Origin of the sequence: Microvirga tunisiensis (assembly GCF_009296175.1) — a bacterium.
GTDB classification, from domain to species: domain Bacteria; phylum Pseudomonadota; class Alphaproteobacteria; order Rhizobiales; family Beijerinckiaceae; genus Microvirga; species Microvirga tunisiensis.
Genome location: NZ_VOSK01000005.1, coordinates 1 through 56671 on the forward strand (window position 1 = coordinate 1; position 56671 = coordinate 56671).

Sequence of the window (56671 nt, forward strand, 5' to 3'; positions counted from 1 at the left end):
ATGGCCACACCTGGACGACGGTGCGGGTGCGGGAGATGCGCGAGCGTCTGGGGTTGCCACAGTACGTGGCGGATCCCGCAAGGCCGCAAACCGTCACCCTGATGAAGACGGCCGAGCATTTTGGCATTTGTATCACATCCGTCAAAAGGCTTGTGTCGCGCGGCATCCTACCGGCGACCCAGGTTATGCCGGGCGCTCCCTGGCTCGTTCCCGTCGAAGCGCTCTCGTGTGAGGCCGTTCGCCAAGGAGTGCAGGCGGTCATCGCCCGCAGGCCGAAGAACTATGAGAATTATCAGGACATTAAGATGATCCGCCTCCCGGGGATCTGAAGAAAGGCTGCATTATGAAAGAGACTTCCGCTGTTCACCCGCAAGGCCGATATGCTCTTCGTGGTGATGTCCTGGATGTTCGTGACGAGCCGCCTCGTCCATGCGGCGATCCACACCACCTCTAACAAGATGGCCTTGCGCTTTCAGGCCTTCGTCGTCGGTGTGCTGATCCTGGCGGCCATGTGGGTCATCTTCGGTATTCGCGTCCTCGCGGCCGAGACCGGAGTTTAGAAGCAGGGGAGTTATAGAGGATACGGCGCGTTCTCCCTCCCCCTTGTGGGGAGGGACTAAGGGTGGGGGTGTTGGCGCCAGACCTTTAGGGACTATCGCCTACACCCCCACCTCCATCTCCTCCCCACAAGGGGGAGGAGAGTATGGTAGACGCTCAGTACTTCTTGCCGCTCTCGAGCTGCGTCTTGGCATCGGTCTGCTTGACCGGGGGCGGGGTGAGATCGGCGGCCGGGGCCGTGGCGCAAGCCGCGATGGTCAGGGTGAGGCCGACGGCGATGAGGCCGCGGGTCAGTCGGGTCAACATTGAGAGTGGCTCCAAAGAGGAATCGTGCGGAATGCACGCATCCTCACCATCCACTGTCGATGGGGACGGAAAATAGGTAACAATGTGTCGTTTATACGGCCAAGCTTAAGTGTGCTTTTTCAATGACACCAGCCGCTCGCATCTCCGCCGCCGTCGAGGTCTTGGCCGATATCGATGCCCGCCGTCGCCCGGCGACCGACGCCCTGAAGGACTGGGGCCTTTCGCATCGTTTCGCAGGCTCCAAGGATCGGGCCGCCATCGCGAGCCTCGTCTATGACGCCTTGCGCCGGAAGGCCTCTGCCGCCTGGATCATGGGCGAGACCACGCCCCGCGCGGTCGTGCTCGGTATGCTGAAGCTCCAGCGCGGACTGGACCTCGATGCCATTGCGGCCTTGTGCTCGGGCGAGCGTTTCGCACCGGAGCCGCTGACGGCCGGCGAGCGCGCACGCCTCAAGGGAGGCGATCTCAGCGACGCGCCGACCCACGTGGCCGGCGACTTCCCGGATTGGATCGAGCCGTCGCTCGGGCGCCTGTTCGGGGACGATCTCGTTCCCGAGATGCAGGCGCTCACGACCCGCGCCCCGCTGGATCTGCGGGTGAACACCCTGAAAGTGTCCTCCCGCGAGGAGGCGCACGATGCCCTTCCGCACCTTAACGCCGTCGAGACGCCGCTCTCGCCGCTCGGCCTGCGGATCGCCCCGGGCGAGGACGGACGGGGCCCTGCCGTGCAGTCGGAGCCCGAGTTCCTGAAAGGCTGGATCGAGATCCAGGATGAGGGCTCGCAGCTCGTCGCGCTCCTGTCCGGCGTCAGGCCGGGCGAGCAGGTGGTCGATCTCTGCGCCGGCGGCGGCGGCAAGACCCTGGCGCTGGCAGCCCAGATGGAGAACCATGGCCAGATCTACGCCACCGACAACGATGCCCGCCGTCTCGCCCCGATCCACGATCGGCTGGCGCGCGCGGGTGTCCGCAACGTCCAGGTCCGAACGCCACGGGCCAAGGCCGATGCCGTCACGGATCTCGATGGGAAGATCGACTGCGTCCTCGTGGATGCGCCCTGCACGGGCATCGGCACCTGGCGGCGCAACCCGGATGCGAAATGGCGCCTTCGCCCCGGCAGCCTGGAGGTTCGACGCAATGAACAGGCAGCGGTGCTCGACCGCGCAGCTCGCCTGGTGAAGCCGGATGGGCGCATCGTCTACATCACCTGCTCGATCCTGCCCGAAGAGAACGACGATGCGCTCGCGGCATTCATGGAGAACCACGCCGGCTTCAAGCCGGTGCCGCTCGACAGGGCGCTCGAGGAGACGCAGCTCGGCCATCTCAAGAACATCGTACGTCCGACCGCCCACGGGCTCCAGTTGACGCCGCACAAGACCGGCACCGACGGCTTTTACGTTGCGATCCTGGTGCGAAACCCATGAAAAGCCTCACAATCCGATTGTTGTCCTGACCCCGAAAGCCGTAAGAACCTGCCATGACCCAGACCCACGATAAAATCCTCATCGTCGATTTCGGCTCCCAGGTGACCCAGCTCATCGCACGGCGCGTGCGCGAGGATGGCGTCTATTCGGAGGTGGTGCCGTTCCAGAAGGCCGCCGAGGCGATCCGGACCATGAAGCCGAAGGGCGTGATCCTGTCGGGCGGCCCTGAATCGGTCACGACCGACGCCTCGCCTCGTGCGCCCCAGGAACTCTTCGACACGGACCTTCCGGTCTTCGGCATCTGCTACGGGCAGCAGACCATGGCGGCGCAGCTCGGCGGCGAGGTCGAGGGTGGTCACCATTCCGAATTCGGCCGCGCCGAGATCGAGGTGTTGACGGAGAGCCCGCTGTTCCAGGGCGTATGGCAGGTCGGCAAGAAATATCCCGTGTGGATGAGCCACGGCGACCGGGTGACCAAGCTGCCGGAGGGCTTCGAGGTTCTGGCCGCGTCCGAGAACGCTCCCTTCGCGGTCGTGGCCGACGAGGAGCACAAGTTCTACGGCGTGCAGTTCCACCCGGAGGTGGTGCACACGCCGCAGGGAGCCCAGCTGATCCGCAACTTCGTGCGCGACATCGCCGGCTGCAAGGGCGACTGGACCATGAAGGCCTTCCGCGAGGAGGCCATCGAGCGCATCCGCGCCCAGGTCGGCACCGGCCGGGTGATCTGCGGCCTGTCGGGCGGCGTCGATTCCGCCGTGGCCGCGGTGCTGATCCACGAGGCCATCGGCGACCAGCTCACCTGCGTCTTCGTCGATCACGGTCTGCTGCGCGCGGCCGAAGCCGAGCAGGTGGTCACGCTCTTCCGCGACCACTACAACATCCCGCTCGTCCACGTGCAGGCGCAGGATCTCTTCATCGGCGCGCTCGAAGGTGTGTCGGACCCGGAGGTCAAGCGGAAGACCATCGGCAAGCTCTTCATCGACGTGTTCGACGAGGAGGCGAAGAAAATCGCAAGTGAAGGAAAAGGATCGGCCGACTTCCTCGCCCAGGGCACCCTCTATCCCGACGTGATCGAGAGCGTCTCGTTCACCGGCGGTCCCTCTGTCACCATCAAGAGCCACCACAATGTCGGCGGACTCCCTGAGCGCATGAAGATGAAGCTCGTGGAGCCCCTGCGCGAGCTGTTCAAGGATGAGGTGAGAGTGCTCGGCCGCGAGCTCGGCCTGCCCGATGCCTTCGTCGGGCGCCATCCGTTCCCGGGTCCGGGCCTCGCCATCCGCGTTCCCGGCGAGATCACCCGCGAAAAGCTCGACATCCTGCGCAAGGCGGATGCGATCTATCTTGGAGAGATCCGCAACGCGGGCCTCTACGATCAGATCTGGCAGGCCTTCGCCGTGCTGCTGCCGGTAAAGACCGTCGGCGTCATGGGCGATGCGCGCACCTACGATCACGTCTGCGCGCTGCGCGCTGTCACCTCCATCGACGGCATGACGGCGGATTTCTACCCCTTCGACATGGGCTTCCTCGGCCGGGTTGCGACCCGCATCATCAACGAGGTGAAGGGCATCAACCGCGTCACCTACGACATCACGTCGAAGCCGCCCGGCACCATCGAGTGGGAGTAGGGAATGTCGGCGACGCTCTACGGCATCAAGAACTGTGACACGATGAAGAAGGCGCGTGCGTGGCTCGATGGCAAGGGAGTGCCTTACGCCTTCCACGACTACAAGGTTGACGGGATCGACCGTCCGCGTCTGGAAGCCTGGGCCGGCAATGTCGGCTGGGAGACGCTTCTGAACCGCACGGGAACGACCTTCCGCAAGCTGCCGGATGCCGACAAGGCCGGTCTCGACGAGCGCAAGGCCATCGCGCTCATGCTCGATCAGCCCTCCATGATCAAGCGTCCCGTTCTCGAACTCGGCGGCAACGTCATGGTAGGTTTCAAGCCGGAGCTTTATGAAGAGGCGCTTCGGTAAACAATCGAAATCGCTTCCTGCCAGTCGACTCCCCGTCATGCCCGGCCTTGTGCCGGGCATCCACGTTCTGAAGGCTGACAATACTCAGCCCTCATCCTGAGGAGGTCACTTGCGTGACCGTCTCGAAGGAGGAGGGCGCCTCCAGATAGCACTGGAACCTCCTTCGAGACGCCGCTTGCAGCGGCTCCTCAGGATGATGGCTATGTTTCCTAAGACGTGGATGGCCGGCACGAGCCCGACCATGACGAGGCGGGTGTCATCCCGGGGCTCCGTATCAGAGCCCGGGATCCATAGACGCTGACGTTGCAGGACAAGCAGAGCAGATACCGCCGCACTGCTTCTACAGAGGTCGTGGTTATGGATCCCCGCCTGCGCGGGGATGACAGTAAGAGCCCTTCCACAGCGACTGAGAGAACTTTCTTCAGACTAAACGAAAAAGGCGGGCCGCAAAGCCCGCCTTTGTCATGTCTGATGTGAGCCGCCCTTACTGGATCTTCGGCGGCTCGTCGAAGTTCAGCCCGGGGAGGCCGCCCGGCTCGCTGCCGGGAGCACCGAGGCCGGGGACTAGGAGCTCGTCGAGCTTCTTCTGGACCGCCGCCGGATCAACCACCGGGCCTGAGCCCTTGTAGTGCGTGACGATGCCCGGGAAGGCGATGACGATGCCCACCATGATCAGCTGGATGATCACGAAGGGAACGGCGCCCCAGTAGATCTGGCCGGTGGTGACCGGCTCCATCTTCTTGCCCGTCACGCGATCGAGATATGGCACCTTGGGAGCCACCGAGCGCAGGAAGAAGAGGGCGAAGCCGAAGGGCGGGTGCATGAACGAGGTCTGCATGTTCACGGCCAGGATCACGCCGAACCAGATCAGGTCAATCCCGAGCTTGTCGGCCGCGGGCCCGAGGAGCGGGATGATGATGAAGGCGAGCTCGAAATAATCGAGGAAGAAGGCCAGGAAGAACACGAGGGCATTCACGACCACAAGGAAGCCGACCTGACCGCCCGGAAGCGAGGTGAGCAGGTGCTCGACCCAGATGTGCCCGTTCACGCCATAGAAGGTGAGCGAGAACACACGGGCGCCGATCAGGATGAACAGCACGAAGGCGGAGAGCTTCGCGGTCGCTTCCGTGGCTTGACGCACCAGGGTCCAGTTGAACCGGGCCGGGTTGTTGTCGAGCTTGCGCTTGGCCGCGGCCAGGATGACCGAGCCCAGCGCGCCCATGGCGCCGCCTTCGGTCGGCGTCGCGAGGCCGATGAAGATGGTGCCGAGCACGAGGAAGATCAGCAGCAGCGGGGGCACCATCACGAAGGTGACCTGCTGCGCCATGTTGGACATGAGACGCAAGCCGGTGAAGCGCTCGACGATGCCGACGACCAGCGCATAGATCGCGCCGGCCAGGATCATCTCGAAGGTGAGCGCCAAGCCCTCGTGGTTTTGAGTGTGCAGGTAGACATACGCGCCGACCAGAAGCGCCACCAGGACGGCCGAGATGGCAATGCGCTTGGCGCCGAGCATCTTGTTCATGAGGGCGCAGATCAGCGCCACCACGGTTGCCACGCAGATCGTCAGGATGACGAAGTCCGCACCGGCCTTGGTGCCGGTCTGCGACAGCACGTAGTAGCCGACGAGACCCGAGAACACGACCAGGGTCCCGAGCTGCCACACGCCCCGCGCGCCGTCGGGCTCGCGGTAGCCGATTGCCTCCGGAGGAAGGCCGGGGGCCGACTTCGGATAGATGATCGACATCAGCATGATGTAGACGGCGTAAAGACCGGTCAGGATCAGGCCGGGCAGGAACGCGCCCTCGTACATGTCGCCGACCGACCGGCCGAGCTGGTCGGCCATGACGATGAGAACGAGGGAGGGCGGAATGATCTGCGCCAGGGTACCCGAGGCCGCGATCACGCCGGAAGCCAGGCGCCGGTCATAGCCGTAGCGCAGCATGATCGGCAGCGAGATCAGGCCCATCGAGATCACGGAAGCTGCGACGACGCCCGTGGTGGCGGCAAGCAGCGCACCCACGAAGATCACCGCATAGGCGAGGCCGCCGCGCACGGGTCCGAAGAGCTGGCCGATGGTGTCGAGCAGGTCTTCCGCCATGCCGGAGCGTTCCAGCACCAGTCCCATGAAGGTGAAGAACGGGACCGCCAGCAGCACCTCGTTCGACATGGTGCCGAAGATGCGGTCGGGCAGGGCCTGCAGGAGCGGCCAGGAGAGCGTGATGGTGTCGGGCGCGTAGGGAGCAAGCTCCACCGCGATGAAGAAGAACAGCAATCCGTTTGCCGCCAAGGCGAAGGCGACCGGATAGCCGAGGAGAAGGAAGACCACGAGCGCCGCGAACATGATCGGCGCGAGGTTCTGGGCAATCAATGCAGCCATTGATGAAAACTCCGGAATACTTGGAACGGGCGCCTAACGATCAGCTCACGCCGTCGCCGGGAGGCGTGCCGCCGGTCCCGGGGGTGTTGACGGTGCCGATTTCCGCGATGAGGCGCTCCGCTTCCGCTTCGACGCTGTGGCCGCTGGCCTCCTCGTCGACGAGCTTGCCCTGCATGATGGCGACGCGCTTGATGAGTTCGCTCAGCCACTGGAAGAACATCGAGATGAAGCCGAGGAGAATGAGGCCCTTGGCCGGCCAGATCAGCAGGCCGCCGGCATTCGAGGAGACCTCGCCCGAGCGGTAAGAGTTAAGGAAGTAGGGAACCGACAGCCAGAGCAGCAAGGCCACGAAGGGGAACAGGAAGAAGAGATGTCCGAACACGTCGACCCCGTCCCGGCCGCGCTTCGAGAGCCTGCTCGAGACGATGTCAATGCGGATGTGCTCGTTTGCCTTCAGCGTCCAGGCGGCGCAGAGCATGAAGACGGCGCCGAACAGGTACCATTGCAGCTCAAGCCAGGCATTGGACGAGACGCCGAAGATGCGCCGGATAATGGCATTGATGGCCGAGACCAGGATGGCCACCACGATAGCCCAGGCTGCGACCTTGCCGAGGCGCTCGTTGATAAAGTCGATGACACGGGATAGCCCAAGAAGTGCTGTCACCTGTCTCCCCCTTAGAACTTGTTGGTTGGGAATATTGCGGCCTAGCTATCGGACTTGGGGCGGCGTCGCTAGTGCCGATTTAGTCTAAAGCAAGGTTTGGGGCGTCCGTAGCGGAGAAATTTTCATGCTGCAAGGTGGCCCGTTGTTAAAAGTTTAGGCAGTCCAAGGCTTTGACGAACGTCGGAAACTTGCGGCCGGGCGTTGCTGGGCATTCATTCTGCCGACGCTCTCCGAGCGTCAGTCTTGATTGGATTCCCGGACTGGAATGGCTGTAAGTTCCTATCTTCCGGAGGATGCCCGTGACGCTGCTCGTTGTCGGCCTAGTGATTTTTCTCGGCATGCATTCCTTCAGCATGGCGAGACGCAATCGAGCAGCCTTGATCGCCCGGATCGGCGAGGGGCCCTACAAGGGCCTTTACTCCCTTGTCACCCTTCTCGGCATTGTGCTGATTGCCATCGGCTACGGCCAATATCGTGCGAGCGGCTACATTCCGGTCTGGGATCCGCCGGTCTGGACACGGCATCTGGCCCTCATTCTGGTCTGGCTCGCCTTCATTTGCCTCGCGGCGGCCTATCTCCCCGGTCGCATCAAGGTGCGGCTCAAGCACCCGATGCTCGCCGGTGTGAAGATCTGGGCCCTGGCGCACCTCCTTGCCAACGGCGATCTCGGCTCGATCCTGCTCTTCGGCTCCGTCCTGGTCTGGGCCGTGTTCGCCCGCATCAGCGCCAAGCGTCGGGACGTGGCGGCTCAGCATGGGGGTACTGCGGCGCCTGCCGGATGGCGTAACGATGTGCTGGCGGTGGTCATCGGCACGGCGATCTATCTTGCCTTCGTGTTCTGGCTCCATCCCTGGCTGATCGGGGTTCCCGTCCTGCCCATGCGGGCATGAACCCTCTCGCCTTGTGCGGGCGTGTGTGTTAGGCGACCGTCTTCGATGAAGGAGGCGGCTTGAGGCCGCGAGAGTTTTATGGCCCCGAAGGACGAGTTCATTCGCGAAGTCGATGAGGAATACCGCCGCGACCAGATGGCTCAGATCTGGAAGCGCTACAACGGAATCATCATTGCCGTCGTGATTCTGATCGTGGCCGGCGTCGGCGGCTGGCGCTTCTGGCAGCACACCCAGGAGACCCGGGCGCAGGAGGCTGCCGTGCGCTACGAGGAGGCTCTGCGCCTCTCCTCCGAGGACAAGGGGCAGGAAGCTCAGGGAGCCTTCGAGACCGTGGTGAAGGAAGACGGCGGCACCGGCTATGCCATGCTCGCCCGCTTCCGCCTTGCGGCTGAACTCGGCCAGCAGAACGCCGAAAACGGCGCTTCGGCCTATGACGCTCTTGCCAACGACGCCTCCGTCCCGCCGCTCTGGAAGGATCTCGCGCGCCTGCGCGCCGTCTGGCTGCGCATCGATACGGCCGAACCCGCAGTCGTGCGTCAGGCCGCGGAGCCGCTGGCCGCGCCTACCAAAGCCTGGCGCCATTCGGCACGGGAACTCTTAGGACTGTCCGGCCTTAAGGCCGGTGATATGGATTATGCCGGTCGCTGGTTCGACCAGATCGCCGCCGATCGCGAGACGCCGTCTGCCTTGAGGCAGCGTCTTGCCGTCTACACGGCCCTCGTGGCGGGCGGTCCGGTGCAGGCGACTCAGTAAGATAGGATAAAGACATGACGGCGACCGTCGCCATTGTCGGGCGGCCGAATGTCGGCAAATCGACTCTCTTCAATCGTCTCGTCGGCAAGAAGCTGGCGCTCGTGGATGACCGGCCGGGCGTGACCCGCGACCGGCGCGAGGGCGAGGCGCGCCTCGGCGACCTCGAATTCCGCATCGTCGACACGGCGGGCCTCGAGGAAGCGAATGAGGAATCCCTGCTCGGCCGCATGCGCGCGCAGACGGAAGCCGCCATCGGCGACGCCGACGTGATCCTCTTCGTGATCGATGCACGTGTCGGCATACTGCCCGCCGACCGGCCCTTCGCCGAGATGGTGCGCCGCTCCGGCAAGCCCGTGATCCTCATCGCCAACAAGGCGGAAGGCGGTGCCGGCATGGCCGGAGCCTATGACGCTTTCTCGCTGGGCCTCGGCGATCCTGTCCCGCTCTCCGCCGAGCACGGCGAGGGCATGGCCGATCTCTTCGAGGCCCTGATGCCCTTCTTCCCCGACCCGAACGAGGAAGCGGAAGAAGAGGACGATCCCAACAAGCCGCTGCAGATCGCCATCGTCGGGCGCCCGAATGCCGGCAAGTCCACCCTCATCAACCGCATGGTGGGCGAAGACCGCATGCTCACGGGCCCCGAGGCCGGCATCACCCGCGATTCCATCTCGCTCGATTGGGAATGGCGCGGACGCTCCATCAAGCTGTTCGACACGGCAGGCATCAGAAAGCGCGCCCGAGTCGAGGACAAGCTCGAAAAGCTCTCCGTCGCGGATGCGCTTCGCGCCGTGCGCTTCGCCGAGGTGGTGGTGGTTCTGCTCGACGCCACGATCCCGTTCGAGAAGCAGGACCTCTCCATCGTCGATCTGGTGGAGCAGGAAGGCCGCGCCCTCGTGATCGGGATCAACAAGTGGGATCTCGTGGCCGACCAGAAGGGCCTGCTCGCGGACCTGAAGGAAAAGGCCACCCGCCTGCTGCCACAGGTCCGCGGCGCAGCGGTGGTGCCGCTCTCAGGGCTGGCCGGCAGCGGCATCGATCCGCTCATGAAGGCGGTGCTCCAGGTCTACGAAAAATGGAACACCCGCATCTCGACTGCGCGGCTCAACCAGTGGCTCACCGAGGCGCTGGAAACCAATCCGCCGCCCGCCGTGTCGGGCCGCCGGATCAAGATCCGCTACATGACGCAGATCAAATCGCGCCCGCCACATTTTGCGGTCTTCGGCAATCAGCTCGACGCCCTGCCGAAGAGCTACACCCGCTATCTCGTCAACAGCATCCGTGAAGCCTTCGATCTTCCGGGCACCCCCATCCGCGTCTCGCTGCGCATGGGGCAGAACCCGTTCGACAAGGAGCGGAAGTAGGGGCGTATTGAGCCGCCGTGTCATCTCCGGCGGCCCGTAAAGGTCGGGAAGGGATCCATAACGCGGTACAGGTAGATGGATTCCCTTCCCCTTCGCCTCGCTCCGGCCGGGAATGAAACTCTCCCGGCCGGAGCGGTACGCAAGGCAGATTCAATCGGCGGCCGCTCGCCGGAGCGGCTGCGGCAGCACGACGACGTTATCGTTGATCAGCGGCACGAATTCCGCGATCGGGGCAGGGCGGCCGAACAGGTAGCCCTGCGCCTCGGTGCATCCCTCGAGTCCGAGAAAGCGCAACTCCTCGGACGTCTCGACGCCTTCCGCGATCACGGGAAGACCTAAGCCCCGCCCGAGCCCGAGCACGGCGCGAACGATGGCGGCCGCCTGCGGGTTCGTGTGAACCGCCTGAATGAAGGATCGGTCGATCTTGATCTTGTCGAACGGGAAGGCGCGCAGGTTCGAGAGCGAGGAATAGCCCGTGCCGAAATCGTCCATGGCAATGTTGACGCCGAGCGCCTTCAGCTTCTGCAGGGTCTGCAGCGCGCGGTTGGGATCGCGGATCAGCGCCGTCTCGGTGATCTCGATCTCCAGCCGCTCCGGCGGAAGCTTCGTCTGACTCAAGGTGCTCTGGACGAATTCGACGAAGCCGTCGCTCGTCAATTGCAGCGCCGAGACGTTCACCGCGATGGTGAGCGGACGCATCCAGGTGGCGGCCTCATGGCAGGCCTCCCGCATTACCCATTCGCCGATCTTCAGGATCAGGCCGCTATCCTCCGCGATCGGAATGAAGATCGAAGGCGGGACTTTGCCGCGTGTCGGATGGGTCCAGCGCAGCAGAACTTCGAATCCGTTGACCTCTCCCGTGTCGACCTGCGCCTGCGGCTGATAAGCCAGGCTCAGCTCGTTGTTGGCGATGGCGCTGCGCAGATCGTGCTCGATGCTGCGGCGTTCCCGGATCTGCGCTCCCATGGCCGCCTCGAAGAAGCGGTAGGTCCCCTTGCCCTCGGTCTTGGCGCGGTACAGGGCCGCGTCGGCGCTGGAGAGAAGCTCCGTGCGGTCCTTCGCGTCGGATGGATAGAGCGCGATTCCGATGCTGACCGACACGAGTCCGGCCGGAACGCCGTCCTCGTCCCATTTGAGGCTTTTCAGCAGCGTGTCGGCGAGCTGCCCCACCTGGGCGGGATCGGTCACGAGAGGAGCGATGATGGCAAACTCGTCGCCGCCGAGGCGCGCGAGCATCTGCCCGTCGACGAGAACCGCCGAGAGATGCCTGGCGATATCCTGGAGCACCCGGTCGCCGGTGGCATGGCCGTAGATGTCGTTGACCTCCTTGAAGCCGTCGAGATCGAGGCACAGCAGCGCCATCTGACGCTTGGCCCTGCGATGCAGGCGGATTTCGCGGTCGAGGCGTTGATCGAAGCTCGCCCGGTTGTCGAGTCCGGTGAGCGGATCGTGATGCGCCAGATAGCGGATCTGGGCTTCCGCATTCCGGCGGTCGCGCAGATCGCGGAACGCGACCACGTTGTGGAGCGCGCCGTTGTAATTGATCTGGCGGGCGATCAGTTCGACGGGGAGCAGCGTGCCGTCGCCATTCCGCAGCTCGGTTTCGACGGCCTGTCCAAGGGCCGCAAACAGATTATCCCGCTTCGAGCTGTCGGGAATCCATGCGGCGAGCGACTGACCCACGATCTGATCGGACGTGAGGCCGACGAGCCGCGCGAAGCTCTGGTTGACCGTCACGATGGTATCGCCGTTGCAGAGAACGAGGCCCTCGACCGCCGCATCGGTGAGATCGCGCATGCGCTCCATCTCGAGCGACGCGCGACGGCGCTCTCGGATGTCGAGGCTTAAGGCCACGACGGCGAGCAGAAGAATCGCGAGGCTGACGAAGGCCACGCCGATGGCGAGCCATTCGGTGCGGATGGACGAGGGCGAGAGCGCGATCGCGGGATCGGGCGTGATAGCGACCGCTCCCATGGCGGTGAAATGGTGGCTGCAGATCGCGACCGTGAGCAGCAGCGCGCCTACGAGCTTGGAGCGGAGCGAGAAGCTGCGAAGTGCGACGAACAGGGAAGCCGCGCCGATCAGGCCTCCGAGCAGGATCGAGGACGCCACAAGCGCCGGATCCCACGCGATGGTACCCGCAACTTCGAAGGCGGCCATGCCGGTATAGTGCATCACGGCGATGCCGCCGCCGACCATGGCGCCGCCGATCCAGGGCGCGGCCGCCAGCCCGGGCAGGAGCGCGGCGCCGAAGCCGATGCCGGTCAGCGCGACGGCGGCGATCAGGGAGATGACCGTCAGCACGACGTTGTAGGCGGTCGGCAGGGACGGGGAGAACGCCAGCATGGCAATGAAATGCGTGGCCCAGATGCCGAAGCCGGTCGAGGCCGCGGCGATGCCGAGCCAGACGATACGGCTGCTATGGCCGGAGCGGCGCACGTGATGCAGCAGGTTGACCGCCGTCAGCGATGCCAGCGCACAGACCAAGGCCGCCAGGGCGACGAGCCGGAGATCGTGCTCGGAAACGATGCAATCATAGACGGTCAGCATTATGAACCTTTGCAGACGGCCCGCTGCAGCGATGTCGCGCACGAGGGAAGCCTGTCGGAATCGGAGATTGAACTTAGGAAAAATCCGGTCTCTCACCGGTATGGCGGGGCGGCATCATGCCTTTGGACCGGCTCGCCCAGGTGAGCTCCAATCCGCCATGGATTTCGGGAAAATGTCCCGCCCGGTAAGATGAGACATCGCCTCGCCAAGTCAACGATGGGTGGGCACGGGGAGACGTTTATCGGGCAGCAGGGTTAACGGAGGCTGATGACACCGACAGGGTCATGGGCCGGTCCACATATTCGCCGGGCCTCAAACAGAAAAAGCCCCTCCGATCCGGAGGGGCTGGTCTTGGCTCTCGCCAATGCTATTAGATGACAGAGAGATCCTTGAAGGTCAGCAACGTCTGTTTGGTCAGGACGGCGAACTTGATTTGCGCCGCCGCGCCCGTGCCGTCGGGATCGTAGTAAAGGCTGCCGGTACCCTTGTCGTAGATGATGCGATCCGACGCGTCGTGAGCCTTCTTGCCGGCGTGGAACGCGTCCGCCTTCAACGTGCGGGCCGCTTTGAGCTTGCTGAACGTGTGGCGGGACAAGCTGATCATGTCCTCAGTCGGGTCGAAATCCATGATGCGGTCGACGTTGGTCTTCGCGTTCAGCTTGGTATCGAAGAAGAAGGTGTCCGCTCCGGTGCCACCATAGAGTCGGTCGTTCCCGGCAGCGCCGGCAAGAACGTCACCGCCGCCGTAGCCATAAATGGTGTCGTTGCCGCCCATGCCATAGAAGCCGTCGATGCTGTCGGTCCCTTTCAGCACGTCGGCGCGGGGCGTTCCCTGTGGCGGAAGGGTCAGGGCGTTGGCCGCCCAAAGCGCATCCTGGTGATTGCCCGCAAATGTCCAGCCGGATTGCGAAGTGTTCTTGTAGCTCATCGTCTACTCCTCAAATCGATTCTGCCCTCGTCCGAAGGACTGCTGGATATGAGCAAACAATGGTAAAAGCAACGATATGACGTATAGAAACGTTGCCTGTGGCGAAATGCCTTATCCGGCCCAAGCGTGGTCTTAGACAGGAGATCGGTTCCGAAACCCTTGCGCAGCTTGGGTTTCGTTGGAATAATTTCGCCCTATAACCCCATCCAAGGTATCGATGTGGCCGGATGGGAAAAGGTCCAGCCCAGGAGGGAAGGCCGATGGGTGAGGTGCTGTCGCATCGCAGGCTATCGGAACCGATCGGATCGATCTACGACTGCGCCCTCGATCCCGGCCGCTGGGAACCGACCCTGTCGGAGGTCGCGGACACCTTCGACTGCGCCGTCGTGTCCCTGACCCTGAACGATCTCCACGAAAACCGCTTCCTGATCAACAAGGCCGCCGGCTGGGAGCCGGGCCTCCTGCGGATCAAGTCGGAACGGCACGTGGGAGAGATCAACGCCCGACTGACCGAGTGGCTGACCCTGCAATCGTCGATCGACGAGATGTTCGTGACCTCGGTCCATCTCAGCCCCGACTATGTCCAGACGTCGCCCTACGCCGAGGAATGCCTAAAGCCGCAGGGCATCGTCGACATCATGCACATGTTCCTCATGCACACGCATCGGCAGTTCGCGGAGATCGGACTGGGGAGGCACGCCCGGCAGGGCGTCATCACACCGCGCGAGATCGAACTTGGCCGCCTGCTGCTGCCGCATCTGCGCAAGGCGGTGACGATCAGCGATATCCTCGACGTGCGCTCCATCGAGCGTGCTCACATGGCCGAAGCGCTCGATGCGCTCCGGTGTGGGGTCGTGCTGACCGACGAGCGCTCCGGCATTCTGCACGCCAACCGCTCGGCCGAGCACATGATGAGCAATGGCGGCCCCATCCGGAGCATCCGCCGCGTCCTGGCCGCCACCGCGTCGTCGGCGAGCCGGGAGCTCCGCAAGGCGATCATGCTTGCCGCCCGCAACGAGACGCACCTCGGCGAGACGAGCACGGCCATTCGCCTGACGGATGTCGATCAACCGCCGGCTTATGCCCACGTGCTTCCCATGGCGACGGGAGACCTGCGCACGCGGCTGCAGCCCAATGCCGTCGCGGCCATCTTCATCGGAGTGCCCGACGAGCAGACAGGGACCGGCCTGCTCGCGAGGGCCTTCAGCCTCACTGCCGCCGAGGTCCGGATCCTGGACAGTCTCATGGCCGGCCATACCCTGGCCGAAACCGCGCAGCATTTCGGCATCGCCCGGTCGACCGCAAAGACGCATCTCGACCATATCTTCGCCAAGACCGGCGTGTCCCGCCAGACGGAGCTTGTCCGGTTGACGATGCAGATGACCCAGCCGGTCCATGGCGGTCCTCTCGACCTCGGGCAGCCCTGGCAGCAGGGAGATATCGGCCGCCCGAGCTAGAGCATCGGATGGGAAAGGTGGATGGCACTTTTGGGGGTCCATCCGACGCGCTAGACACTGAGCCCCCACGCATTCGCGGCCATCAGCACGCCCAGCAGCCCGAGGACCAGGCCCGAGGCCTTGTTGATGAGGTTCAGGATCGTCACGTTCAGCCGCGAGCGCAGGGCGGCGACGCTGCCGCTCACGATCAGCCACCACGTGACCGAGGCCGCGAACACGCCTGCGATCATCGTGGAGGCCGCCGTCGGGGCGGGAGATGCGACGGCGGGCAGCACGGCTGCGAGCAGGGCCGGCGTCAGGGGATTGAGCAGGGCGCAGGCAACGGCGCTGCAATAGGACGAAACGGCTCCCCGTTCCTGCGCGACCGATGCCGTCAGCGACACCGTCCGCCTGAGGACGCGAGCGCTGAACCAGAGGAGGAGGCAGGCGGAGGCGGCCGAGATGAAGGCCTGGCTGTTGCCGAGGACCGGGGTGACGGCCGGTCCGACGCCGAGCACCGCGCAGGTCGTGTATATGACCAGGACGGTCGCCGCCCCGAGGCCGGTGGCGAATCCCGCGATGGCGCCGTAGATCAGCGCGCGCTGAATGCAAAGTACGCTCATGGGACCGATGGGCACAGTGATCACGAACCCAACCGTTGCCCCGGATAGGAATGCCGACATGCCAGTCATGACCATGCCTCGCTGAGCCGTGTCGAGGCGAATGTTCGTCCTGGTGCGAGCAGGTCGTAACACCGCCTCTTGCAGGAGACTCGACGCTAGCTCGACCGGCAACGCGCCGCGTCCACCGTTTGGTGGATGCGGAGCATTCAGGCTGGGGCGGAGGCAGATATTTTTGTCGATCCGTCAGGCCGGCATCTGCGGCTCGATGACCTTGCCGTCCTGCGTGAAATCGTAGATCTTGCCGGTCTCGGACCACGAGGGCAGGGCGAGCTTCACGATGTGCGGCGCGAGGTCTTCCGGGGTCTTCAGGGTCAGCGGGTCCTCGCCGGGCATGGCCGTGCGGCGCATGGCGGTGCGAAGCGGGCCGGGATTGAGCAGCATGGTCTTGACCGGGGTCGTCGCCGTCTCGGCCGCGTAGGTGCGCACCAGCGCTTCGAGGGCGGCCTTCGACACAGAGTAGACGCCCCAATAGGCCCTGTGCTTGTGGGCGGCGCCGGACGTGATGAAGATCGCCCGGCCCGCGTCCGAGGCCCGCAGCAGCGGATCGAGGGAGCGGATCAGGCGGTAATTGGCCGTCACGTTGACCGCCATCACCTCGTCCCAGACCGGCTGGTCGATATGGGTGATCGGCGCGAGCTCGCCGAGCTGGCCCGCATTGCCGAGCAGAATGTCGAGCTTGCCCCAGCGCTCGTGGATCGCGGCGCCGAGCCGGTCGAGGGCCTCGAAATCCTTCAGGTTCACCGGCACGAGGGTGGCCGAGGAGCCCCTGGCGCGGATCTCGTCGTCGAGGGATTCGAGCGCACCCTGGGTCCGGGCCAGCGCGATCACATGCGCGCCAGCCTCCGCAAGGGCGAGCGCCGCGGCGCGGCCGATGCCGCGCGAAGCGCCGGTGACGACCGCGACGCGGTTGAGGAGAGGCTTGTCCATTGTGATGCTCAGTCGGCTTCGGCGAGAACGGCGAGGCGGCGCGGGGTGGCGACGGTGAGGTCCGTCAGCGGCGTCGGGTAATCGCCCGTGAAGCAATGGTCGGTGAATTGCGGCTGCGCCGGGTTGCGGCCCTTCTCGCCCATGGCGCGGTAGACGCCTTCGATGGACAGGAAGGCGAGCGAATCCGCCCCGATATACTGGCGCATCTGCTCCAAATCGTGGGTGGCGGCGAGCAGCTTTTCCTTCTCTGGCGTGTCGATGCCGTAGAAGTCCGGATGGGTGATCGGCGGGCTGGAGATGCGGAAATGCACTTCCTTGGCACCGGCCTCGCGCATCATGCGCACGATCTTCACCGAAGTCGTGCCGCGCACGAGGCTGTCGTCCACGAGCACGATCCGCTTGCCGGCAATCGCCGCGCGGTTGGCGGAGTGCTTCATGCGCACGCCGAGCTCGCGCACCGACTGGGTCGGCTGGATGAAGGTGCGGCCGACATAATGATTGCGGATGATGCCGAGTTCGTAGGGCAAGCCGCAGGTCTGGGCATAGCCCAGTGCCGCCGGCACGCCGGAATCCGGCACGGGAATGACCACGTCCGCGTTGGCTGGCGATTCGAGTGCGAGCTCGCGGCCCATGCCCTTGCGGACGTCGTAGACGCTGCGGCCGTTCACGACGGAATCGGGACGGGCGAAATAGATGTATTCGAAGATATCGGGACGGGGAGTCTGCTCCGGCACGAAGCGGAAGGATTTGATGCCCTCGTCCGAGATCACCACGCATTCGCCGTTTTCGATGTCGCGGACGAAGCGGGCCCCGATGATGTCCAGCGCGCAGGTCTCGGAAGCGAGAATGTAGCGGCCGTCGAGCTCTCCCAGCACCAGCGGGCGGATGCCCAGCGGGTCCCGGGCGCCGATCAGCTTCTTGTTGGTGAGCGCCACCAGGGCATAGGCGCCCTCGATCTTCTGGATCGCCTCGACGAAGCGGTCGACCACCTGGTCCTTGCGGCTGCGGGCGACGAGGTGGACGATCACCTCCGTGTCCGTGGTCGACTGGCAGATCGCGCCGTCGCGGATCAGATTGCGGCGCAGGGTCAGGCCATTGGTCAGGTTGCCGTTATGGGCCACCGCGAAGCCGCCGCCGTCGAGCTCGGCGAAGAGGGGCTGCACGTTGCGCAGAACCGTCTCGCCCGTGGTCGAGTAGCGGGTATGGCCGATGGCGGACAGGCCTTCCAGACGCTCGATGGTCGCCCGGTCGGAGAAGTTGTCCCCCACGAGACCCAGCCTGCGCTCGGAATGGAACACCGACCCGTTGTAGGAGACGATGCCCGCCGCCTCCTGGCCGCGGTGCTGCAGGGCGTGGAGGCCGAGTGCCGTGATGGCGGCCGCATCCGGATGTCCGTAGATGCCGAAGACGCCGCATTCTTCGCGCAGGGTATCGCCGTCGAGGTCGAGGTCCACCTGCTTCGGGGTGACCTGCCACGTCTCTGACAAAGCAGACATCGATCAAATCCTTGGGATTCGCGCCCCCACCGGCGCCGCCCTTATGTAGTCGGCCTTAGGCCGAACGCCAATGGCTAAACTGACGCTGGCGGAAACGTGAAGGACAAGGCTCAGCTCCGCCGCTGGGGCGGCTGCGGGGCTGCGGGAGCGCCCGGCGCTGCTGGGCGCTGCGGGTCGGGCTCGGCCGGCTCGGCTTCCGTCGGCGCTTCCTTGTTGCGCAGGCGTTGGAGCAGAGCCTCGGCATTCTCCGGCAGCATCGCGATGATGTTGTCGCGGGTGTTTTCCATTGCCGGCCGGGTGCGGGAGGAGGCCGCCCATTCAGGCTCCTTGCCTTGGAGCAGCCAGCCCAGGAAGGCCCAGCCGATCACGCAGATGAGGAAGCCGCGCGCCGCGCCGAAGAACAGTCCCAGCGTCCGGTCAAGGGCGCCGATGCGCGAATCGAGGATCAGGTCGGAGACCTGCACCGTGATGATCGAGACGATGATCAGCGTCACCACGAAGATGCCGCCGATGGCCGCCACGAGCGCCACCGTGTTGCTGCTGATATATTGCTGCGCGATCGGCAGGGCCGTCGGATGCAGGTACCAGGCCGCGGCGGCTGCGACCACCCAGGCTACGATGGCGAGAACCTCGCGGGTGAAGCCGCGGACGGCAGCAAGAAGAGCCGAGATAAGGACGATACCGATGACGACGAGGTCCAGAACGGAAAAGGGCATGGGCCGGGCCTACGCAAGATAACAGGAATGGAGCCGCCTTTGCGGGTTCGGAGCCTGGCTCTATAGCGTTAAGAAAGGCTTTCGTCACCCTTGGAACGGTGGAAGGTTGTGCGAAGGAGAACGCAGAGCAGCCTTCGATCAGGAAACCTGCACGATCAGCTTGCCGAAATTCCTGCCCTCCAGCATGCCGATGAAGGCCTCCGGTGCGCTCTCAAGTCCGTCGACGATGTCTTCCTGGTACTTGACGCGTCCCTCGGCGATCCACTGGGCCATCTCCCGATAGAAGGCGGGGCGCTGCGCGTGGAACTCGCGCTGGATGAAGCCGCGGATGGTCAGGCTCTTGGTGAGCACGTCACGCATCAGGATGGGCAGGCGATCAGGCCCGTCGAAGGGGCCGGTGCTGTTGTACTGCGCCACGAGTCCGCAGACCGGAATGCGGGCGAAGGTATTCAGCAAAGGAAACACAGCATCCCATACCTTGCCGCCGACATTCTCGAAGTAGACATCAATGCCGTCCGGACAGGCTGCCTGCAATTCCTCCGCAAAGGTGGGCGAGCGATGGTCGAGGGCGACATCGAAGCCGAAAGCGTCGCGAACCAGCGCGCATTTGTCCGGTCCGCCGGCGATTCCCACCGCACGCGCCGCTTTGATGCGCGCAATCTGGCCGACCGCCGCTCCGACTGGCCCGCTTGCCGCAGCCACCACGACGGTCTCTCCGGGCTTGGGCTGCCCGAGGGTGAGCAATCCGGCATAGGCCGTGAAGCCCGGCATCCCGAGTACGCCAAGCGCGGTCGTGACAGGTGCTTGTTGCGGATCGAGCTTGCGCAGATCGGTGCCGTCCGACAGGGCATGGGCCTGCCAGCCTGAATAGGAGAGAACCCTATCGCCCGCAGCATAATCGGGATGCCGGCTCTCCAGCACCTCGGCCACCGTGCCGCCCTCCATGACCTGCCCGATCTCGACAGATGCCGCGTAGGATTTCGCGGCGCTCATTCGGCCGCGCATGTAGGGATCGAGCGAGAGATACCGGATCTTGAGAAGAACCTGTCCTTCGCCTGGGCTCGGGATGGGCGTATGCACGAACTCGAAGTTATCGGGCGAGGGGCGACCGACCGGACGCGAGGCGAGGAGGATTTGAAGGTTTTGTTCTGTCACAGCTTCGACTCCTGGGGCGGGACTGGCGCAAGGCGCCGTCTGTCGTGGCACGTGCGATTTACACCTGATAACGGGTGATGTGCAGAGCCCTTTCGTCAAGGCTTCGAGAGGTCGTTGAGGGGATGTGAGAGCAATAAAAAAGCTCCGGCGGATAACGCCGGAGCCCGATATCGGGATGGTACCCGATCTTAGATGAACAGGAAGTCGTTGAAGGAGAGGGTGGTGCCGGGCTTCAGCTTGAGGATTTCGATCGGGTTCGCGCTGCCGGAGCCGTCAACATCCAGGTAAACAGTCCCGCTCTTCTTCGTGTATACGACGTAGTCGTTCCCGTCATTGGAGGCGGTCCCGACGGTGAAGAATTTCTTCTCCAGCTTGCCTTCTTTGAAGACCTTATCAAGCCCGACCGAGGACTTCTTATCCAGCTTACTCTTCTTGGCGAGGTCAAGAAGATCGCTCTTCGCGGCTTTGACCTTGAACCCCGTCAGGGCGTCGAGGTCGAAATGGATCTTGTCCTGTCCGGATTTGAAGTCGTTGATGTGGTCGAAATGGCCCTTCTTGAAGGGATTGTCGAACACGAAGGTGTCCGCGCCATCGCCGCCGGAGAGGAAATCCTTGCCGGCACCGCCGTTGAGCGTATCGTTCCCGGCGAGGCCATAAAGCTTGTCGTTGCCGGCGCCCCCGTTGAGCATGTCGTCGCCGGCGAGGCCGTAGAGCGTGTCGTTGCCGGACAGATCTTTGAAAAGGTCCGATCTAGCACTATCGTGGAGTCGGTCGTTCGTTGCGGTGCCGTTCCGGATGTTGACGGCATCGGACACGTTGATGGTCAGGTTGGCCGTGTGGATGTTACCGTCGGAATCTTTGACCTCGACCGTGATCTGATGCGACTTGGCGCTCAGATAATCCAGCAGAGAGCCGTCCTTCACCACGACATTACCGTCCACGATGTCAAAGCGTCCGCCGGCATCGTCCGTCAGGGTATAGGTGAAGGTGTCGTCGTCATCGGGATCGAACGCCCAGAGCGAACCGATCACGGTACCTGTTTGCGCATGCTCGACCACGGAGCTGTCCGACAGGATGATCTCGGTCGGAGCCGTATTGTCCGACACCGAAACCGTGAGGGTCGTCGTCGCGACGACGGTGCCCACATCTCCGGTGGCGGAAATCTTGAAGGTGAAATGATTGAGGGCGTCGTTCTCGAAATCGAAGAGGCTGCTGCCGTCGCCGCTTACGCTGTTTTTGACGACCAGCACCCAATTCAAGATGCCTTCCTGGGAGATTGGCTTGATTTCGAAGCGCCCGCTGCCCGGATCGATCAATCTGAAGGCGGCATTCTCGCTGGCACCCTCACCGGTGACGCCGATGAACCCCACAATCGTGCCGACTTGAGGATTCTCGACGATTGTCGAGTTCGAAAGAGTAACCGTCGCCATGTTGTCCCCCAAAGATCCCAGGCCAATCGTTGATTCTGCCGACGAGGCCATCCGGCAGGCTTACGGAATTAATGATACATAATATCATTTTACGATCAAGTAGACCGGATGGCCTAAGACGATTCCAGAAGGAACAAGCCGTCAGGAGGCTTTGCGCCGGCGCGCTGCAATTCCTGCAACCAGATCAGTGATATGGCCGATGGACGATGTTGCGAGAGGCAGCTTCTCCGGCTTGCCTTTCTCCAGACGCGGTGCCGGTGCGACAGCGCCGGAAAAGCCAAGTTTCGCCGCCTCCTTAAGCCGGGCCGGCGCTTGCGCCACCGGGCGGATCGCGCCGGAAAGACCGAGTTCGCCGAAATAGACCGTGTCGGGGGGAAGCGGATTGCCGGAGAGGGACGACACCAAAGCTGCCGCAGCCGCGAGATCCGCGGCGGGTTCGGTAATGCGCAGGCCTCCCGCCACGTTGAGATAGACGTCGTGCATGCCGAGCTTGAGCCCGCCATGGGCCTCCAGCACCGCGAGCACCATGGCCAGGCGGCTCTGATCCCAGCCGACCACAGCCCGGCGTGGCGTGCCGAGGGAGGTCGGCGCGACGAGGGCCTGGATCTCCACCAAGAGCGGGCGCGTGCCCTCCATGCCGGCGAAGACCGCCGTGCCGGCGGTCGCCATGTCGCGTCCGGCGAGGAACAGCTCCGACGGGTTGGTCACCTCGCGCAGACCCTGATCGGACATTTCGAAGACGCCGATCTCGTCGGTGGGGCCGAAGCGGTTCTTCACCGCGCGCAGGATTCGGAAATGGTGGCCCGAGTCGCCCTCGAAGGAGACCACCGCGTCGACCATGTGCTCGACGACGCGGGGGCCGGCGATCTGCCCGTCCTTGGTCACGTGGCCGACGAGAATGACGGCCGTGCCGGTGGTCTTCGCGAAGCGGATCAGCGCCTGGGCGGAGCCGCGGACCTGCGTGACGGTGCCGGGCGCGGATTCCACCGTCTCGGTCCACATGGTCTGGATCGAGTCGATGATGGCGAGCGCCGGCGGACGGCCCTGGCTCAAGGTGGCGATGATGTCCTCGACATTGGTCTCGGAGGCGAGTTCGACGGGCGCTTGGCCCAGGCCGAGGCGCTCAGCCCGCAGGCGCACCTGCGCCACCGCCTCTTCGCCCGAGATATAGGCGACCCGCTCGCCCCTCAGGGCAAGGGCGGCGGAGGCCTGCATCAGCAGCGTCGACTTGCCGATGCCGGGATCGCCGCCGAGCAGGATGATCGAGCCATGCACGAAGCCGCCGCCGGTGACCCGGTCGAGTTCGGCAATGCCGGAGGGAGTGCGCGGGGCCTCCTTGCTCTCGCCGGAGAGACCTTCGAGCGGAAAGATCCGGCCCTTGGCACGAGACGGGCGCGTGGCGACGGGACCGGCCATCGGGCTCGCGGAGCCTGCCTCCTCGGCGATGGTGTTCCAGCCGCCGCAGGCCTCGCATTTGCCTTTCCAGCGGGTATAGACCGCGCCGCATTCCTGGCAGACGAAGGAGGGGTGACGTTTGGCCATCAGCCTTGCCCCCCGCGATAGGTGCGGGCGTAGCGCGATCCGAGATTGGTCAGGATTTCGTAGCCGATGGTGCCGGCGCGGCGGCCGACCTCGTCGACGGTCAAATCTCCCCCGATCAGAGTGACGGTATCGCCGCGCTGAACCTGATTCTCCGGCACATCCGTCACGTCGATCGTAATCAGATCCATGGAGACGTTGCCGGCGAAGGGGCAGGTGCGTCCTGCCACCAGGGCCATGCCTGAGAGCAGCTCGTCGCCGCTCTTGCCGCGGGCGCTCGCGGCGCGCGGGTAACCGTCAGCATAACCGACGGAGAGGGTGGCGATGCGGCGCTTTTCCAGCGCAAGCCAGCGGCCATTGTAGCCGACACTGTGATCGGCCTCGACCCAGCGTAGCTGAACGATGCGGGCTTCAAGACCCACGACCGGCTTCGTGGGGTTGTCCCGGTCCGGCGTCGGGTTGCCGCCATAGAGCGCGTAGCCCGGTCGGGCGAGATCGAAATGTGGCTTCTCCTTTAGGAATATGCCGGAGGAATTGGCGAGCGAGGCCGCGATGCCGGGAAGCGTTGCCCGCACGGCCTGAAACGCTTCGATCTGCTGCCGGTTGAGCAGATTGTCGCTTTCCTCGGCGCTCACGAAATGGCTCATGAGGAGCGATGTTTCGAAGTCCTTCAACTCCGCGCGATCCTTGAGCGTCAACCCTTGTGGCACGGTGAGGCCGAGCCGGTTCATGCCGGTATCGACATGGATCGCGGCTTTCCGCTTTTGGCCCTCAGCGCGGCAGAAACCGGCCCATTCCTCGATTTCCTCGAAGGAGCCGAGGACAGGGCATAGATCGAATTCCGCATAGGTGGGGCAGGTGCCGGCAAAGAGGCCGTTCAGCACGTAGATCGTCGCGTCGGGCGCAACGGCGCGGACGCGGATCGCCTCGCTCAGGTGCGCCACGAAGAACGTGCGGCAGCCGGCCCTGGCGAGGGCCGGGACAGCCTTCTCGATGCCGATGCCATAGGCATTGGCCTTGACCACGGCGGCAGTCTCCGCGCCGCCTGCGTTGTCGCGCAGGGTGCGCCAGTTGGAGGCGAGGGCGTCGAGGTCGATATGGAGGACACCACCGGCGGCATTTTCGGGAATGCCGCCGGCTGCATTGGTCTGCGAGGTAAGCTTGGTCAATCGCCAATCCGTTCAGGGAGTTTGTCTTCATCCGCAAGGTTGGTGAAGCGGGTGATGTCGGCCTGGAAGGCCAGCTGCACGGTGCCGGTCGGTCCGTGACGCTGTTTGCCGATGATGACCTCGGCCTTGCCGTGGACCTGATCCATCTCCGCCTGCCACTTGAAGTATTCCTCGGTGCCGGGTTTCGGCTCCTTGTTCTTCAGATAGTACTCGTCGCGGTAAACGAACATGACCACGTCGGCGTCCTGCTCGATCGAGCCCGATTCACGAAGGTCAGACAGCTGCGGGCGTTTGTCGTCGCGCGATTCGACCTGACGGGAAAGCTGGGAGAGAGCCACGAGCGGAACCGACAGCTCCTTGGCAAGCGCCTTGAGGCCTGTGGTAATCTCGGTGAGCTCCTGCACCCGGTTCTCGCCCTTCTTGGACGAACCGGAGAGAAGCTGAAGATAGTCGACGATCAGGATGTCGAGGCCGCGCTGGCGCTTGAGGCGGCGCGCACGGGCCGCGAGCTGGGCGATGGAGATGCCGCCGGTCTGGTCGATGTAGAACGGGATCGACTGCATCTCGCGGGCAGCTTCCGTGATCTTGTAGAAATCGTCCTCGCGCATGTCGCCGCGGCGGATCTTGTACGAGGGCACGCCCGACTGCTCGGCGATGATACGGGTGGCGAGCTGTTCGGCCGACATTTCGAGAGAGAAGAAGCCGACGATGCCGCCGTTGACGGTCTTCAGCGTGCCGTCCTGCTGCTTCTCGGCCTGATAGGCCTTGGCGATGTTGAACGCGATGTTCGTCACCAGCGAGGTCTTACCCATCGCTGGGCGGCCCGCGAGGATGACCAGGTCCGACGGCTGCAGACCGCCGAGCGAGCGGTCGAGATCGACGAGACCCGTCGAGATGCCGGAGAGTGCGCCCTCGCGCTTATACGCCGCAGCGGCCATGTCGATGGCCGCCGTGAGCGCATCGGAGAAGCGCTGGAAGCCGCCGTCGTAGCGGCCGGTCTCGGCCAGGGCGTAAAGGCGGCGCTCCGCCTCCTCGATCTGGTCGCGGGGCGAGGTTTCGACCGGTGCGTCGAAGGCGACGTTCACCATGTCCTCGCCGATATTGATCAGGTTCCGGCGCACCGCGAGGTCGTAGATCGTGCGGCCGTAATCCTCGGCGTTGATGACGGTCGTCGCCTCGGCCGCCAGACGCGCGAGGTATTGGGAGACGGTGATGCCGCCGAGATCCTGATCGCCCAGGAATGTCTTCATGGTGATCGGAGTCGCGACCTTGCCGGCCTTGATCAGGCTCGTCGCCACCTCGTAGATGCGCCGGTGCAGGTCTTCGATGAAATGGCCGGCCTCGAGGAAATCGGAGACGCGGTAATAGGCATCGTTGTTGACCAGAATCGCGCCCAGCAGAGCCTGTTCGGCTTCGATGTTGCTGGGGGGCGTCCGAAACTGCGGCTCGGCGGCTTCGAGGCGGGCGATCAGGGCATTGGCGGCGGCCATCTGGCGCTCCGAAAACAAAAGAAGGGTTAGAGTCTCTTAGACCGCAATTGGTGTCCTAAAGGTTGCCGTGCGGACACGAAGTCGGACTCTTCCCGATCTGTCCTCGCTGTCCTCGATTCTCACACCGTTCCTCTTTTCGCAGGCGTTGCAGCTTGACTCTTCGACAAGCCTGGAACCCAAAAGAAAAACGCTCCCCGTCGAATCGACGGAGAGCGCGATTTTAGAACAAATCAAGAACCAGAGCAATCGCTCTAGCTTGCTGCCTGGAACTTGTCATCACCCGCCTTGTGGCGGTGATCTCGATCCGAAAAGCGGCGGCGCCTCACCGGGTCAGAATGGCCGGGACAAGCCCGGCCATGACGCAGAGAAGGTTCATTCCCGGCAGGGGAATGACGAAAGACTTAGATCTCTTCGTCGCCACCGGCCTCGGCCAGCGCTGCGCCGACCTCGAGGCCGAGATCGTCGAGATTCAGTTCATCGCGAGCCGTGACGGCTTCGCCGCGAGCCTGACGCTCGGCTTCCTCGGGGCTGCGGGCGACGTTGATGGTCACCCGAACCTCGACCTCCGGATGGAGGGCGACCGGCACATTGTGCAGGCCGATGGTCTTGATCGGCTGGTTGAGAGCGATCTGGTTGCGGTCAACCGTGAAGCCGTTCTGGGTCATGATCTCGGCGAGGTCACGGGTCGAGACCGAACCGTAGAGCACGCCGGTCTCACCGGACTGGCGCAGGATGATGAAGCTCTGGCCGTTCAGCTTCTCGCCGACGACTTCCGCTTCCTTGCGGCGCTCGAGATTACGGGCCTCAAGCTGGGCGCGCTGAGCCTCGAAATGCTTCTTGTTGCCCTCGCTGGCGCGCAGAGCCTTGCCGCGCGGCAGGAGAAAGTTGCGTGCGTAGCCCGAGCGGACCTTTACGGTCTCACCCATCTGGCCGAGTTTTGCGACGCGCTCGAGAAGGATCACTTCCATGGTTGTCTCCTTTAGGTTCGTGATCAGGTGGAAAGAGTTGGCGGGGGATTCGGCCGCGTGCCGAAGCGGCGGCGCAGGCGGAAGACGGTGTCGGCAATGCCGAACAGGGCCAGAGCAACCATCAGGATGCCCTGGGTAATGAAGATGAGGACGTACAGAGCCGACAGGATGAACGAGCGGCCGGACTTGCCCCGCGTACGGTCGTGAACGGCGGCGAGACCCTGCAGGGCAAAGGCCATGAGGAAGGCTCCCGACAGGGCCATTCCCAGTGCGCCGATGAAGCCGTCGAAGCTTGCCACCACGAGAGCGCCGATCAGGATCAGCCCGGCAGAACGGGGCATCACGAGTTCCGGAACCGACGGCCAGGGGCGCGGCAGGCGCTTGGAGGCGTGCACGATTCGGGCGGCCGCCCAGAGATAGAGCGCCAGCACGGTGGCGAAGCCTTGCGCCGAAAGGAAAGGCGTCAGGCGGGCGAAGATGCTGACCAGTTCCTCACGGGTTTCCGCGTCGAGCGCGTCCGGCCCGGACGTGTTGAACTGCGTGTTGACGAAGGCCTCGGACACCGCGCGGGCGTTCTGGTCGAAGGCGCTGAAATCGGCGCCCGTCGAGATCACGCCGGCGGCGATGATGGTGAGCGCTGCCGTTGCAGCGATCCAGGCCAGGAGCCGCCCGACCGGGTACCATTCCATGGTTCCGTCCTGTCCGGGGCGCCCGAGAAGGGCGAGATAGGACAGCCACCAGGCGGGCAGGGCGGTGATGAGGGCAAAGCCCAATCCGCTGAGCGGAGACAGGATCAGGGCGATCGCAAGACCGCCGACGAGAGCCGCAATGAGCCCGGAGCGGTGGTCCCACCCGAGGGAAACGATCAGAACGGGAATGGGGGCAAGGAGATACAACACGGCCGCGAGCGGCGTCGCCTTGACGATCACCGCAGTCAGAAGGGCCGATACGAGGCCTGCGCCTATGCCTGTTGCAACAAAATTCATCGTCTCGCTGTCCCGCTGCTCGCTGGCAGGGTTAGGGGCGACTGGCCCCAACTGGCCCGGCGGGTTTTCACCGCTGGGCTATGAAAAATCTATCCTCTTTGACCACATCCTGAGGAGCAGCGAAGCTGCGTCTCGAACGAGGCTCCAGAGAACTCTGGAACCGCCATCCTCGTCCTTCGAGACGCCGCCCATGGCGGCTCCTCAGGATGAGGATGGCTATTCGCATAGCTGTCCGACGAATCGGGCAGCCGGATGATCTTAGCGGATCACGTAGGGCAGGAGGCCCAGGAAGCGGGCGCGCTTGATCGCCTGGGCGAGCTCACGCTGCTTCTTGGCCGACACGGCCGTAATGCGCGAAGGAACGATCTTGCCGCGCTCCGAGATGTAGCGGGACAGGAGCTTCGTGTCCTTGTAGTCGATCTTCGGGGCGTTGGGACCCGAGAAGGGGCAGGTCTTGCGACGACGGAAGAACGGACGACGACCACCGCCGGCAGCCCCACCAGTAGCACCAAATGCCATGATTAAGCCTCCTCAGCTTCGTTGCCGCCGTCGAAGCCGCCGCCGTCGCGCTCGCGGCGCTCCCGGTCCTTGCGCTCGTCGCGGTCACGCTTCTGCATCATCACGGACGGCTCGGTCTCGAGCTCTTCGACCTTGATGGTCATGAAGCGAAGGATGTCTTCGTTGATGCGCATCTGACGCTCCATCTCGGCCACCGCAGGAGCGGGAGCGTTGAGGTTGAACATCGTGAAATGCGCCTTGCGGTTCTTCTTGATCCGGTAGGCGAGGGACTTCACGCCCCACATCTCGGTCTTGTCGACGCTGCCGCCATTCTGCTCGATGACGCCCTTGTACTGGTCGACCATAGTTTCGACCTGCTGCGGGGTGACATCCTGGCGAGCCATAAAGATATGCTCGTAGAGAGGCATAGTGGGCCTTTCTCAGGTTTGAGGTTCAAGCCGTGGCACTGTTTTGAAGAGTGTCTTGGCCGTTTCGCGCGTCCGATCGGCGCCAAGCCCTTCGAGCCTGCAAGGCCCGAGCGATTGTCGAAGGCGGAGACACGGGACGACGGGTCCAAAAACCCTGCATGGCAAGCCAAGCCGTCCGTTCAGCCCCCGGCCGGAGCGAACGCGAAGCGGGGGCTATAGTCGATTTGGGTCGGGAAGGCAAGGGTCCGCCTCTGCCGCTCACTCCCTCGTCGTCTCCGGCCGGGAATGACACTGCGCGGCGTTTTGCCGTTGATAGCGTCTCTGGAGAACCGGAGGACTCTGGTCAACGGGCCGCCTTAAGCTAAAACACCCTTATGATGGCTCCTCCTCTACGCCTTGGCGTCAATATCGATCACGTCGCGACCGTGCGGAATGCGCGGGGCGGCATCCATCCCGACCCGGTCCGGGCCGCGAACCTGGCCGTTCTGGCCGGAGCGGACGGGATTACCGCGCATCTGCGCGAAGACCGGCGACACATCCGCGATGCGGATATGTGGCGGCTCAAGCAGGAGCTGTTCGTGCCGCTCAATTTCGAGATGGCGGCGACCTCCGAGATGGTGGCGCTCGCCACGCGGATGCATCCCCATGCGGCCTGCCTCGTGCCCGAGAAGCGCGAGGAGCGCACCACGGAAGGGGGGCTCGACATCATCGGCGCCCATGCCCATCTGCGTCCGGTGATTCAGGAATTGAAGGGTGAGGGCATCCGCGTGTCGCTTTTCGTCGAGCCGGAAATTGCGGTCATGGACGCCGCCTGCGACCTGCGGGCGCCCGTGGTCGAACTCCATACGGGCACCTATTGCGAGGCGGTCGTCGAGGGCGACCCGGCAAGGATCGCCCATGAGCTGGAGCGCCTGAAGCGCGCTGCCGAGCACGGGGCCGGGATCGGCCTCGAGATCCACGCGGGGCACGGCCTCGCCCTCGACTCGGTCCGTCCGGTCGCGGCGATCCCGCAGATCGTGGAGCTCAATATCGGCCATTCGCTGATCGGCGAGGCCATCTTCCTCGGGCTCGACGAGGCCGTGCGGGCCATGCGCGCCGCCATGGACGAGGGTCGGGCACAGGTGCCGGCGTGATTCTCGGCATCGGGTCCGACCTTTGCGACATCCGGCGCATCGAGAAGTCGATCGAACGCTTCGGCGACCGCTTCACTCACCGCATCTATACCGAGGGCGAACGGGCAAGGAGCGACCGCCGGGCCGCCCGGGCCCCGTCCTATGCCCGCCGCTTCGCCGCCAAAGAGGCCTGCGCCAAGGCCTTGGGAACGGGCCTGAGCCATGGGGTCTTCTGGCGCGACATGGAGGTTGTCAATCTTCCGACCGGCCGCCCGACCATGCGGCTGACGGGAGGAGCTCTGGAGCGCCTGAAGGCCATGACGCCCCCGGGGCACAAGGCGGTGGTCCATGTCTCCCTGACCGACGATCCCCCCATGGCCCAGGCCTTCGTGATCATCGAAGCGCTTCCGGCCTGACAGGGGCTGCGTTGCGGCAGGACGCGCCTTAGTTTAGAGCATGCCGCGGCAGGATGGATTCCGGTCGCGGGACATGACTGCCCTAGCGAATAATCCATCGAGAGTGGTTTGCCCTTGGGGCTTAAGTGCAAACCCCTCTCGACTTGCCACACGGATGAAGACGGCCTCCGCCGTCATGGTCCAAGAGCATAGGTCGACAGACGTGAGCGAAAAAAGCAGCAAATACGTAGGCAGCGGCACGAAGAACGAAGAAGGCGGCCTTTGGGAGACCATCAAGGTCATCGTTCAGGCCCTTCTGATCGCGGTCGTCGTTCGCACGGTGCTCTTCCAGCCCTTCAACATCCCGTCGGGATCCCTGATCCCGACCCTGCTGATCGGCGACTACCTGTTCGTCTCGAAGTATTCCTACGGCTATTCCAAGCACTCGATCCCCTTCAGCCCGGGCATCTTCTCCGGCCGCATCTTCGGCGCCGAGCCGAAGCGGGGCGAGATCGCTGTGTTCAAGCTGCCCAAGGACAATTCGACCGACTACATCAAGCGCGTCATCGGCCTGCCGGGCGACAAGATCCAGGTGATCGGCGGCGTGCTGCACATCAACGGCCAGCCGGTGCAGCGCGAGCGCGTCGAAGACTATAAGACCACCGACCTCTACGGCCGCACGATCTCCGTGCCGCAGTACAAGGAGACGCTGCCCGGAGGCGTGTCCCACTTCGTCATCGAGCGTGACGCCGACCGCGGCTACTGGGACAACACCAATGTCTACACGGTGCAGCCCGGCCATTTCTTCATGATGGGCGACAACCGGGACAACTCCACGGACTCGCGGGACGAGGCGAGCGTCGGGCAGGTGCCGTTCGAGAATCTGGTCGGCCGGGCCGAGATCATCTTCTTCTCCATCGACGAGAGCGCCTCCCTGTGGCGCCCGTGGGAATGGCCGCAGAAGATCCGCTGGAACCGTCTGTTCGAGCGGATCCAATAGCCCGTGGCACGCCGCAAGCCGAATCTCGAAGAGCTTCTGAAGAAGCTCGGCTACCGCTTTGAAAAGCCCGAGCTCCTGGATGAGGCGCTGACCCATGTCAGCGCCCCCCAGGCGGCGGGCCAAAGCTATCAGAGGCTGGAGTTCCTAGGCGATCGGGTGCTCGGTCTCGCCATCGCCGAACTGCTCTACAAGACCTTTCCCAGTGCACCCGAGGGCGAACTCTCCCGGCGCCTGGCGGAACTCGTGCGGCGCGAAAGCTGCGCCGAGATCGCCATCGCGTGGGACGTCGGACCCTATCTCAAGCTCGGCGCCGGCGAGGCGCATTCGGGCGAGCGGCGCAACCAGACCATCCTGGCCGATGTCTGCGAGGCGATCATCGGTGCCGTCTTCCTCGATGGCGGCTACGAGGCGGCCAGCGACCTCGTCGAGCGCTCGTTCCAGGCATTGCTGGAGGCTCCCCGCCGTCCCCTGCGCGACCCGAAGAGCGCCCTGCAGGAATGGGCCCAAGGCAGGGGTCTCCCGCCGCCGACCTATTCTATCGCCGAGCAGACAGGGCCCGATCACGCGCCGAAGTTTCGGATCATGGTCAAGGTGAAGGGGACCAAGAGCGCGTTCGGCCAAGGGACTTCAAAGCGCATCGCGGAACAGGCGGCGGCGCGAAGCCTTCTCTTGAGAGAGGGCGTCTGGACGGAGGAAGAGCATGGAACAGCCTGAGCAAACCCACACCAAGGCCGGTTTTGTCGCTCTCATCGGTGCGCCGAATGCGGGCAAGTCGACCCTCCTGAACTCGCTGGTCGGTTCCAAGGTCTCGATCGTATCGCGCAAGGTGCAGACGACCCGCGTCCTCGTGCGCGGCATCGCCATCGAGGGCGAGGCTCAGATCGTTTTCGTGGACACGCCCGGCATCTTCAAGCCGAAGCGCCGCCTTGACCGCGCCATGGTGACGTCGGCCTGGGGCGGGGCGGGCGACGCGGACGTGATCGCCCTCCTGCTCGACGTGCGCAAAGGCATCGACGAGGAGGCCGAGGCGATCCTCGACAAGCTGCCCGACCTGAAGCGCCCGAAGGTGCTGATCCTCAACAAGATCGACCTGATCGAACGCTCGAGGCTGCTGGAGATGGCCGCGAAGCTCAACGAGAAGGTGCCCTTCGCCCATACCTTCATGATCTCGGCCCTGAAGGGCGACGGCATCCAGACATTGAAGCGGCAGCTCGCCGAGATGATGCCGGAAGGGCCATGGCTCTATCCGGAGGACCAGATTTCCGATGCGCCCCTGCGCATGTTGGCTGCCGAGATCACCCGCGAGAAGATCTACGAGCGCCTGCACGAGGAATTGCCCTATCAGTCCACCGTCGAGACGGACCAGTGGCAGCAGCGCCCCGACGGCTCGGTGCGCATCGAGCAGACCGTGTTCGTGGAGCGCGACAGCCAGCGCAAGATCGTGCTCGGCAAGGGTGGGCAGACCATCAAGGCCATCGGACAGGCGGCCCGCAAGGAGATCGCCGAGATCGCCGAGGCTCCCGTGCACCTCTTCATCTTCGTGAAGGTGCGCGAGAACTGGAGCGACGATCCCGAGCGCTATCGCGAGATGGGCCTGGAGTTCCCGCGCGGTTAGGCGCGGCAGGCCGTGCGCAGTCCGCCCCGGCAGCAGTTTGTAATCCGTGTCGAGACGGCTCTCGCGCAATCGCGGGCGTCGGTTCCTCCGTGACGATCTGAACAGTATTGTCCAAAGCATCGATGTATTGAGCGCGCCGCAGAATACCGAACATCGTTGGGCCCCTCGTCTTAATGTTCTTGATCCAACGTCGCGTTCAATGGTCAACGTAGGCAGAATACTTGAGGGATGTTCTCCTAAGGTCTTAAAAAGGCAGTATTGCGCCCAAAGCCTTCAGCGCTGCTCCATCCACACGAGGGTAACTTCGGCCGTCATCCAGTAAAGCTTATGGACACTCGGAAATCGTTGCTTTGCCTCGATTTCAGGAAGCTTTTGAACGCAACCAGATCAGGCGTAAGGCTTTATCCTGAAAGGATTGTACGAAGGCAGGCCATTTCCCGGCAAAACCGTCCTGAAGTAGCCCATCAGTGTCGACGTCGACGTCCTGGAGAGGCCATGAGCAGCTCTTCTGATCAGACGGCGCAAAGACGTCTCGCCGCTGTCCTCGCCGCAGATGTGGTGGGCTATTCAGATCTCATGTCCAAAGACGAGGAAGGAACGCTCGCCCGTCTCAGAGATCTGCGGCGCCAGGTCATCGAACCGCGAATCCGCATCCATCATGGTCGCCTGGTGAAAACCATTGGGGATGGCTTCCTATGCGAGTTCTCGAGTCCCGTCGAAGCGGTCCGCTGTGCCGTCGATCTTCAGGAGACGGTTTCCCAGGTTTCGGATGGAGAGATCATCAAGCCTCTCCAGTTGCGGATCGGGATCAATCTCGGCGACATCATCATCGAGGAGGACGGGGACATCTTCGGCGACGGAGTGAACATCGCCTCACGCCTGCAGAAGATGGCGTTGCCCGGCGGAATCTGCCTGTCCGGAAAAGTCCATGAGGAGGTAAGGGACAAGCTGCCGTACCAATTCGAGGATCATGGCGAGCATCGCTTCAAGAACATCGGGAGGCTCATCAAGGTCTATTGCCTTCTGGCAGGACTAGATCCGTCGACGATCTCATCCGAGGCGCGGCCCGCCTCTTCGCTGCGGGACAGGCCGTCCATCGCGGTCCTGCCGTTCGTCAATCTCACCAATGACCCTGAACAGGAGTATTTCGCCGACGGCATCGTTGAGGACATCATCGCTGCCTTGTCACGCTTCAGATCCGTCTTCGTCATCGCCCGCAACTCGACCTTCACCTACAAGGGTCGGAATGTGGGCGTTCCGCAGATCGGGCGCGAGTTGGGCGCGCGGTATGTGCTCGAGGGCAGTGTCAGGCGTTCCGGAGAAAGAATCCGTATTACCGCGCAGCTGGTCGATGCAGCCAGCGGCGTGCATCTCTGGGCCGAGCATTACGATGGTGTCATGGCGGATGTGTTCGATCTCCAGGATCGGATCACGACCAGCGTCGTCGGTTCGATTCAGCCCTCCATCCGGGCGGCCGAGATCGAACGGGCAAGGCGCAAACGCCCCGAGAGCCTCGATGCCTACGATCTCGTCATGAGGTCCCTGCCTTATGTCTGGGCCTTGGAGTTCGAGGCCAACAAGGAGGCGACCCGGCTGATCGACAAAGCCCTTCTGCTCGATCCGGGCTATCCGCTCGCCCTCTCTCTGGCCGCTTGGTGCCGAGGGCAGCGGATCGTCTACAACTGGTCCAAGAATGTGCAGGAGGATAAGCGCGAGACCCTGCGTCAGGCACAGGCGGCTGCCGCGATCGCCCACGACGATCCGTTCATTCTGACGGTGCTCGGCGCTGCCCTGACGATCACGCGGGAGTACCAGCGCGCCGAATCCATGCTGGAGCGATCCCTCACGTTGGACCCGAACTCGGCCTGGGCCTGGAACCGCAGCGGATGGCTGCACAACTACCAGCACGATCCGGAGGTCGCGATCCAGCATTTCGAACGCTCGCTGCGTCTCAGTCCGTACGATCCGATGGCGTTCAACTGCGACATGGGCATCGGCTGCGCCCACTTCATCGCCAAGCGATACGATCAGGCGGCGCAGTGGCAGGAGAAGGGACTGATGGCGAAACCGAGCGCCGCCTGGATTCATCGCACGCTCGCCCCCTCCTATGCCTTGGCGGGCGATCTCGACAAGGGTCGGGACAGTGTCGGCGAGTTGGTGAAGAATTATCCCGGGATCACGATCTCGGACATCATCGCGGCCATGGCCTTCAGCAAGGAAGCCATGAGCCGCTTCGCGGAAGGCCTGCGCCTTGCCGGTCTTGCGGAATGACAGCTCAAAAGGCGCCGGGAGGATGAGTATCCTCCCCGGCGCCTTGTCTTACTGCTGGTTCTGTCCCTGCAGCAGCGGGGTGATCCGGCGCATGGCCACTCGGCGGTTTTGCCGCTCGGGCGATTGCGTATCCACCTTCAGGTATTGTTCGCCGTAGCCTTGGGTCGTCAAGTTCTCGGCCGGGATCTGGAAGCGTTCCGTAAGGATGGTCGCAACCGTCTCGGCGCGCCGGTCGGAGAGAGTCAGATTGTCCTCGTCCGCGCCGACGGCATCGGTATGGCCTTCGATCAGGAAGATCTCGTTGGGATTCCGAGACAGGGCCGAGCGGATCGCCTCGGCGATACCCGTCAGGGCGCCGGCCTGATCTCCAGCTAGTTCCCAGGAGCCGAACTCGAAGGTGACCGTATCCACGTCGACCCGACGCATGCGTTCGCGCAGTGGCTGGCTGCGACGAACCTCGTCGAGCGTATAGGATCGCTCGATGCGCTCGACGGGCGGAGCGGTGAAAGCCTCGACCAGATCGTCCTGAGAGGCGTCCTCCACGTCCACGATGTACTGCTCGCGGGGAATGCGGACGACCGGCGGCGGCAGCCGCACGACCTCCTCCTCGGAGTATCCGTATCCAGTCGGACGACGGCCGCCGCGCCTGTTCTCGATCAGCACCACCTCGCGGCCTGCGGCCTCGCGCCTCGATCGGCGGATCAGGTTGCCGTACTGGTCCCGGACCGTCACGATCTCGGACCCGTCAGGACGGCGTACGATGGTGACCTCCTCGTCGGCCCCACGCCGCTCCGTGCGGATATCGGCATCGCGATAGGTGCGGCGGAACCGTTCGGTCTCGTCGTGACGGATGATGACCTGATTGCCCTCGCGGATGATGGTCCGGTTACCGGGTTCCTCGATGATGACCCGGTCGCCTTCCCGCCGCTCACGGCGCTGGCCGCGCAGATCCTCGATGCGGACCCGCGACGGATCCAGAGGCTGCATCGTACCGGGAGCCGCCTGCTGAGGAGCGGTCCGTCCGGGCACCTGCTGGACGGGTGCTCCCGGAACGGGAGGTGTCGGCTGGGCGCGAGTGGCCGGCGCAGGGGCCGCTGGAACAGGAGCGGCTGGCGCCGCCGTAGGGGCGGAAGGGGCGGGCCTTGGCGCGGACGGCGCGGGTTGGGCGGCTGCAGGAGGCGTTGGGGGAACGGCCGGTTGCTCCTGCGTCGGCCGCTGGCCGCGCGTGCGGTCGGGATTCTCGGTGCTGTCGGAGCGGCCGGAGCGCTGGCGCTCCGCCGGGGGCGCGACATCCGGAGCCTGCCGCTGCTGAGCCGGGGACGGAGGCGCTGCCGGCTGGGCAGCGGGCGGAGGGGTGGCGGGACGAGTCTGTCCAGCCGGGGCCTGAGGCCGCGGTCGCTCGGCTGGTGGCTGGTCGCGCTCCTGGGCGGCCGGGCGTTGCGGTCGTGCCGGGGTGTCCGCCGGGGGCTGCGGTCGCTCGGCGGGAGCCTGTTGTGCCGGACGGGCCGGGGTGGCTGGCTCGGCAGCGGGAGGCGGCGCCGGCCGTTCGGTCGGAGGGCCGGGCTCGCGGCGGGGTCGCTGGGCTCCAGGACCATCGTCGGGCCCCTGTGCGCCGGGACCCGCTCCGCGAGGCGGACGCTGACCGCGCTCCTCGGATGCTCCGGGTCCACCCTGATCCTGTCCGCCCTGCCTGCGCTCCTGACCGGGGCGCCCGCCGCGTTCTCCGTCCTGTCCCTGCCGTCTTTGACGCGCTCCGGGCGGCAGCTCTTCATCGGTTGCCGGTCCAGCCTGAGCCAGAACGAGGGGTGGTGTTGGGGTTGGCTCGAGGGCCGAGACATGCGCCGGCAGCAGCATCAGGGGAAGGGCGGTACTCGCAAGAAACAGACTGGAAAGCTTCATGATCCTCAATTCATCGTTTGGCGCACTAAGGTCATCGACAATGACAAGCTGCCGGGTTGGTTCCGAGAAAGGCGGAATTCCGCTTTTGAAACAAAATTTTAGAAGTTCGCCGATATGGTTGAAAAACATGGATGAATGCGGCCTGAATGCTTACATCTGGAGTTCAGAGTCTGGCCGGACATGACACACTCTCCGTCATGGCCCTGTCCCGGCCATCCCGATTGTCCGAAGCGACGCGCTTTTCTCAATCGGGATCACCGGCACAAGGCCGGTGATGACGAAAGAATTTCGAGTCCTGACCGGACTCTCGGGAAACACTCTCGCCGAAGGCAGCCGGGACGGATGCAGTGGACTGATGAAGGCGTCGTTCTCGGCGTCCGCAAACACGGAGAAACGAGCGTCATCCTCGAGCTGATGACCCGCGGGCATGGGCGCCATCTGGGCCTGGTCCATGGCGGCCGCTCGAAAACCCTGCAGCCCGTGCTCCAGCCGGGGAATACCGTCCATGTGACCTGGCGCGCGCGGCTCGACGAGCACCTCGGGGCCTATCAGGTCGAGGGCCTGGACCTGCGCGCCGCACGCCTCATGGGCTCCTCGATGGCCCTGTATGGCCTCGCGACCCTGGCCCACCTCCTGCGCTACTTCCCGGAGCGCGATCCCCATTTTCCCCTTTACGAGACCCTGACCGTGCTGGTCGATCACCTGGACGATGCCGACCTCGCGCCGGCGCTGTTCGTGAGGTTCGAGCTCGCCATGCTGACCGAGCTCGGCTTCGGTCTCGACCTGTCCTCCTGCGCCGCCACGGGGAGCGAGCGGGATCTCACCTACGTCTCCCCGAAGAGCGGCCGGGCCGTCAGCGCCACGGCCGGGGAGCCCTACAAGGACAGGCTCCTGAAGCTGCCGGGCTTCCTGATCGGACAGTCCAGGGCCAACCGGCCCGGCGAGGAGGAGATCCGCGCGGGATTTGCCCTGACGGATTTCTTCCTGCATCAGAACGTCTTCGATCCCCAGGGCCAGAGGGCGCCGGAGGAGCGGGCGCGTTTCGTCGCACTGGCCACAGCTGGGGACCAATGAGTTTTGTTTCTGTTATGTTCTCATTTCAGATGGTAAGAAGCGATTCGCAGTTGAGGATTTCGAGTCATGGGTAAGCCGGTCAATCCGCCGTCAGGGGGCGCGATCGAGAACATCAATCTCAAGGACGCCCTGGAGGAGCGCTACCTCGCCTATGCGCTCTCCACCATCATGCACCGGGCGCTGCCGGATGCGCGCGACGGCTTGAAGCCCGTCCACCGCCGCATCCTGCACGCCATGCGCCTCCTGAGGCTCGATCCGAAGTCGGCGCCGAAGAAATGCGCCCGCATCGTCGGCGACGTGATGGGTCAGTTCCACCCGCACGGCGACCAGTCGATCTATGACGCCCTGGTGCGCATGGCGCAGGACTTCGCCCAGCGCTATCCGCTGGCGGACGGGCAGGGCAATTTCGGCAATATTGACGGCGATAACGCCGCGGCCATGCGCTACACCGAAGCCAAGCTGACGGAAGTGGCGCGGCTGCTGCTCGAAGGCATCGACGAGGATTCCGTCGACTTCCGCGAGACCTACGACCAGACTAACGAGGAGCCGGTCGTGCTCCCGGCGGCCTTCCCGAACCTGCTCGCCAACGGCTCGCAGGGCATCGCGGTCGGCATGGCGACCTCGATCCCGCCGCACAACGCCGCCGAACTTTGCGATGCGGCGATGCATCTCATCTCGAAGCCGAATGCGACCGCCGAGCAGCTGATGCAGTTCGTGCCGGGCCCGGACCTGCCGACCGGCGGCATCATCGTCGACACGCCGACCTCCATGGCCGAGACCTATCGCACTGGCCGCGGCTCGTTCCGCGTGCGCGCCCGCTGGGCGAAGGAGGATCTCGGCCGCGGCAACTGGCACATCGTCGTCACCGAGATCCCGTATTCCGTGCCGAAGTCCCGCCTCATCGAGAAGATCGCCGAGCTGCTGCAGGAGAAGAAACTGCCGCTGCTCGCCGACGTGCGGGATGAATCGGCGGAAGACATCCGCGTGGTTCTGGAGCCGCGCGCCAAGACGGTCGATCCGATCATCCTGATGGAATCGCTCTTCAGGCTGACCGAGCTCGAGAGCCGCATCCCGATGAACGTGAACGTGCTCGCCGGCGGCAAGGTGCCGAAGGTGCTGGGGCTGGTGGAATGCCTGCGCGAATGGCTCGACCATCGCCGCGAGGTGCTGATCCGCCGCTCGGGCTTCCGCCTGGCGGCCATCGACAGGCGCCTGGAGATCCTGGGCGGCCTGCTCATCGTCTATCTCGACCTCGACCGCGTGATCAAAATCATCCGCGAGGAGGACGAGCCGAAGCAGGAGCTGATGCGCTTCTTCAAGCTCACCGAGCTCCAGGCCAACGCCATCCTCGACACGCGCCTGCGCTCGCTTCGCAAGCTCGAGGAGATGGAGCTCAAGCGCGAGCAGAAGAACCTTCAGGACGAGAAGGCCAAGATCGAGGAGCTTCTCGGCTCCGAGAAGGTGCAGTGGAAGACCATCGCGGGCGAGATCAAGGAGGTCCGCAAGACCTTCGGGCCCGACACCGCCTTGGGCAAGCGCCGCACCTCCTTCGCCGAGGCGCCGGACACCTCGGACATCGACTTCGCCGAGGCCATGATCGAGCGCGAGCCGATCACGGTCATCGTGTCCGAGAAAGGCTGGATCCGCGCCATGAAGGGCCATCAGGCCGATCTGTCGGGCGTGCAGTTCAAGGGCGACGATGCGCTCAAAGTCGCCTTCTTCGCCGAGACCACGTCCAAGATCGTCGTGGCGGCGGATAACGGGCGCTTCTTCACGCTCGATGCCTCCAAGCTCCCCGGCGGGCGCGGCTTCGGCGATCCGATCCGCCTCATGGTCGACCTGGAGGAGGGCGCCGACTTCATCGCGGCCTTCCCGTACAAGGCGGGCTCGAAGTTGCTGGTCGTGGCGACGGACGGGCGCGGCTTCGTGGTGCCGACCGAGGAGATCACGGCGAACACCCGCAAGGGCAAGCAGATCCTCAATCTCGACGCGCCCGCCAGGATGGTGGTCTGCGCCGAGTCGGAGGGCGACCACGTCGCGATCATCGGCGAGAACCGCAAGCTCCTGATCTTCCCGTCGAATCAGGTGCCGGAGATGACCCGCGGCAAGGGCGTGCGCCTCCAGCGCTACAAGGACGGCGGCGTCTCCGACGCCAAGGTCTTCAAGCTCAAGGAAGGCCTGACCTGGAAGGATACTTCGGGCCGCACCTGGACGGTCGCCAAGGAAGACCTGCGCGACTGGATGGGCGACCGCACCGAAGCCGGCCGCCTGCCGCCCAAGGGCTTCCCGAAGTCGAACAGGTTCGGGGAGTGATCATCGGGCAGTCACCCCGGATGGCTCGCGCCGTCCGGGATCACTTTGGGAATTCTCCACGTATAACAATCCATGTCATGGCCGGGCTTGTCCCGGCCATCCCGATCATGGGAAGCGCCATGCTTTTCGAATCGAGATCACCGGCACAAGGCCGGTGACGACGTGTTCAGGATCGACCCGCCGTCCCGCCCGTCGTCTCCGTCGGGTTGTTCATGTCCGGCGGCACGGGGCCGCGCTCGCCCGCGCCTCTCTCCAGACGCGCCGCGATCTCGGCCACGTGCCGGCCCTGGAAGCGGGCGCCTCCGAGTTCGTTTTCGCTCGGTCGCCTCGAGCCGTCGCCGCCGGCGAGCGTTGTCGCGCCGTAGGGCGTGCCGCCCGTGATCTCGTCCATCTTGGTCTGACCTGGATAGGAATAGGGCAGGCCGACGATGATCATGCCGTGGTGGAGAAGCGTGGTGTGGAACGACGTGATGGTGGTTTCCTGCCCGCCATGCTGGGTCGCCGTGGACGCGAAGACGCTGCCGACCTTGCCGACGAGCGCGCCTTTCACCCACAGGCCGCCGGTCTGGTCGAGGAAGTTGCGCATCTGGGCGGCCATGTTGCCGTAGCGGGTCGGCGTGCCGAAGATGATGGCGTCGTAATCGCCGAGCTCATTCGGGTCGGCCGTCGGCGCATCCTGGTCGATCTTCATGCCCGACTTGCGCGCAATCTCCTCCGGCACGAGTTCAGGCACGCGTTTGACGACGACCTCCGCACCCGCGACCGAGCGGGCGCCCTCCGCGATGGCCTGAGCCATCGTCTCGATATGGCCGTAGGACGAGTAGTAGACGACCAGGATCTTGGCCATGGCGCACCTTCGTTTGCGTGAGGATTACGCAACGAACAAGATGCGGGCGGGGTTGTTCCGGCTCTCTCGCCGAATGACCCGCCCATGCGAGCAGAGCCTGCGCGCTTCCACCTGCGGATTTATCGACCCGGCCCCTCCGTTTGGAGGGCTCAATCGCCGCGATCTTCCTTTAAGGAAGGGACAAGCCGCGAAGCGCAGGATCGGATCACGCCGAACTCTAGGCTCAACGGCGGAATGCCTTTTGCCGAAGGGAAGTCCTCATGATCGCTCGTTTCCTCTTGATTGCCGGCATTGCGGGCGGTTCCTTGATCGCCGCCACTCCGGCCACGGCCCAGTCCTTGCCGCTCGGGGCGGCGATCAACGCGATCGGCCACGCCCAGCGCGCCGGGGCCACGCCATCGAGTTCCGACACCGGCCGGATGTCCGGCAGCAAGCGTCCGAAAGGGGCCGCAACTCCGTCTCGCCCGGTCTCCCCGAAGCCCTATAGCGATCGGCCGGCCAGGAGGAAGCATCCCGTCAACATATCCCAGGACAATGGCTGAGGATTAGGCAGGAAAGCTGCTCCGTGCGTCGGCAGACGGCCGAACGCCGACGGGCGGATTCAACTCTCAATCCACCCGCTCCCAGCCAGGGGCGAGAAGCCGCTCCTGCGGCTTGAAGCGGGCCTTGTAGCCCATCTTCTTCGAGCCCTCGACCCAGTAGCCGAGATAGAGATAGGGCAGGCCCATCGCCTTCGCGCGGCGGATATGGTCGAGAATCATGAAGGTGCCGAGGCTGCGGTCGTGCAACTCCGGTTCGTAGAACGAGTAGACCATGGAGAGCCCGTCGCTCATCTCGTCCGTGAGGCCGACGGCGATCAGGTCGCCTTCGCCGCGGCCGGTGAGCCCGCTGTCGATCCCGCGCCGGCGATACTCGATCAGCTTCGTGTCCACATGGCTGTCCTCGACCATCATGGAGTAGTCGAGCACCGTCATGTCGGCCATGCCGCCGTCGGCGTGTCGCGTGTCGACGTAGCGGCGGAAGAGCGAATATTGCTCCGATGTCGGACGGTTGGGCAGGGCGTGGCCGATCAGGTCGGCATTGTCCTTCAGAACCCGCTTCAGATTGCCGGAGGGCTCGAACTCGTTCACGAGCACGCGAACGGACACACAGGCGCGACACGTGTCGCAGGCCGGTCGATAGGCAATGGTCTGTGACCGGCGGAAGCCGCCCTGGGTGAGGATCTCGTTGAGCTCCCGGCCGCGGCGTCCCACGATATGCGTGAAGACTTTGCGCTCCTCCTTGCCCGGCAGATAGGGGCATGCGGACGGGGAGGTGAGATAGAATTGCGGGGCGTCGCGGGGCTGGCTCGTCAATCGGGAAAGCCTCGTGGAGAAACCTTGAGCGCTACGTCAACGCCCAAGGATAACATTGGTGTCAGCCACGTCCAGGAAAAGAGGGCGAATGTCACAGGCGTTTGATTGCTGTCAGGAAGGGCCAGCTCACAATTCTCGACCTCATCCTGAGGAGCCTGCACAGCAGGCGTCTCGAAGGAGGTTCTAGAGCGCACTGGAGGCGCCCTGATCCTTCGAGACACCGCCTTCGGCGGCCCTCAGGATGAGGGCTTAGGAATGTGCCGCGGATCCCTCTATCTTGTGGTGCCCTAGGCCCGCACGACCATCATGCCCGTGAGCAGATCGCGCAAGAAGCGCCGGTCGTCGCGGACGAAGCCGACGAGCACGTCGCAGGCCCAGAGCAGGAAGGTCGAGATCGCGACATAGAAGAAGAGCGCATGCACCGCCGCGGCGAGCGGCGACGCGCCTCTGCCGGTCTGCGGGTTGATCACGCGAAGGCCCATGTAGCGCATGCCTACAGTCGCCTGCGAGGACCCGCCGATGGTGACGGCGTTGTAGACGATGAAGATCAGGGCCGTGAGGGGAAGGGCGAAGAACAGCCCCCAGCCGAGGCCGAGCGTGATGATGCCGAGGAAGAAGATCCCGATGGAAATCAGCACGACCCAGAGCGCGATCACGACCAGATCGATCAGATAGGCCCAGAACCGACGGGAGATGACGCCCTCGGTCAACCGGGTGTCGAGCTCGTAGGACGGGTAGTTCAGCGTCGGCGGGTAAGGTCGGTTGACCATCTTTCTCTCCTCAGAAGGCGGTCTCGGGCAGGCTGCGGGATTCGATGCGCTGCGGCGCGAGCCCCTCCGCCGCAAGGGCCTCGAACACCTCTAATGTATGCGCTCGATCCCGCGTTTCGATAGTGATGTCGATGGACACGCCTTTCGCCGGCACGTCCAGGAACAGACGCCCGTGGGAGACCTCGAGGATATTGGCGCCGAGACTCCCGAGGAGGCTCGCCACGCGCCCGAGCAGCCCCGGCCTGTCGTTCGACGTGATGCGGAACGACGTGATGCGGTCGTCCCGTTCCAGCTCGCGCACCATCACGGAGGCCAGGATCCGCGCGTCGATGTTGCCGCCGCAGAGCACGAGACCGACCCGCTTGCCCTGGAAGCGTTCAGGGGCCGCCAGCATGGCGGCGAGGCCGGCCGCGCCGGCGCCCTCTGCCATGGTCCTCTGCAGGGTGGCATAGGCATTGACCGCCCGCTCGATCAGCGCCTCCTCGACGGGGATGATGTCGGACACGAGATCGCGCACAATGGGCAACGGGAGCTGCCCGACGGTCTTCACTGCGATGCCTTCCGCCAGCGTGGCGCCGCCGATCGGCCGGTTCTCGCCCCGGATGGCATTGCGGAAGGACGGGTAGAGGGCCGCTTCCACGCCGACGATGTCGATCGAGGGTTTGAGGGCCTTCGCGGCGACCGTGATGCCCGAGATCAGTCCGCCGCCGCCGATGGGTACGACGATCTGGTCGAGATCGGGAGCGTCGGCCAGCATTTCGAGCGCGATGGTGCCCTGGCCTGCCATGACCTTCGGATCGTCGTAGGGATGGACGAAGATAAGCCCCTCCTGCTCGGCGATCTCGCGGGCGCGGAGGGCGGATTCGTAGAGCGTCTCGCCGTCCAGGATGACCTGTGCGCCATAGGAGCGGGTGTTCTCCGCCTTCACCAGGGGGGTGCCTTCCGGCATCACGATGGTGGCCGGGATGCCGAGGCGACGCGCATGATAGGCGACGGCCTGGGCGTGGTTGCCGGCCGACATGGCGATGACGCCGCGTCCGCGCTCGGCCTGGTCGAGGCTCTCCAGCTTGGTGGCGGCGCCCCGCTCCTTGAAGGAGCCGGTCGGCTGCATGTTCTCGTGCTTCACGAACACGGTCGCGCCGGTGAGCTGCGACAGGCGAGGGGCGGGCACGAGGGGCGTTCGCAGGACCTGGCCCTGGATCGTCTCCGCCGCGCGCTTCACATCCTCGATGGTGATGGCGTATTCGGCCACGTTGTCCTCCGGACTTTTATTGTACCCGTTTATACGGGTCTTGGTGTCGGATCCCTGAATCCCAGCAGGCCGCCGGGCCGAAAGATCAGAAAGACGACAAGGGCCATGTAAAGAGCCATGTCGCGTATCTCGATAGGTAGATACGCCGACCACAGGGTCTCGAACAATCCCACCGCGAAGCCTCCCAGCATTGCGCCGGGGATCGAGCCGATGCCGCCGATGATGGCGGCGATCAGCGCTTTGAGGCCGTATTGAAAGCCGCCGGCGAAGCCCAAGCCACCATATTGCGCGACGATCAGCATGCCCGAGAGCCCCGCCATGGCGCCGGCCAGCGCCAGCGTCTCGACGAGCAGGCGGGGGCCATTGACGCCCATGAGGGCTGCCGCATGCGCATCGTCCGCATAGGCCCGCCAAGCCCGTCCGAACCGCGTCGCCTGGACGAGCCAGAGGAGACCGAGAGCCGCGAGGAGTCCGATCCCCGCCGTGATGACCGTAATTGGCGTCAGGCTGACGATGAAACCGTCCGCACGCGCGAGGGGCCAGGCTTCCGACCAGATCGGCGGGAGCCAGACCGTCACCGGGCTCTGCACGAGGCGCAGGTATTCCATCAGGAAGAGAGAGAACCCGACCGTCGCGATCAGGCTCGGCTGCGGGCTCGCGCTGACGATCCGGCCGATGGTGAAGTACCCGCCGACCGCGCTATGGATCGCGCCTGCGAAAAGAGCGGCCACGAGACCGGCCGCCAAGCCGAGAACGGGCGAGCTGGCGCCGAAACCCAGCACGACCGAGGCTCCGGCAATCGCCGCCGCCGAGCCGATCGCCGCGAGTTCGCCGAAGGCCAGATTGATCCGGCCGCTGAGGCCGAAGACGAGGGCGAAGGCGACGGACAACAGCGCGTAGATCGCCGTCCGTGGCAGGCTCACCAGGATCTGCTGCAGCCAATAGGCGGCATCCATGGGGATTTCGGCCACGTCGACAGCCTGCTGACTGCCGGGATCGCCCGCCGATCCCTCCGGCGTCTCGAGATAATAGCGCTTCAGGAGATAAAGGCTGGCGCCGGAGAGCGGGCCTTCCTCGGTCGCAAGACCGGTCAGTTCGGCCTTGTTCGGGGAAAGCCCCTCCGCCACGAACTGGCAGATGGCGAAGCGCTCGAGGATCGGGCGGTCGTGGTACTGTGCCAGGTAATCCACCTGCAGGCTCCTCGGCACGGGACCCGTCCGGACGCGCTCGACGGTGATCGCCGCGCCGGGATTGAGAGCTGGCAGAGCGGAGCGGCAGACCCGCGCCTGCTCCGCATCGATGGACAGCCCGCAGGCGGTGAGCAGGCAGAGGCATAACAGGAGAGAAACGAACCGGGCGATTCTCAGAAACTGGCTTGAACGCAGGCAAAGCCCTCGTTCCTCATCTCGAGAATCTGGCCAGCCACCGCCTTGCTTCGTCATCGCCGGCCTCGTGCCGGTGATCCCGATCCGAGAGGCGCGAGGCTTTTCCTGATCGGAATGGCCGGGACACGCCCGACCATGACCTGAGAGAGGAGCCACCTCGGGCACGCCCGAGCTTCGTGGGGGAAGGCTGGGCGCGCGCTCGACCGCTCTCGGCTCGGTCACGTTCACTTCCTGAGCCAGTCTCTGAAGTACGATGAGCCTGACACGAAGCGAACCCCTCAGTGCGATCGCGAATCAGCCTTGGTTTTTGAGCTTTTCCGCGACCCGAGGGGCGAAATAGGTGAGGATGCCGTCCGCGCCAGCACGCTTGAAGGCCAGGAGGCTCTCCATCATCGCCCGTTCTCCGTCGATCCAGCCGTTCCCGGCCGCGGCCTGGATCATGGCATACTCACCGGAGACTTGGTAGGCGAAGGTCGGAACGGCGAAGCTGTCCTTCACCCGGCGCACGATGTCGAGATAGGGCATGCCGGGCTTGATCATGATCATGTCGGCGCCTTCCTCGAGGTCGAGGGCGACCTCGCGCATGGCCTCGTCGGAATTCGCCGGATCCATCTGGTAGGTGCGCTTGTCGCCGACGAGGCACGTGCTGGTGCCGATGGCGTCCCGGAACGGGCCGTAGAAGGCGGAAGCGTATTTCGCCGCATAGGCCATGATCTGCACGTCCAGGAACCCGGCCTCGTCGAGACCCTCCCGGATGGCGGCCACGCGGCCGTCCATCATGTCGGACGGGGCGATGACGTCGGCGCCGGCTTCCGCCTGGAGCACGGCCTGGCGCACAAGCAGCGCCACCGTCTCGTCGTTGAGGATGCGTTCGCCGTCCATCACGCCGTCATGGCCGTGGCTGGTATAGGGATCGAGCGCCACGTCGCAGACGATGCCGATCTGCGGCACCGCCTTCTTGATCTCGCGCGCGGCCCGGCAGACCAGGTTACGGCTGTTGAGGGATTCCGTTCCCGTCGGATCGCGCAAGGAAGGATCCGTGTAGGGGAAGAGCGCGATGGCGGGGATGTTGAGGGATGCCGCCCGCTCGGCCTCGCGCACGGCCTCTCCGATGGTAAGGCGCTCGACGCCGGGCATGGACGTCACCGGCTGCCGTCCGCTGGCGCCCTCGACCACGAAGATCGGCCAGATCAGGTCGTTGGCCGTGAGCACGTTCTCGCATACCAGCCGCCTCGACCACTCGGCCTTGCGGTTGCGTCGCAGGCGGTGGGACAGGTTCAGGGAAGAAGTGGGGGCTTCCTCCGAGGAGCGGCGGGGGAACGGCGACAGCTTCGACATAATCCTCACACGGCGCCGGCTTCGCTGCGCCGGCGGATGCCGAGAGGGTTAGCACATTTAAATCTCTCTAAAAAAGGGTTCGAGGTCGCAGTTCGGCCCGATCCGTGTGAAATTGGCCTCAACCCAGCCATGCATTGCCGGCTGGCCCCGTGTATCTTCCTTCAAGTCATGGCCAGGCATGTCCCGGCCATCGCGATACGGAGAAGCGCCGCGTATCACCGAAGCGGGACCACCGGCACGAGGCCGGCGATGACGCGGAGGACGGTTTTTCCGGGAATGACATCGTGTCCATTGACGGCCGACCCCGGGCTTGTTCTAAGCCGCATCGAGATGAAGGAGCGTTTCATGGACGAGAGCGTCGACATCCTCTGCGAGAAGCAGGGCGAGGCTGGCATCATCACGCTCAACCGTCCACGGGCTCTCAACGCGCTGAACCTGACCATGGTGCGCGAGATGCGCCGGGCGCTCGACGCCTGGGCCAGGGATCCCGCCGTGACGCGGATCGTCGTCCAGGGCGCGGGCGAGAAGGCCTTCTGCGCCGGCGGCGACATCCGGCAGCTCACGGACGACCTGCGGGCCGGCAAGCGCGACGAGGCGCTCGCCTTCTGGCGCGAGGAATACCAGCTCAACATACGGATCAAGCGCTATCCGAAGCCGTATGTCTCCCTCATCGACGGGATCTGCATGGGCGGCGGCGTCGGCATTTCGCTGCACGGCTCCTACCGGGTGGCGGGCGACCGCTACCTCTTCGCCATGCCCGAGGTCGGGATCGGGTTCTTCCCCGATGTGGGCGCGACCTACGCGCTCCCGCGCCTGCCGGGACAGACGGGCATGTACCTTGCCCTCACGGGCGAGCGGGTGAGGCGTGCCGATGCGGTGATGCTGGGCTTGGCGACCCATGCGGTGCCGAGCGGGAACATCGAAGGTTTGCGCCAGGCCTTGATCGCCGGAGACTCCGTCGAGGTTGCCCTGTCCCGGGTCGCGACGGATCCCGATCAGGCTCCTCTGGAGGCCGAGAGGGATCTCATCGATTCCTGCTTCTCCGCCGATAGCGTCATCGACATCCTGGCCCGCCTCGACCGGGCAGCCGAGAAGGGCTCCGACTTTGCCGCCAGGACCGTTGCCGGCATGCGGGCGAAGTCGCCGACCAGCATGAATCTGGCCTTCGAGCAGGTGCGCCGGGGCGCGTCGATGGATTTCGAGGACGCGATGAAGACCGAGTTCCGCATCGTGTCCCGGATCGGTGACGGTCACGACTTCTACGAGGGCGTGCGGGCGGTCCTGATCGACAAGGACAACCAGCCGCGATGGCAGCCCGCCTCCCTGGAGGCGGTGGACCGGGCCGTGATCGAGCATCACTTCGCCAGCCTGGGCGAACGGGAATTGGAGATCGCCTGATGCCCCGCAACGGCAGCCAAACCCCATCCACCCATGCGGCGCGCGAGTACCTGTCCGACCGGATCGAGGAGCGTCCCGTCGCCACTACGGTCATGCGCTGGAGCTTCGTTCTCACCTGGTTCATGCGGGTCCTGGCGATCCTCTGGATCATGAAGGGCCTGAGCGCCTGGGCGGTGATCCTCGGCGTCTGGACGCCGGTCGGGCAGTTCGAGGGGCGCTCGACGGGGTATCAGGCCACCATCATCTATTTCGCCCTGATCGACCTGATCGCCGCGGTCGGGCTTTGGATGGCCAGCACCTGGGGCGGAATCATGTGGCTCCTCGCCATCATGAGCCACCTGATTCTCGCAGCATTTTTCCCGGGAATCGTCTCCGGCGGCGTCATGACGCTGGCGTTCTTCCTGACGCTGATGGCGGTCTATCTCGGCGTCTCATGGCTGGCCGCGCAGGAAAACCACTGAGGAAGACCACTGATCGCGTGCAGCCTGCCAAGCTCCTCACGCAGAAGTGTATCCTCAAGAACACAGTTCAAAGTTACATAAGGGCCAAAGGCGTTTCAGAGGCGCGAGGAGCACCGGGCAGGGCGGTTTGCCATAAAACGGCCCCTATGTTCCTCGCTTTCGATACCGTTCCTTAATCCTATCCCGGCACTTATCGCTGGGAAGGGGACAGATGCGGACACCCGTTCGCCGCTTCCCCGATCGACAACATCTAACCGGGAAAGAGCCTGCGCTCATGTTCTCTCGCCGTACCCTCCTGACCGGATCGCTCGCCCTGATCTTCACGCCGGCTACCGGAGCCCTGGCCCAGCAATCCGCCCCGAGCCAGGCCGAGTGGTCGCAGAACTACGAGGCGGTGTCCCGCACCCGCGTCCAGCGCACCTCGACCCCGATGCTGTCTTCGGAGGCGCTTGCCGCCACCGAGCAGATGATCGAGTACTACCGCAACATCGCCGCCCGCGGCGGCTGGCAGCCCGTCCAGGGCGTCCAGGGTCTGCGCGTCGGCTCGAAGAGCCCGGCCGTCGTCGCCCTGCGCCAGCGCCTCATCATCACGGGCGACCTCGATGCCGCTGCCGGCGAATCGCCAATCTACGATTCCTACGTCGAGGCCGGCGTGCGCCGCTTCCAGGCCCGCCACGGCATCAGCTCCACCGGCACCGTGACGGCGCCGACGATCGCCGCCATGAACGTGCCGGTCGATGTCCGTATCCGCCAGCTCGAAATCAACGTGGCCCGCCTGCGCACCCTCGTCGGCAGCGGACTTCCCAACCGCTATGCGGTGGCCAACATCCCGGCCGCTCTCGTGGAGACGGTGGAGGGTGGCGTGGTGCATACCCGCCACGCCGCCGGCGTCGGCAAGATCGACCGCCAGTCGCCGCTGCTGAACTCCAAGGTGGTTGAGGTCAACTTCAACCCGTTCTGGACGGCTCCCGCCTCGGTGGTCAAAAAGGACCTGATCCCGAAGATGCAGAAGGAGCCGAACTACCTGGCCGAGAACCGGATCCGCATCTTCAACGGAGCCGGCCAGGAGGTTCAATCCAGCCAGATCAACTGGTTCTCGGACGAGGCGACCCGCTACCGCTTCCGCCAGGATCCGGGCGGCGATCTCAACTCCATGGGCTTCGTGCGCATCAATATCCCGAACCCGCACGGCGTCTACATGCACGACACGCCCTCCAAGGGCATCTTCGGCGACGATTTCCGTTTCGTGTCCTCGGGCTGCATCCGCATCCAGAACGTGCGCGACTACATCGAGTGGCTGCTGAAGGACACCCCCGGCTGGAGCCGCGAGCAGATCGACGCGACCTTCAAGTCCGGCGAGCGCATCGACGCCCGTCTGGCGCAGCCGGTTCCGATCCACTGGATTTACATGACCGCCTGGGCCACCCCAGACGGCCTCGTGCAGTTCCGCGACGACATCTACAACAAGGACGGCCTCGGCAACGCGATCCCGGTCGCCAGCCGCACTCCGACCGAGCCGGACGAAGAGATGTTCCTGCAGAACTAAAGGGCAGGGCGCGAGGCGGGCCTCAGCCTCAGCCTCAACGTCATCGCTCAATCGCCACGTCATCACCGGCCTCGTGCCGGTGATCTCCTTTCTGTGTGGTGTCGCGCTCACCCAATCGGGATGGCCGGCACAAGGCCGGCCATGACGTGGCGCGTTGCCCCCGGCCGCCCGTTGCATTTCCAGCGCCTAATGGGCATGTCTCCTGTGCGGGTTGGCGCGGTCAAGCCAGCCATGGTAAAGGCCTGGGCAATTCGGATCGAGCGGCCCGTTCCAGCCGGGCTCACAGGAAGACGAGGGTGACCCATGAGCGCGAGTGAAGCGGCACACAGCCATCTGTCCAACAGCTTTTTCTCGGCGAGCCTTGCCGACGGCGATCCCGAGATCGCCCGCGCCATCGGGCTCGAACTCGGCCGCCAGCGCGACGAGATCGAACTGATCGCCTCCGAGAACATCGTCTCCCGCGCCGTCCTGGAAGCCCAGGGCTCGGTGATGACCAACAAGTACGCGGAGGGCTATCCGGGCCGCCGCTACTACGGCGGCTGCCAGTTCGTCGACATGGCCGAGGAGCTCGCCATCGAGCGCGCCAAGCGCCTGTTCGACTGCAAATTCGCCAACGTCCAGGCCAATTCCGGCTCCCAGGCCAACCAGGCCGTGTTCATGGCCCTGATGAAGCCGGGCGACACCTTCATGGGCCTCGATCTCGCCTGCGGCGGCCACCTGACCCACGGCTCGCCGGTCAACATGTCCGGCAAGTGGTTCAACGTGGTGAGCTACAAGGTGCGCGAGAGCGACCAGATCATCGACATGGACGAGGTCGCGGAACTTGCGCGCACCCACAAGCCGAAGGTGATCGTCGCCGGCGGCTCGGCCTATTCCCGCTTCTGGGATTTCGCCCGCTTCCGCGAGATCGCCGATGAGGTCGGGGCCTTCTTCATGGTCGACATCGCCCACTTCGCGGGCCTCGTGGCCGGCGGCGCGCATCCGTCGCCGTTCCCGCACGCCCACGTGGTCACCACCACGACCCACAAGACCCTGCGCGGCCCGCGCGGCGGCATGATCCTCACCAACGACGAGGACATCGCCAAGAAGGTCAATTCCGCGATCTTCCCCGGCCTCCAGGGCGGACCGCTCATGCACGTCATCGCCGCCAAGGCGGTGGCCTTCGGCGAGGCCCTGCGCCCCGAGTTCAAGCTCTATGCCCGCTCGGTGGTCGACAATGCCAAGGTGCTCGCCGACACCATGCTGGCCGGCGGCTACGCCATCGTGGCCGGCGGCACGGACAACCACCTGATGCTGGTCGATCTGCGCCCGAAGAAGCTCACCGGCAAGGCCGCCGAAGCTGCTCTCGGCCGCGCGCACATCACCTGCAACAAGAACGGCGTGCCCTTCGACCCCGAAAAGCCGATGATCACCTCCGGCATCCGCCTCGGCACCCCGGCAGCCACCTCGCGTGGCTTCGGCGTGGCCGAGTTCCGGAAGGTCGGCGAGCTGATCGTCGAGACCCTGGACGGCCTCGCCAAGCACGGCGAGGAGGCCAATGCCTCGGTCGAGGAATCGGTCAAGCAGCGTGTGCATGAGCTGACCCGCCGCTTCCCGATCTATGGTTGATCGAGAAGCCAGAGTGTGGCCGGACCTTCCCCTTCTGCGTCATCACCGGCCTTGTGCCGGTGATCCCGGTTGTCCGAGGTGGAGCGCTCTTCCGATCGGGATGGCCGGGACAGGCTCGGCCATGACGGCTGATGGTTGTTCTCAGATGGCCGGCATCGCGTTCCGGATATGTGCGGCTTTGACGAATCTTGATCTGGATCTGCGGGTAGAAGGCTGATGCGCTGTCCCTATTGCGGGAGCCTGGACACCCAGGTGAAGGATTCCCGTCCCACGGACGATTCCTCGTCTATCCGCCGGCGCCGCATCTGCCCGGATTGCGGCGGCCGCTTCACGACCTTCGAGCGGGTGCAGCTGCGTGAGCTGACGGTCCTGAAGCGATCCGGCCGGCGGGTGCCGTTCGATCGGGACAAGCTGCAGCAATCGGTCGAGGTCGCGCTGCGCAAGCGTCCGGTGGATCCGGAGCGGGTCGAGCGGATGATCAACGGCATCGTGCGCCAGCTCGAGAGCATGAGCGACGGCGAGGTGCCGAGCGAGACGGTGGGCGAGCTCGTCATGGAGGGCCTGAAAGGCCTCGACGACGTGGCCTATGTGCGCTTCGCCTCCGTGTACAAGAACTTCCGTGAAGCCAAGGACTTCGAGGAAATTCTCGGCAAGCTGGCCGAAGGCGAGGGGGATGAGGATCTTCCGCCTCCGCCGAAGAAGAAGCGCGTACAGACCGAGCAATGAACTCCCCGGGGGCGACAGGGCGACAATCCGATCGGGCCATTCAGGACGAGCGCTTCATGCGCCTCGCCATTGCCCTCGGCGAGCGCAATCTCGGCCTGACCTGGCCGAATCCATCCGTCGGCTCGATCGTCGTGGACGAGAGCGGGGATGCTCCGGTGATCCTTTCGCAGGGCGCCACTCAGGCCGGAGGCCGGCCCCATGCCGAGCGCGTGGCCCTGGCGGCTGCGGGAGCGCGCGCGAAGGGCGCGACCCTCTACGTCTCCCTCGAACCCTGCTCGCACCACGGCAGGACCGCGCCCTGCGCGGATGCGGTGGTCGAAGCGGGAGTGGCACGGGTCGTATCGGCGCTCGAGGATCCGGATTCGCGCGTCGCCGGGCTCGGCCATGCCCGGTTGCGGGAGGCCGGGATCGACGTGACGGTCGGCTGCCTCGCCAGGGACGCCCGCCGCGCCCATATCGGCCATATCACCCGCGTCACGAAGGGGCGGCCTGCGGTCACGGTGAAGCTCGCGCGCAGCACCGAAGGCTTCGCGGGTTCGCGCCAGGGCCCGCGCCTGATGCTCACGGGCGCGATCGCCAACGCAAAGGTGCACCTGATGCGCGCCCATGCGGATGCGATCATGGTCGGGGTCGGCACCCTTCTCGCTGACGATCCGCTGCTGAACGTCCGCCTGCCGGGCCTGGAGGCTCGCTCGCCCATCCGCATCGTCGTCGATTCGCACCTGCGCACGCCTCCGACCGCTGGCGTCGTGGCGGGTGCGCGCGATATTCCGACCTGGATCGTCACAACCGTCACGGCCCCCGTCGAGGCGGAAAAAGCCCTCACGGAGCACGGTGTGGAGGTGTTGCGGGTCGCGGCCGACGAGAGCGGCCGTGTCCTGCTGCCGGAAGCCCTGGAACTCCTCGGCGCCCGCGGCATCACCCGTATTTTCTGCGAGGGCGGCCCCGAGCTGGCGGATGCGCTGGCCGAGGCCGACCTCGTCGACGAACTGGTCCTGGTCACCGGCCGCTCGGCCAGGGGGCAGGGCGACCTTCCGGCCCTCGGCCCGTCGCTCCAGGACCGCATGGACCTTCTCGATTGCCGGGCCGAGGACCGGATCGGCCCCGATCTTTTCATGTTTTGGGAGAGACCCTGATGTTTACGGGTATCGTCACCGATGTCGGTGAGATCGCGACCGCCGAGGGGGCTCAGGGAACCCTGAAGCGCCTGCGGATCCATGCATCCTATGACCCCGCCACCATCGCGCTCGGTGCGTCCATCGCCTGCGGCGGGCCGTGCCTGACGGTAGTGGCCGTCGGCCCCCGCGAGGGCGGCTGCTGGTTCGACGTGGATGCCGCCGCCGAAACCCTGGAGCGCACCACCGTGGGCGACTGGCAGTCCGGCACCAGGGTCAACCTGGAGCGCTCGCTGAAGATCGGCGACGAACTCGGCGGCCATATCGTGACCGGGCACGTGGACGGCGTTGCCACGATCGTGGGCAAGGAGTCGATCACCGCCGGCGACGACCCGTGGGGGCCGACCGCACGGTTCGTCATCAAGGCGCCGCACGCGCTGGCCCCCTTCATCGCGGAAAAAGGCTCCGTCTGCCTCGACGGCACGTCGCTCACGGTGAACTCCGTGAACAACGACATGTTCTCGGTCCTGATCATTCCCCATACCCTGAGCGTCACCACCTGGGGCGGCCGGCAGGTGGGCGACAAGCTCAACCTCGAGGTCGATCTCATGGCCCGCTACGCCGCGCGGCTTGCGGATGCGCGCCGGGCGGAGTAGGTGAACCCTAACGTTTCCCGTATCCAATACACCACCCTCATCCTGAGGAGGCGCGTCAGCGCCGTCTCAAAGGATCAGGGCGTCTCCAGTGCTTTCTGGACCCTCCTTCGAGACGCAGCCTCCGGCTGCTCCTCAGGACGAGGGCAGAGAGACTGTCAGAATTCTGAACGGATTTCATATGGTCGCGCCTTCCGATAAGCCGAAAAGCCCCCGTCCGCCGGTTCCCGGCGCCCGCATCCTGGTCGTCGAGGCCCGCTTCTACGACGACATCGCCGACGAGCTTCTGCGCGGCGCGAGTGACGCGGTCGAGGCGGCGCAGGCCACCATGGACGTGCTGACCCTCGATGGCGCGCTCGAAATCCCCGCCACCATCGCGATCGCGCTCGATGCTGCCGAGAAGGCCGGCAGGCCTTACGACGCCGTCGTGGCTCTGGGCTGCGTCATCCGCGGCGAGACCGGCCATTACGATATCGTGGCCGGCGAGAGCGCCCGCGCCCTGATGGACCTCTCCGTGGAGCGCCGCATTCCGCTGGCCAACGGCATTCTCACCGTCGAGAATGACAAGCAGGCCTGGACCCGCGCGAGCGTGAATGAATTGAATAAGGGCGGTGGAGCGGTGGATGCGGCTCTCGCCGTCCTGCGCATCAAGCGCCAACTCGTGGAGGCCTGATCATGACGAAGCCAGCAGAGCGCTCGGCCGCTCGCCTCGCTGCCGTCCAGGCCCTTTATCAGATGGACGTGTCGGGCAAGACCGTGCTCGATGCGCTCGCCGAGTTCGAGGCCTTCTGGATCGGCCGCGAGGTCGAGGGCATCGAGTTCCAGCCGTCGGACAACGTGTTCTTCCGCGACATTCTCTCGGGTGTGGTCACGAACCAGCGCGAGATCGACATGAAGATCGACAACGCGCTTGCCAGCGACTGGCCGCTGAAGCGCGTCGAGGCGGTGCTGCGCGCCATCCTGCGCGCGGGCGGCTATGAGCTGATGTTCCGCAAGGACGTGCCGGCCCGCGTCGTCATCACGGAATATGTGGACGTGACCCATAGCTTCTACGGCGAGGACGAGCCGGGCCTCGTGAACGCGGTGCTGGACAAGGTCGCCCGCGACGTCCGCCCGGGCGAGCTCGAAAAGAAGTCCGCCGGCCAGGGCAAGCGCTGAACGCGGCCGGACACTGGGAAATGGGTTGCAAAGCGGGGCGCTGCACTCGACTGGAAACGAGAGCGCGCTTCCTCCCCGCGTCATCACCGGCCTTGTGCCGGTGATCCCGATTTGAGAAGCGACGCGCTTCACTGTACCGAGATGGCCGGGACAAGCCCGGCCATGACGTGAGAGAATGGCTCGTCCACCCCCCGCCCTTACTTCCTCCTCAACATGGGGAGGGAAGGAGACGCACCCGCTCATGAGCGTGCAACGACCTTCGGAAGACGGCCTGATCGCCCGCTTCTTCGCCCCCATCGCCGGCGAAGGGGCCCTTGGCCTGAAGGACGATGCGGCCCGTCTCACGTCGAAGCCCGACCACGATCTCGTCCTCACCGTCGACGCCTTGGTGGAGCGCGTCCATTTCCTGCCCGAGGATGCCCCCGGGTCCATTGCACGCAAGGCGCTCGGCGTGAACGTCTCGGATCTGGCCGCCAAGGGCGCCGACCCGGCCGGTTTCCTGCTGAGCCTCGCTCTGCCCGACGACTGGACCGAGAGCTGGCTCGCCGAGTTCGCCGAAGGGCTTGGAAAAGCGTCACGGGATTTCGCCTGCCCGCTCCTCGGCGGCGATACCGTGAAGGCGAAAGGTCCGTTGACCCTGTCCGTCACCGCTGTCGGGCAGGTTCCGGCGGG

The 56671-nt window shown here is 64.8% G+C and carries 52 protein-coding genes and 1 pseudogene (1 of these 53 cut by a window edge); 28 read left to right on the plus strand and 25 right to left on the minus strand.

Annotated elements, in window-relative coordinates; translation table 11 throughout:
• Positions 1-329 (plus strand): annotated as a pseudogene (locus tag FS320_RS45775) (recombinase family protein); the annotation flags it as partial.
• A gap of 51 nt (positions 330-380) precedes the next feature.
• Entirely contained in the window at positions 381-560 is a 180-nt protein-coding gene (locus FS320_RS03210; RefSeq protein WP_244626948.1) for an MAPEG family protein, read from the plus strand.
• Between the two features lie 154 nt (positions 561-714).
• Here FS320_RS03210 and FS320_RS45780 read toward each other — a convergent pair whose 3' ends face one another.
• A complete protein-coding gene (locus tag FS320_RS45780; RefSeq protein ID WP_162866252.1) occupies positions 715-864 on the minus strand; it encodes a hypothetical protein in 150 nt (49 codons plus the stop codon).
• 122 nt (positions 865-986) lie between these two features.
• On the opposite strand from FS320_RS45780, the gene FS320_RS03215 reads away from it, so the two are divergent.
• From FS320_RS03215 to FS320_RS03225, 3 genes are read left to right on the plus strand one after another with little or no spacing between them, the layout of a single operon-like run.
• Positions 987-2285, plus strand: a complete 1299-nt coding sequence (locus tag FS320_RS03215) for an RsmB/NOP family class I SAM-dependent RNA methyltransferase (RefSeq protein WP_152709170.1) — start codon at positions 987-989, stop codon at positions 2283-2285.
• Between the two features lie 53 nt (positions 2286-2338).
• Positions 2339-3910 carry a glutamine-hydrolyzing GMP synthase gene (gene guaA, locus FS320_RS03220; RefSeq protein WP_152709171.1) on the plus strand — a complete coding sequence of 524 codons (1572 nt, stop codon included), beginning with the start codon at positions 2339-2341 and terminating at the stop codon, positions 3908-3910.
• A 3-nt stretch (positions 3911-3913) separates the two neighbouring features.
• A complete protein-coding gene (locus tag FS320_RS03225) occupies positions 3914-4261 on the plus strand; it encodes an ArsC family reductase (protein WP_152709172.1) in 348 nt (115 codons plus the stop codon).
• Positions 4262-4745: 484 nt separating this feature from the next.
• Here FS320_RS03225 and FS320_RS03230 read toward each other — a convergent pair whose 3' ends face one another.
• Positions 4746-6641, minus strand: coding sequence for a TRAP transporter large permease (locus FS320_RS03230; RefSeq protein ID WP_152709173.1), 1896 nt, complete (start codon positions 6639-6641; stop codon positions 4746-4748).
• A 40-nt stretch (positions 6642-6681) separates the two neighbouring features.
• Complete coding sequence (locus tag FS320_RS03235; protein ID WP_162002777.1) at positions 6682-7305, minus strand: TRAP transporter small permease subunit; 624 nt, start codon at positions 7303-7305, stop codon at positions 6682-6684.
• A 299-nt stretch (positions 7306-7604) separates the two neighbouring features.
• On the opposite strand from FS320_RS03235, the gene FS320_RS03240 reads away from it, so the two are divergent.
• The 3 genes from FS320_RS03240 to der all read left to right on the plus strand — a co-directional run bounded on the left by FS320_RS03240 (position 7605) and on the right by der (position 10309).
• Entirely contained in the window at positions 7605-8195 is a 591-nt protein-coding gene (locus FS320_RS03240) for an NnrU family protein (protein WP_338105272.1), read from the plus strand.
• Between the two features lie 78 nt (positions 8196-8273).
• Complete coding sequence (locus FS320_RS03245; RefSeq protein ID WP_152709175.1) at positions 8274-8948, plus strand: tetratricopeptide repeat protein; 675 nt, start codon at positions 8274-8276, stop codon at positions 8946-8948.
• Positions 8949-8962: 14 nt separating this feature from the next.
• Positions 8963-10309 (plus strand): ribosome biogenesis GTPase Der, encoded by a 1347-nt coding sequence (gene der, locus FS320_RS03250; RefSeq protein ID WP_152709176.1) that lies wholly within the window; start codon positions 8963-8965, stop codon positions 10307-10309.
• Positions 10310-10459: 150 nt separating this feature from the next.
• On the opposite strand, the gene FS320_RS03255 is transcribed toward der, so the two are convergent.
• Together FS320_RS03255 and FS320_RS03260 are read right to left on the minus strand one after the other, a co-directional pair.
• Positions 10460-12859, minus strand: a complete 2400-nt coding sequence (locus tag FS320_RS03255) for a bifunctional diguanylate cyclase/phosphodiesterase (protein ID WP_152709177.1) — start codon at positions 12857-12859, stop codon at positions 10460-10462.
• 370 nt (positions 12860-13229) lie between these two features.
• Positions 13230-13787, minus strand: a complete 558-nt coding sequence (locus FS320_RS03260) for a calcium-binding protein (protein WP_152709178.1) — start codon at positions 13785-13787, stop codon at positions 13230-13232.
• A 260-nt stretch (positions 13788-14047) separates the two neighbouring features.
• On the opposite strand from FS320_RS03260, the gene FS320_RS03265 reads away from it, so the two are divergent.
• Entirely contained in the window at positions 14048-15244 is a 1197-nt protein-coding gene (locus FS320_RS03265; protein WP_162002778.1) for a helix-turn-helix transcriptional regulator, read from the plus strand.
• Positions 15245-15294: 50 nt separating this feature from the next.
• Here FS320_RS03265 and FS320_RS03270 read toward each other — a convergent pair whose 3' ends face one another.
• From FS320_RS03270 to rpsF, 13 genes are all read right to left on the minus strand, one after another.
• Positions 15295-15915: a LysE family translocator gene (locus FS320_RS03270; RefSeq protein WP_162002779.1), complete on the minus strand. Its 621-nt coding sequence runs from the start codon at positions 15913-15915 to the stop codon at positions 15295-15297.
• Positions 15916-16089: 174 nt separating this feature from the next.
• On the minus strand, positions 16090-16833 hold the full coding sequence (locus FS320_RS03275; RefSeq protein WP_152709181.1) for an SDR family NAD(P)-dependent oxidoreductase: 744 nt from the start codon (positions 16831-16833) through the stop codon (positions 16090-16092).
• Positions 16834-16841: 8 nt separating this feature from the next.
• Complete coding sequence (gene purF, locus FS320_RS03280; protein ID WP_152709182.1) at positions 16842-18329, minus strand: amidophosphoribosyltransferase; 1488 nt, start codon at positions 18327-18329, stop codon at positions 16842-16844.
• A 110-nt stretch (positions 18330-18439) separates the two neighbouring features.
• Complete coding sequence (locus FS320_RS03285; protein WP_152709183.1) at positions 18440-19045, minus strand: CvpA family protein; 606 nt, start codon at positions 19043-19045, stop codon at positions 18440-18442.
• 138 nt (positions 19046-19183) lie between these two features.
• The gene (locus tag FS320_RS03290) at positions 19184-20200 is read right to left on the minus strand and encodes a zinc-binding dehydrogenase (RefSeq protein ID WP_162002780.1); all 1017 of its coding nucleotides are present in this window, start codon (positions 20198-20200) and stop codon (positions 19184-19186) included.
• A gap of 188 nt (positions 20201-20388) precedes the next feature.
• Positions 20389-21630, minus strand: coding sequence for a calcium-binding protein (locus FS320_RS49670; protein WP_274597145.1), 1242 nt, complete (start codon positions 21628-21630; stop codon positions 20389-20391).
• A 141-nt stretch (positions 21631-21771) separates the two neighbouring features.
• A complete protein-coding gene (gene radA / locus FS320_RS03300; protein ID WP_152709186.1) occupies positions 21772-23172 on the minus strand; it encodes a DNA repair protein RadA in 1401 nt (466 codons plus the stop codon).
• On the minus strand, positions 23172-24338 hold the full coding sequence (gene alr / locus FS320_RS03305; RefSeq protein WP_152709187.1) for an alanine racemase: 1167 nt from the start codon (positions 24336-24338) through the stop codon (positions 23172-23174). The genes radA and alr overlap by 1 nt, the downstream gene beginning before the upstream one ends.
• On the minus strand, positions 24335-25828 hold the full coding sequence (locus FS320_RS03310) for a replicative DNA helicase (protein WP_152709196.1): 1494 nt from the start codon (positions 25826-25828) through the stop codon (positions 24335-24337). Before FS320_RS03310 ends, alr begins: the two co-directional genes overlap by 4 nt.
• Positions 25829-26229: 401 nt before the next feature.
• Positions 26230-26796 (minus strand): 50S ribosomal protein L9, encoded by a 567-nt coding sequence (gene rplI / locus FS320_RS03315; protein WP_152709198.1) that lies wholly within the window; start codon positions 26794-26796, stop codon positions 26230-26232.
• Positions 26797-26819: 23 nt separating this feature from the next.
• Entirely contained in the window at positions 26820-27782 is a 963-nt protein-coding gene (locus FS320_RS03320) for a DUF2232 domain-containing protein (RefSeq protein WP_152709200.1), read from the minus strand.
• A gap of 258 nt (positions 27783-28040) precedes the next feature.
• Positions 28041-28301, minus strand: a complete 261-nt coding sequence (rpsR, locus tag FS320_RS03325; RefSeq protein WP_036353512.1) for a 30S ribosomal protein S18 — start codon at positions 28299-28301, stop codon at positions 28041-28043.
• Positions 28302-28303: 2 nt separating this feature from the next.
• Complete coding sequence (gene rpsF / locus FS320_RS03330) at positions 28304-28708, minus strand: 30S ribosomal protein S6 (protein WP_152709202.1); 405 nt, start codon at positions 28706-28708, stop codon at positions 28304-28306.
• Between the two features lie 374 nt (positions 28709-29082).
• Here rpsF and FS320_RS03335 point away from each other — a divergent pair, with 374 nt between their 5' ends.
• From FS320_RS03335 to FS320_RS03360, 6 genes are all read left to right on the plus strand, one after another.
• The gene (locus FS320_RS03335; protein WP_152709204.1) at positions 29083-29841 is read left to right on the plus strand and encodes a pyridoxine 5'-phosphate synthase; all 759 of its coding nucleotides are present in this window, start codon (positions 29083-29085) and stop codon (positions 29839-29841) included.
• Positions 29838-30236 (plus strand): holo-ACP synthase, encoded by a 399-nt coding sequence (acpS, locus tag FS320_RS03340; protein WP_162002781.1) that lies wholly within the window; start codon positions 29838-29840, stop codon positions 30234-30236. The genes FS320_RS03335 and acpS overlap by 4 nt, the downstream gene beginning before the upstream one ends.
• Positions 30237-30438: 202 nt before the next feature.
• Entirely contained in the window at positions 30439-31215 is a 777-nt protein-coding gene (gene lepB / locus FS320_RS03345; RefSeq protein WP_338105273.1) for a signal peptidase I, read from the plus strand.
• Between the two features lie 3 nt (positions 31216-31218).
• On the plus strand, positions 31219-31929 hold the full coding sequence (rnc, locus tag FS320_RS03350) for a ribonuclease III (RefSeq protein ID WP_162002782.1): 711 nt from the start codon (positions 31219-31221) through the stop codon (positions 31927-31929).
• On the plus strand, positions 31916-32830 hold the full coding sequence (gene era / locus FS320_RS03355) for a GTPase Era (protein WP_152709206.1): 915 nt from the start codon (positions 31916-31918) through the stop codon (positions 32828-32830). The genes rnc and era overlap by 14 nt, the downstream gene beginning before the upstream one ends.
• Before the next feature lie 495 nt (positions 32831-33325).
• Complete coding sequence (locus FS320_RS03360) at positions 33326-35101, plus strand: adenylate/guanylate cyclase domain-containing protein (RefSeq protein WP_152709208.1); 1776 nt, start codon at positions 33326-33328, stop codon at positions 35099-35101.
• Between the two features lie 48 nt (positions 35102-35149).
• Here the strand turns inward: FS320_RS03360 and FS320_RS47565 are convergent, their stop codons facing one another.
• Positions 35150-37000, minus strand: coding sequence for an OmpA family protein (locus FS320_RS47565; protein ID WP_244626949.1), 1851 nt, complete (start codon positions 36998-37000; stop codon positions 35150-35152).
• 342 nt (positions 37001-37342) lie between these two features.
• Between FS320_RS47565 and recO the strand changes: the two genes are divergently transcribed.
• Complete coding sequence (gene recO, locus FS320_RS03370) at positions 37343-38074, plus strand: DNA repair protein RecO (RefSeq protein ID WP_152709210.1); 732 nt, start codon at positions 37343-37345, stop codon at positions 38072-38074.
• Between the two features lie 66 nt (positions 38075-38140).
• On the plus strand, positions 38141-40387 hold the full coding sequence (gene parC, locus FS320_RS03375; protein ID WP_152709212.1) for a DNA topoisomerase IV subunit A: 2247 nt from the start codon (positions 38141-38143) through the stop codon (positions 40385-40387).
• Positions 40388-40553: 166 nt separating this feature from the next.
• On the opposite strand, the gene wrbA is transcribed toward parC, so the two are convergent.
• On the minus strand, positions 40554-41234 hold the full coding sequence (gene wrbA / locus FS320_RS03380) for an NAD(P)H:quinone oxidoreductase (RefSeq protein WP_152709215.1): 681 nt from the start codon (positions 41232-41234) through the stop codon (positions 40554-40556).
• A 260-nt stretch (positions 41235-41494) separates the two neighbouring features.
• Between wrbA and FS320_RS03385 the strand changes: the two genes are divergently transcribed.
• The gene (locus FS320_RS03385) at positions 41495-41776 is read left to right on the plus strand and encodes a hypothetical protein (RefSeq protein ID WP_152709218.1); all 282 of its coding nucleotides are present in this window, start codon (positions 41495-41497) and stop codon (positions 41774-41776) included.
• 66 nt (positions 41777-41842) lie between these two features.
• On the opposite strand, the gene FS320_RS03390 is transcribed toward FS320_RS03385, so the two are convergent.
• The 5 genes from FS320_RS03390 to hemB all read right to left on the minus strand — a co-directional run bounded on the left by FS320_RS03390 (position 41843) and on the right by hemB (position 47334).
• On the minus strand, positions 41843-42589 hold the full coding sequence (locus FS320_RS03390; RefSeq protein ID WP_152709220.1) for an arginyltransferase: 747 nt from the start codon (positions 42587-42589) through the stop codon (positions 41843-41845).
• A gap of 287 nt (positions 42590-42876) precedes the next feature.
• The gene (locus tag FS320_RS03395) at positions 42877-43359 is read right to left on the minus strand and encodes an RDD family protein (protein WP_152709222.1); all 483 of its coding nucleotides are present in this window, start codon (positions 43357-43359) and stop codon (positions 42877-42879) included.
• A 10-nt stretch (positions 43360-43369) separates the two neighbouring features.
• Positions 43370-44611: a threonine ammonia-lyase gene (locus tag FS320_RS03400; RefSeq protein ID WP_162002783.1), complete on the minus strand. Its 1242-nt coding sequence runs from the start codon at positions 44609-44611 to the stop codon at positions 43370-43372.
• A 29-nt stretch (positions 44612-44640) separates the two neighbouring features.
• Positions 44641-46218, minus strand: a complete 1578-nt coding sequence (locus FS320_RS50145; protein ID WP_192926246.1) for an ABC transporter permease subunit — start codon at positions 46216-46218, stop codon at positions 44641-44643.
• 72 nt (positions 46219-46290) lie between these two features.
• Complete coding sequence (gene hemB / locus FS320_RS03410; RefSeq protein ID WP_152709227.1) at positions 46291-47334, minus strand: porphobilinogen synthase; 1044 nt, start codon at positions 47332-47334, stop codon at positions 46291-46293.
• Positions 47335-47679: 345 nt separating this feature from the next.
• Between hemB and FS320_RS03415 the strand changes: the two genes are divergently transcribed.
• From FS320_RS03415 to thiL, 10 genes are all read left to right on the plus strand, one after another.
• Positions 47680-48732, plus strand: a complete 1053-nt coding sequence (locus FS320_RS03415; protein WP_152709229.1) for an enoyl-CoA hydratase/isomerase family protein — start codon at positions 47680-47682, stop codon at positions 48730-48732.
• Complete coding sequence (locus FS320_RS03420; protein ID WP_152709232.1) at positions 48732-49193, plus strand: DUF6163 family protein; 462 nt, start codon at positions 48732-48734, stop codon at positions 49191-49193. Before FS320_RS03415 ends, FS320_RS03420 begins: the two co-directional genes overlap by 1 nt.
• Positions 49194-49467: 274 nt before the next feature.
• Positions 49468-50739 (plus strand): L,D-transpeptidase family protein, encoded by a 1272-nt coding sequence (locus tag FS320_RS03425; RefSeq protein ID WP_152709235.1) that lies wholly within the window; start codon positions 49468-49470, stop codon positions 50737-50739.
• 303 nt (positions 50740-51042) lie between these two features.
• Complete coding sequence (gene glyA / locus FS320_RS03430) at positions 51043-52347, plus strand: serine hydroxymethyltransferase (RefSeq protein WP_152709239.1); 1305 nt, start codon at positions 51043-51045, stop codon at positions 52345-52347.
• A gap of 216 nt (positions 52348-52563) precedes the next feature.
• Positions 52564-53073, plus strand: a complete 510-nt coding sequence (gene nrdR / locus FS320_RS03435; RefSeq protein WP_152709242.1) for a transcriptional regulator NrdR — start codon at positions 52564-52566, stop codon at positions 53071-53073.
• Positions 53070-54209 carry a bifunctional diaminohydroxyphosphoribosylaminopyrimidine deaminase/5-amino-6-(5-phosphoribosylamino)uracil reductase RibD gene (gene ribD / locus FS320_RS03440; RefSeq protein ID WP_152709245.1) on the plus strand — a complete coding sequence of 380 codons (1140 nt, stop codon included), beginning with the start codon at positions 53070-53072 and terminating at the stop codon, positions 54207-54209. The genes nrdR and ribD overlap by 4 nt, the downstream gene beginning before the upstream one ends.
• Positions 54209-54844 (plus strand): riboflavin synthase, encoded by a 636-nt coding sequence (locus FS320_RS03445; protein ID WP_152709247.1) that lies wholly within the window; start codon positions 54209-54211, stop codon positions 54842-54844. Before ribD ends, FS320_RS03445 begins: the two co-directional genes overlap by 1 nt.
• A gap of 178 nt (positions 54845-55022) precedes the next feature.
• The gene (gene ribH, locus FS320_RS03450) at positions 55023-55514 is read left to right on the plus strand and encodes a 6,7-dimethyl-8-ribityllumazine synthase (RefSeq protein ID WP_152709250.1); all 492 of its coding nucleotides are present in this window, start codon (positions 55023-55025) and stop codon (positions 55512-55514) included.
• 2 nt (positions 55515-55516) lie between these two features.
• A complete protein-coding gene (gene nusB, locus FS320_RS03455) occupies positions 55517-55999 on the plus strand; it encodes a transcription antitermination factor NusB (protein WP_152709253.1) in 483 nt (160 codons plus the stop codon).
• A gap of 241 nt (positions 56000-56240) precedes the next feature.
• Positions 56241-56671, plus strand: partial view of a thiamine-phosphate kinase gene (gene thiL / locus FS320_RS03460; RefSeq protein WP_152709256.1) — the beginning only. The gene runs 556 nt beyond the window's last position; the window shows 431 of its 987 coding nt (coding positions 1-431); it begins with the start codon at positions 56241-56243; the stop codon falls past the right edge of the window.

What these genes read in the sequence shown, in the direction of transcription:
- era (WP_152709206.1), top strand. Translation starts at nt 31,916, where the DNA reads ATGGAACAGCCTGAGCAAACCCACACCAAGGCCGGTTTTGTCGCTCTC.
- FS320_RS03210 (WP_244626948.1), top strand. Translation starts at nt 381, where the DNA reads ATGCTCTTCGTGGTGATGTCCTGGATGTTCGTGACGAGCCGCCTCGTC.
- wrbA (WP_152709215.1), bottom strand. Translation starts at nt 41,234, where the DNA reads ATGGCCAAGATCCTGGTCGTCTACTACTCGTCCTACGGCCATATCGAG.
- FS320_RS03215 (WP_152709170.1), top strand. Translation starts at nt 987, where the DNA reads ATGACACCAGCCGCTCGCATCTCCGCCGCCGTCGAGGTCTTGGCCGAT.
- radA (WP_152709186.1), bottom strand. Translation starts at nt 23,172, where the DNA reads ATGGCCAAACGTCACCCCTCCTTCGTCTGCCAGGAATGCGGCGCGGTC.
- FS320_RS03445 (WP_152709247.1), top strand. Translation starts at nt 54,209, where the DNA reads ATGTTTACGGGTATCGTCACCGATGTCGGTGAGATCGCGACCGCCGAG.
- FS320_RS03270 (WP_162002779.1), bottom strand. Translation starts at nt 15,915, where the DNA reads ATGACTGGCATGTCGGCATTCCTATCCGGGGCAACGGTTGGGTTCGTG.
- recO (WP_152709210.1), top strand. Translation starts at nt 37,343, where the DNA reads ATGCAGTGGACTGATGAAGGCGTCGTTCTCGGCGTCCGCAAACACGGA.
- FS320_RS03385 (WP_152709218.1), top strand. Translation starts at nt 41,495, where the DNA reads ATGATCGCTCGTTTCCTCTTGATTGCCGGCATTGCGGGCGGTTCCTTG.
- glyA (WP_152709239.1), top strand. Translation starts at nt 51,043, where the DNA reads ATGAGCGCGAGTGAAGCGGCACACAGCCATCTGTCCAACAGCTTTTTC.
- purF (WP_152709182.1), bottom strand. Translation starts at nt 18,329, where the DNA reads ATGTCTGCTTTGTCAGAGACGTGGCAGGTCACCCCGAAGCAGGTGGAC.
- FS320_RS49670 (WP_274597145.1), bottom strand. Translation starts at nt 21,630, where the DNA reads ATGGCGACGGTTACTCTTTCGAACTCGACAATCGTCGAGAATCCTCAA.
- guaA (WP_152709171.1), top strand. Translation starts at nt 2,339, where the DNA reads ATGACCCAGACCCACGATAAAATCCTCATCGTCGATTTCGGCTCCCAG.
- FS320_RS03255 (WP_152709177.1), bottom strand. Translation starts at nt 12,859, where the DNA reads ATGCTGACCGTCTATGATTGCATCGTTTCCGAGCACGATCTCCGGCTC.
- FS320_RS03335 (WP_152709204.1), top strand. Translation starts at nt 29,083, where the DNA reads ATGATGGCTCCTCCTCTACGCCTTGGCGTCAATATCGATCACGTCGCG.
- FS320_RS03395 (WP_152709222.1), bottom strand. Translation starts at nt 43,359, where the DNA reads ATGGTCAACCGACCTTACCCGCCGACGCTGAACTACCCGTCCTACGAG.
- FS320_RS03245 (WP_152709175.1), top strand. Translation starts at nt 8,274, where the DNA reads ATGGCCCCGAAGGACGAGTTCATTCGCGAAGTCGATGAGGAATACCGC.
- FS320_RS45780 (WP_162866252.1), bottom strand. Translation starts at nt 864, where the DNA reads ATGTTGACCCGACTGACCCGCGGCCTCATCGCCGTCGGCCTCACCCTG.
- rpsF (WP_152709202.1), bottom strand. Translation starts at nt 28,708, where the DNA reads ATGCCTCTCTACGAGCATATCTTTATGGCTCGCCAGGATGTCACCCCG.
- FS320_RS03420 (WP_152709232.1), top strand. Translation starts at nt 48,732, where the DNA reads ATGCCCCGCAACGGCAGCCAAACCCCATCCACCCATGCGGCGCGCGAG.
- FS320_RS03285 (WP_152709183.1), bottom strand. Translation starts at nt 19,045, where the DNA reads ATGCCCTTTTCCGTTCTGGACCTCGTCGTCATCGGTATCGTCCTTATC.
- ribD (WP_152709245.1), top strand. Translation starts at nt 53,070, where the DNA reads ATGAACTCCCCGGGGGCGACAGGGCGACAATCCGATCGGGCCATTCAG.
- FS320_RS03320 (WP_152709200.1), bottom strand. Translation starts at nt 27,782, where the DNA reads ATGAATTTTGTTGCAACAGGCATAGGCGCAGGCCTCGTATCGGCCCTT.
- FS320_RS03360 (WP_152709208.1), top strand. Translation starts at nt 33,326, where the DNA reads ATGAGCAGCTCTTCTGATCAGACGGCGCAAAGACGTCTCGCCGCTGTC.
- FS320_RS03415 (WP_152709229.1), top strand. Translation starts at nt 47,680, where the DNA reads ATGGACGAGAGCGTCGACATCCTCTGCGAGAAGCAGGGCGAGGCTGGC.
- rplI (WP_152709198.1), bottom strand. Translation starts at nt 26,796, where the DNA reads ATGGAAGTGATCCTTCTCGAGCGCGTCGCAAAACTCGGCCAGATGGGT.
- FS320_RS03265 (WP_162002778.1), top strand. Translation starts at nt 14,048, where the DNA reads ATGGGTGAGGTGCTGTCGCATCGCAGGCTATCGGAACCGATCGGATCG.
- ribH (WP_152709250.1), top strand. Translation starts at nt 55,023, where the DNA reads ATGGTCGCGCCTTCCGATAAGCCGAAAAGCCCCCGTCCGCCGGTTCCC.
- FS320_RS03260 (WP_152709178.1), bottom strand. Translation starts at nt 13,787, where the DNA reads ATGAGCTACAAGAACACTTCGCAATCCGGCTGGACATTTGCGGGCAAT.
- parC (WP_152709212.1), top strand. Translation starts at nt 38,141, where the DNA reads ATGGGTAAGCCGGTCAATCCGCCGTCAGGGGGCGCGATCGAGAACATC.
- nusB (WP_152709253.1), top strand. Translation starts at nt 55,517, where the DNA reads ATGACGAAGCCAGCAGAGCGCTCGGCCGCTCGCCTCGCTGCCGTCCAG.
- FS320_RS47565 (WP_244626949.1), bottom strand. Translation starts at nt 37,000, where the DNA reads ATGAAGCTTTCCAGTCTGTTTCTTGCGAGTACCGCCCTTCCCCTGATG.
- rpsR (WP_036353512.1), bottom strand. Translation starts at nt 28,301, where the DNA reads ATGGCATTTGGTGCTACTGGTGGGGCTGCCGGCGGTGGTCGTCGTCCG.
- hemB (WP_152709227.1), bottom strand. Translation starts at nt 47,334, where the DNA reads ATGTCGAAGCTGTCGCCGTTCCCCCGCCGCTCCTCGGAGGAAGCCCCC.
- FS320_RS03275 (WP_152709181.1), bottom strand. Translation starts at nt 16,833, where the DNA reads ATGGACAAGCCTCTCCTCAACCGCGTCGCGGTCGTCACCGGCGCTTCG.
- FS320_RS03310 (WP_152709196.1), bottom strand. Translation starts at nt 25,828, where the DNA reads ATGGCCGCCGCCAATGCCCTGATCGCCCGCCTCGAAGCCGCCGAGCCG.
- nrdR (WP_152709242.1), top strand. Translation starts at nt 52,564, where the DNA reads ATGCGCTGTCCCTATTGCGGGAGCCTGGACACCCAGGTGAAGGATTCC.
- FS320_RS03425 (WP_152709235.1), top strand. Translation starts at nt 49,468, where the DNA reads ATGTTCTCTCGCCGTACCCTCCTGACCGGATCGCTCGCCCTGATCTTC.
- FS320_RS03225 (WP_152709172.1), top strand. Translation starts at nt 3,914, where the DNA reads ATGTCGGCGACGCTCTACGGCATCAAGAACTGTGACACGATGAAGAAG.
- FS320_RS03230 (WP_152709173.1), bottom strand. Translation starts at nt 6,641, where the DNA reads ATGGCTGCATTGATTGCCCAGAACCTCGCGCCGATCATGTTCGCGGCG.
- der (WP_152709176.1), top strand. Translation starts at nt 8,963, where the DNA reads ATGACGGCGACCGTCGCCATTGTCGGGCGGCCGAATGTCGGCAAATCG.